Origin of the sequence: uncultured Lacinutrix sp. (genome assembly GCF_947500325.1) — a bacterium.
In the GTDB taxonomy this organism is placed as follows: Bacteria; Bacteroidota; Bacteroidia; order Flavobacteriales; family Flavobacteriaceae; genus Lacinutrix.
On the sequence record NZ_CANMRQ010000023.1, the window covers coordinates 1 to 54,687 of the forward strand.

42 protein-coding genes are annotated in these 54,687 nt (G+C 30.7%); 38 read left to right on the top strand and 4 right to left on the bottom strand.

What is annotated here, in order from left to right:
- The 13 genes from Q0997_RS17675 to Q0997_RS17735 all read left to right on the top strand — a co-directional run.
- The coding region (locus tag Q0997_RS17675; protein ID WP_299891303.1) for a gliding motility-associated C-terminal domain-containing protein at positions 1-3,228 on the top strand (3,228 nt) is incomplete at its 5' end.
- A gap of 29 nt (positions 3,229-3,257) precedes the next feature.
- Positions 3,258-4,214 (top strand): type IX secretion system membrane protein PorP/SprF, encoded by a 957-nt coding sequence (locus tag Q0997_RS17680; RefSeq protein WP_299891306.1) that lies wholly within the window; start codon positions 3,258-3,260, stop codon positions 4,212-4,214.
- Between the two features lie 18 nt (positions 4,215-4,232).
- A complete protein-coding gene (locus Q0997_RS17685) occupies positions 4,233-6,119 on the top strand; it encodes an OmpA family protein (RefSeq protein WP_299891309.1) in 1,887 nt (628 codons plus the stop codon).
- Between the two features lie 81 nt (positions 6,120-6,200).
- Entirely contained in the window at positions 6,201-7,223 is a 1,023-nt protein-coding gene (gene ruvB / locus Q0997_RS17690) for a Holliday junction branch migration DNA helicase RuvB (RefSeq protein WP_299891312.1), read from the top strand.
- Positions 7,224-7,225: 2 nt separating this feature from the next.
- On the top strand, positions 7,226-8,152 hold the full coding sequence (gene queG / locus Q0997_RS17695; RefSeq protein WP_299891315.1) for a tRNA epoxyqueuosine(34) reductase QueG: 927 nt from the start codon (positions 7,226-7,228) through the stop codon (positions 8,150-8,152).
- Positions 8,153-8,213: 61 nt separating this feature from the next.
- Positions 8,214-10,070 (top strand): histidine kinase, encoded by a 1,857-nt coding sequence (locus Q0997_RS17700; protein ID WP_299891318.1) that lies wholly within the window; start codon positions 8,214-8,216, stop codon positions 10,068-10,070.
- Entirely contained in the window at positions 10,063-10,803 is a 741-nt protein-coding gene (locus tag Q0997_RS17705) for a LytTR family DNA-binding domain-containing protein (protein ID WP_299891321.1), read from the top strand. Before Q0997_RS17700 ends, Q0997_RS17705 begins: the two co-directional genes overlap by 8 nt.
- Before the next feature lie 105 nt (positions 10,804-10,908).
- Positions 10,909-11,670 (top strand): hypothetical protein, encoded by a 762-nt coding sequence (locus Q0997_RS17710; protein WP_299891324.1) that lies wholly within the window; start codon positions 10,909-10,911, stop codon positions 11,668-11,670.
- A 92-nt stretch (positions 11,671-11,762) separates the two neighbouring features.
- Positions 11,763-12,506, top strand: coding sequence for a hypothetical protein (locus tag Q0997_RS17715; RefSeq protein ID WP_299891327.1), 744 nt, complete (start codon positions 11,763-11,765; stop codon positions 12,504-12,506).
- A 213-nt stretch (positions 12,507-12,719) separates the two neighbouring features.
- Complete coding sequence (locus tag Q0997_RS17720) at positions 12,720-14,390, top strand: AraC family transcriptional regulator (protein ID WP_299891330.1); 1,671 nt, start codon at positions 12,720-12,722, stop codon at positions 14,388-14,390.
- A 175-nt stretch (positions 14,391-14,565) separates the two neighbouring features.
- Complete coding sequence (locus Q0997_RS17725; RefSeq protein WP_299891333.1) at positions 14,566-14,703, top strand: hypothetical protein; 138 nt, start codon at positions 14,566-14,568, stop codon at positions 14,701-14,703.
- A gap of 235 nt (positions 14,704-14,938) precedes the next feature.
- A complete protein-coding gene (locus Q0997_RS17730) occupies positions 14,939-15,061 on the top strand; it encodes a hypothetical protein (protein ID WP_299891336.1) in 123 nt (40 codons plus the stop codon).
- Between the two features lie 100 nt (positions 15,062-15,161).
- Positions 15,162-16,379, top strand: coding sequence for a lanthionine synthetase C family protein (locus Q0997_RS17735; protein WP_299891339.1), 1,218 nt, complete (start codon positions 15,162-15,164; stop codon positions 16,377-16,379).
- A gap of 13 nt (positions 16,380-16,392) precedes the next feature.
- Here Q0997_RS17735 and Q0997_RS17740 read toward each other — a convergent pair whose 3' ends face one another.
- Positions 16,393-18,762: a DUF5686 family protein gene (locus Q0997_RS17740; protein ID WP_299891342.1), complete on the bottom strand. Its 2,370-nt coding sequence runs from the start codon at positions 18,760-18,762 to the stop codon at positions 16,393-16,395.
- Between the two features lie 309 nt (positions 18,763-19,071).
- Here Q0997_RS17740 and Q0997_RS17745 point away from each other — a divergent pair, with 309 nt between their 5' ends.
- The 24 genes from Q0997_RS17745 to tsaB all read left to right on the top strand — a co-directional run bounded on the left by Q0997_RS17745 (position 19,072) and on the right by tsaB (position 47,898).
- Complete coding sequence (locus Q0997_RS17745; protein WP_299891345.1) at positions 19,072-21,366, top strand: NADP-dependent malic enzyme; 2,295 nt, start codon at positions 19,072-19,074, stop codon at positions 21,364-21,366.
- Between the two features lie 58 nt (positions 21,367-21,424).
- Positions 21,425-22,006, top strand: coding sequence for a Holliday junction branch migration protein RuvA (gene ruvA, locus Q0997_RS17750; protein WP_299891348.1), 582 nt, complete (start codon positions 21,425-21,427; stop codon positions 22,004-22,006).
- Positions 22,007-22,012: 6 nt separating this feature from the next.
- Positions 22,013-29,380 (top strand): cell surface protein SprA, encoded by a 7,368-nt coding sequence (sprA, locus tag Q0997_RS17755; protein WP_299891351.1) that lies wholly within the window; start codon positions 22,013-22,015, stop codon positions 29,378-29,380.
- Between the two features lie 222 nt (positions 29,381-29,602).
- A complete protein-coding gene (gcvH, locus tag Q0997_RS17760; RefSeq protein WP_299891354.1) occupies positions 29,603-29,983 on the top strand; it encodes a glycine cleavage system protein GcvH in 381 nt (126 codons plus the stop codon).
- A complete protein-coding gene (locus Q0997_RS17765) occupies positions 29,976-30,368 on the top strand; it encodes a VanZ family protein (protein ID WP_299891357.1) in 393 nt (130 codons plus the stop codon). Before gcvH ends, Q0997_RS17765 begins: the two co-directional genes overlap by 8 nt.
- 48 nt (positions 30,369-30,416) lie before the next feature.
- Positions 30,417-31,139 carry an energy transducer TonB gene (locus Q0997_RS17770; protein ID WP_299891359.1) on the top strand — a complete coding sequence of 241 codons (723 nt, stop codon included), beginning with the start codon at positions 30,417-30,419 and terminating at the stop codon, positions 31,137-31,139.
- A 118-nt stretch (positions 31,140-31,257) separates the two neighbouring features.
- Positions 31,258-32,052, top strand: a complete 795-nt coding sequence (locus Q0997_RS17775) for an energy transducer TonB (protein WP_299891362.1) — start codon at positions 31,258-31,260, stop codon at positions 32,050-32,052.
- Between the two features lie 127 nt (positions 32,053-32,179).
- Entirely contained in the window at positions 32,180-34,294 is a 2,115-nt protein-coding gene (locus Q0997_RS17780; RefSeq protein ID WP_299891365.1) for a gliding motility protein RemB, read from the top strand.
- A 243-nt stretch (positions 34,295-34,537) separates the two neighbouring features.
- Positions 34,538-35,158 carry a hypothetical protein gene (locus Q0997_RS17785; protein ID WP_299891368.1) on the top strand — a complete coding sequence of 207 codons (621 nt, stop codon included), beginning with the start codon at positions 34,538-34,540 and terminating at the stop codon, positions 35,156-35,158.
- 69 nt (positions 35,159-35,227) lie between these two features.
- Positions 35,228-35,854: a hypothetical protein gene (locus tag Q0997_RS17790; protein ID WP_299891371.1), complete on the top strand. Its 627-nt coding sequence runs from the start codon at positions 35,228-35,230 to the stop codon at positions 35,852-35,854.
- A gap of 105 nt (positions 35,855-35,959) precedes the next feature.
- Entirely contained in the window at positions 35,960-36,853 is an 894-nt protein-coding gene (cyoE, locus tag Q0997_RS17795; protein ID WP_299891374.1) for a heme o synthase, read from the top strand.
- Between the two features lie 3 nt (positions 36,854-36,856).
- Complete coding sequence (locus tag Q0997_RS17800) at positions 36,857-37,438, top strand: cytochrome c oxidase subunit 3 (RefSeq protein WP_299891377.1); 582 nt, start codon at positions 36,857-36,859, stop codon at positions 37,436-37,438.
- Positions 37,439-37,577: 139 nt separating this feature from the next.
- On the top strand, positions 37,578-38,576 hold the full coding sequence (locus tag Q0997_RS17805; protein ID WP_299891380.1) for a cytochrome c oxidase subunit 3: 999 nt from the start codon (positions 37,578-37,580) through the stop codon (positions 38,574-38,576).
- Positions 38,577-38,639: 63 nt separating this feature from the next.
- Positions 38,640-39,020 (top strand): cytochrome C oxidase subunit IV family protein, encoded by a 381-nt coding sequence (locus tag Q0997_RS17810; protein WP_299891383.1) that lies wholly within the window; start codon positions 38,640-38,642, stop codon positions 39,018-39,020.
- 109 nt (positions 39,021-39,129) lie between these two features.
- The gene (locus tag Q0997_RS17815) at positions 39,130-39,864 is read left to right on the top strand and encodes a hypothetical protein (RefSeq protein WP_299891386.1); all 735 of its coding nucleotides are present in this window, start codon (positions 39,130-39,132) and stop codon (positions 39,862-39,864) included.
- Positions 39,851-40,606 (top strand): SCO family protein, encoded by a 756-nt coding sequence (locus Q0997_RS17820; protein ID WP_299891388.1) that lies wholly within the window; start codon positions 39,851-39,853, stop codon positions 40,604-40,606. Before Q0997_RS17815 ends, Q0997_RS17820 begins: the two co-directional genes overlap by 14 nt.
- A gap of 18 nt (positions 40,607-40,624) precedes the next feature.
- Positions 40,625-41,173 (top strand): DUF420 domain-containing protein, encoded by a 549-nt coding sequence (locus Q0997_RS17825; RefSeq protein WP_299891391.1) that lies wholly within the window; start codon positions 40,625-40,627, stop codon positions 41,171-41,173.
- Positions 41,174-41,210: 37 nt separating this feature from the next.
- The gene (locus Q0997_RS17830) at positions 41,211-41,426 is read left to right on the top strand and encodes a hypothetical protein (protein ID WP_299891394.1); all 216 of its coding nucleotides are present in this window, start codon (positions 41,211-41,213) and stop codon (positions 41,424-41,426) included.
- Positions 41,427-41,564: 138 nt separating this feature from the next.
- A complete protein-coding gene (locus Q0997_RS17835) occupies positions 41,565-42,266 on the top strand; it encodes an ABC transporter ATP-binding protein (protein WP_299891397.1) in 702 nt (233 codons plus the stop codon).
- Positions 42,259-43,488 (top strand): ABC transporter permease, encoded by a 1,230-nt coding sequence (locus tag Q0997_RS17840; protein ID WP_299891400.1) that lies wholly within the window; start codon positions 42,259-42,261, stop codon positions 43,486-43,488. The genes Q0997_RS17835 and Q0997_RS17840 overlap by 8 nt, the downstream gene beginning before the upstream one ends.
- A 1-nt stretch (position 43,489) precedes the next feature.
- Positions 43,490-44,737, top strand: coding sequence for an ABC transporter permease (locus Q0997_RS17845; RefSeq protein WP_299891403.1), 1,248 nt, complete (start codon positions 43,490-43,492; stop codon positions 44,735-44,737).
- A gap of 51 nt (positions 44,738-44,788) precedes the next feature.
- Positions 44,789-45,904, top strand: coding sequence for an efflux RND transporter periplasmic adaptor subunit (locus tag Q0997_RS17850; protein ID WP_299891407.1), 1,116 nt, complete (start codon positions 44,789-44,791; stop codon positions 45,902-45,904).
- A complete protein-coding gene (locus Q0997_RS17855) occupies positions 45,894-47,222 on the top strand; it encodes a TolC family protein (protein ID WP_299891410.1) in 1,329 nt (442 codons plus the stop codon). The genes Q0997_RS17850 and Q0997_RS17855 overlap by 11 nt, the downstream gene beginning before the upstream one ends.
- Before the next feature lies 1 nt (position 47,223).
- Positions 47,224-47,898 (top strand): tRNA (adenosine(37)-N6)-threonylcarbamoyltransferase complex dimerization subunit type 1 TsaB, encoded by a 675-nt coding sequence (gene tsaB, locus Q0997_RS17860; RefSeq protein ID WP_299891412.1) that lies wholly within the window; start codon positions 47,224-47,226, stop codon positions 47,896-47,898.
- A gap of 4 nt (positions 47,899-47,902) precedes the next feature.
- On the opposite strand, the gene Q0997_RS17865 is transcribed toward tsaB, so the two are convergent.
- The 3 genes from Q0997_RS17865 to Q0997_RS17875 all read right to left on the bottom strand — a co-directional run bounded on the left by Q0997_RS17865 (position 47,903) and on the right by Q0997_RS17875 (position 51,238).
- Complete coding sequence (locus tag Q0997_RS17865; RefSeq protein WP_299891415.1) at positions 47,903-48,715, bottom strand: mechanosensitive ion channel domain-containing protein; 813 nt, start codon at positions 48,713-48,715, stop codon at positions 47,903-47,905.
- Between the two features lie 120 nt (positions 48,716-48,835).
- Positions 48,836-49,198 (bottom strand): DUF1304 domain-containing protein, encoded by a 363-nt coding sequence (locus Q0997_RS17870; protein ID WP_299891418.1) that lies wholly within the window; start codon positions 49,196-49,198, stop codon positions 48,836-48,838.
- Between the two features lie 3 nt (positions 49,199-49,201).
- Complete coding sequence (locus Q0997_RS17875; protein WP_299891421.1) at positions 49,202-51,238, bottom strand: thioredoxin domain-containing protein; 2,037 nt, start codon at positions 51,236-51,238, stop codon at positions 49,202-49,204.
- 323 nt (positions 51,239-51,561) lie between these two features.
- On the opposite strand from Q0997_RS17875, the gene Q0997_RS17880 reads away from it, so the two are divergent.
- A partial coding sequence (locus tag Q0997_RS17880; RefSeq protein WP_299891424.1) for a choice-of-anchor L domain-containing protein occupies positions 51,562-54,687 on the top strand: 3,126 nt, incomplete at its 3' end.

Consider the following 54,687-nt stretch of genomic DNA (forward strand, 5'->3'; position numbering starts at 1 on the left):
GGAGCATTAACAGGAAGTAATGTAGATTTAACATTATTAACTATAGGTTCGTATAACTTTACATATAGTATTACAGATGCAAATATGTGTAGTAGTAGTTCTATCGTTACAATAACAGTAGACGATGCACCAGAATCTGGAACAGTAAATGGAACAGCAGAATTTTGTGAAGGAGCAGCACCATCGGTATACGATTTATTTGATTTGTTAGATAATGAAGATCAAACAGGAACATGGTATATAGGAACAGATAATACAGGAACTGTAACTGCAAATCCAATAGATTTATCAGTATTAATACCAGGAACATACAATTACACTTACGATGTAGATGCGATTGGTACTTGTGATGATCCTTTGGTTACAGTTCAAGTTACAATCAACCCATTACCAAATACAGGCTTAGCAACACCAGTAGTATTATGTGAGAATGATTTGGCAGCGAATTCACCATTAGATTTATTTGGACAGTTAGCTGGAAATGATTTAGGAGGTACATGGACAGATGATAATGCAACAGGAGCATTAACAGGAAGTAATGTAGATTTAACATTATTAACTATAGGTACGTATAACTTTACATATAGTATTACAGATGCAAATATGTGTAGTAGTAGTTCTATCGTTACAATAACAGTAGACGATGCACCAGAATCTGGAACAGTAAATGGTACAGCAGAATTTTGTGAAGGAGCAGCACCATCGGTATACGATTTATTTGATTTGTTAGATAATGAAGATCAAACAGGAACATGGTATATAGGAACAGATAATACAGGAACTGTAACTGCAAATCCAATAGATTTATCAGTATTAATACCAGGAACATACAATTACACTTACGATGTAGATGCGATTGGTACTTGTGATGATCCTTTGGTTACAGTTCAAGTAAATATTAATGCTTTACCAAACACAGGAGTAGCAACGCCAGTAGTATTATGTGAGAATGATTTAGCAGCGAATTCACCATTAGATTTATTTGGACAGTTAGCCGGAAATGGTTTAGGAGGAACTTGGACAGATGATAATGCAACAGGAGCATTAACAGGAAGTAATGTAGATTTAACATTATTAACTATTGGTTCATATAGCTTTACATATAGTATTACAGATGCTAATGTATGTAGTAACAGTTCTACAGTTACAATAACAGTAGAAGATGCTCCAAACGCAGGTACAGTTAATGATGCACCAGAATTTTGTGTTGCCGAAATAACAGCTGGGCAAACATTGAATCTTTTCGATTATTTAGATAACGAAGATCAAACAGGTACTTGGAACGATAATACTCCATCTAGCCAATTAGTTGGGAGTATTGTTACAATAGAAGGATTAGCACCAGGAACTTATACATTCACATATGATGTAGATGCTATTGGAATATGTGATGACCCAAATATGCCAACAGTAAGTATAACGATAAGTGATACAATGGCACCAACAGCAGCAGCGACACAAGATTTTTGTGATACAGCTACAGTAGCAGATTTATCTGCAACTGGTACAGTTATACAATGGTATGATGAAATTGTAGGAGGAACTCCTTTACCAGGAACAACAGTATTAGTAGATGGAGAAACATATTATGCTACGCAGACAGATGCAACAACTTTATGCGAGTCTTCTACAAGAATAGAGGTTACAGTAGTAATTATTCCATTACCAAATTCTGGAGGCATAGCTACAACACCTATTAGTGTATGTAATAATACAACTGTAGATTTAAATTTAGGATTAGATGGTACTCAAGATACAACAGGAATATGGTATGAAGGAACAGATGCTACAGGAACAGTAGTAGCTAATCCATTAGTATATGATGTTACAGGATTTGGAATTGGAGATTATCAATTTACATATGTTGTTTCTGCCGCACCGTGTGCAGATGCTTCAACTACGATAACAATAACAGTTCAAGCACCTTTAGATGCTGGAATAGATGGCACTCTAGATATATGTAATCTAGATGATGGTACAACATATGACTTATTTACACAACTTGGAGGAACACCAGATACAGGAGGAACATGGGTACCAACTTTAGCAAGTAATACTAATATATTTGACCCTAATGTAGATACTGCTGGAACTTATACGTACTTTTTAACTAATGCTTGTGGTAATGCTACCAGTGATGTTGTTGTTACGGTAACAAATACACCAAATGCTGGAACAGATGGCGTTTTTAGTATTTGTGCAGTTGATGTAGATACAACAAATAATATGTTAGATCTACTAACAGTATTAAGTGGAACACCAGATACTTCAGGAACATTTACAAACGATGATGGTGCTACAGGTTTTTCTGGAACAACGTTAGACTTATCATTAGTTATGTCTGGTACATATAATTTTACATATTTTGTTACAGCAGTTGCACCATGTACAATTAATGCCTCTGCAATAGCGACTGTTACAATAAATGATACAGCAGCAGCTATAATCGTTAATGCTAATCCAGATTTTTGTTTAGTTGATAACCCAACAGTTGCAGATTTAGATGCTTCTGTTACAGGAACAACAATCACATGGTATGCAGATATGAATGAAACAATAGCTTTAGATCCTTCTGAAACATTAGTAGATGGTGAAGATTATTATGCTTCGCAGAACAGTGCAAATAATTGTGAATCTTCTGTTAGAGTTCAGGTTATTGTTTCTGTAAACGATGCACCAACACCAACACTAATAGATATTAATCAAGAATTATGTATTAATGATGCCCCAACAATTAATGACTTAACATTAAATATTACAGAGTTTAATTCAGCATTAAATAATGTAGTCTGGTATGATGCTATGGCTAATGGAAATGTGATTTCTAGCACAACAGAACTTATTACTAATACAACGTATTATGCAGTACTAATAGATCCTATATCTAATTGTGAAAGTAGTGTGCGTCTAGCAGTAACACCAGATCTTACAGGCTGTGGTCTCTTAGTTATACCCGATGGTTTTTCACCAAATGGAGATGGTGTCAATGATACATTTGATATAGATAATTTAGGAATTCTATTCCCAGATTATGATATGGAGATTTATAATCGCTATGGAAATATTGTTTATAAAGGAAACGCATCAACGCCTCGTTTTGATGGGACTTCTAATCAATCAAGATCTCTAGGTTCTGGAGAATTACCAGTAGGTGTTTACTATTATATTTTCAATTACAACGATGGCATAAACAAACCTAAACAAGGACGTTTATACTTAAGCAGATAATTTTTAGATAACACAAAATTTTAGAAACAATGAAAAATTTAAATATATATCATAAAATAGCTGTTATCGTTGGTTTAGCGTTAATAACGTTCAATAGTCAAGCGCAGCAAGATGTTCAGTTTACACAATATATGTATAATATGAGTGTGGTTAATCCTGCTTATGCAACAGCTACCGAAGACATATTAAATATTGGTGGATTGTATAGAACACAGTGGGTAGGATTAGAAGGTGCACCAAAAACAGGTAGCTTTTTTGTACATACACCATTAAGTGAGAAAGTAGAAGTAGGTTTATCCTTTACTAATGATAATATTGGAGATGTAGTAAATGAAAATAATATTTATGCAGATTTTGCTTATGTATTACCAGTAGGTTTAGAAAGTAAATTATCATTAGGATTAAAAGGAGGTGTAACTATATTTGATGCTAATTTTAATGGGTTTACTTTACAATCTGGTAATCAAACAACAGATGTTGCTTTCAACGAAAATGTTAGTAAAGTATTTCCTAATTTAGGAATAGGAGCCTTTTTCTTTACAGAAAAGTACTATTTAGGGCTTTCTGCTCCAAATCTTTTAACAACAAAGCATTTGGAAAATGAAAACGGGATCCAATCAACAGGAGTACAAAGTATTCATTATTTCTTTACTGGTGGTTATGTTTTTGATATCAATAAAGGTTTAAAGTTTAAACCTTCGTTTATGGCAAAGGCAGTGAGCGGAGCCCCATTATCAATAGATTTAAATGCTAATTTATTATTTAATAATAGACTAGAGGCTGGTTTAGGATACCGTTTAGACGATGCTATTAGTGCAATGGCTAATTTTAGAATTACGCCACAACTTAGAGTAGGTTATGCTTACGATTATACTACTACTAACTTAGGAGACTATAACTCTGGATCTCATGAGATTTTTGTGTTATTTGATGTCGATTTATTTGGCTTAAAAGGCGGATACGATCGTTCACCAAGATTCTTCTAAACTTAAAAGACTTATAAAATGAAAAAAATTATATACATATTTACATGCCTTTTATTCGTTAGCGGAATCGCTTCAGCACAAAAAGGGAGTTTAAAAAGAGCTAATAAGCTTTTTGAAATGAAAGCTTATAAAGAAGCTGCTAATATTTATGAAACAAAAGATCGCTCAAGAGAAGTACTTCAAAATTTAGCAGATAGTTATTACTATAATTCACAAATGCAAAAAGCAATTAAAACCTACCGTGAGTTTTTTGTAACGCATACAGATTCTATTGATATTGAACTATATTTTAGGTATGCACAAGCTTTAAAAGGGGCTAAAGATTATAAGGAAGCAGATAAATGGTTAAGTAGATATTATGCTAAACCAGTAAATACCTTAAGTTTTATAGATGAGAATACTAAAACAACGCCACACACATTCAAACTAAAGCAATTAGAGAATAAAAATTCTAGTAATGATTTTGGGATGTCTTTTTATGGAGATGATAAAGTAGCATTTGCATCATCTAGAAATAGTGAAAATCCATCATTTGTATGGAATGATTTACCGTATTTAGATTTATATAATGCAACCATTACTAAAGATGGAACATTAGAAGATGTGAAACCTTTTTCTAGTGATGTTAATACAGACTCTCATGAGAGTAATGCGACATTTAGTAAAGATGGAAAAACAATGTATTTTAATAGAACGAATAAGACGCGCACAAAAACAGGTGAAGAACGTGTAGCTCATATTAAAATTTATAAAGCTGAATTTGTTGATGGTAGTTGGAAAAATGTAAAAGCACTACCATTTACATCAAATAAATATAGTACAGAGCATCCAGCATTAAGTAAAGATGGCAAAACACTTTATTTTGCTAGTGATATGGATGGTGGTTTTGGAAGTTTTGATATTTATAAAGTAACAGTAAATGGCGATGGTACTTATGGAGAACCAGAAAATTTAGGAGAGAAAATAAATACTAAACATAGAGAACAGTTTCCATTTATTAGTGAAAACAATGTTTTGTATTTTTCATCAATTGGCCATTTAGGTTTTGGAGGATTAGATGTATTTAGAAGTAATTCTGTTAATGGGAGCTTTGATAAACCAGTTAATTTAGGTAGTTCAATCAACAGTAATTTAGATGATTTTGCTTATGTTATTCGTGAGAAAGATAATAGAGGTTATATGTCTTCTAATAGAACAGGGTATGACAGACTATATGGTTTTGGTCGTGAAGAGAATTATTTAACTAAATACCAAGTTGAAGGTGTTGTAACAGATAAGAATAGTAAAGAGTTATTAGATGGTTCGTTAGTAACATTAATGGATGAATCTGGAACTGTACTTCAAGATACTATTGTTGGAGATGATGCTACATATTTATTTAAGATAGAGCCTAACAAAAAATATACTGTAAGAGGTACGCGTAAAGCATATATACCTCAAGATGTAGAGTTTTCTACAGATAGCAAGGGAAAAGTTCAACATAATATAGAGCTTATTTTGGAATCTTATGCAGATGCAGAAGCAGCTGTTAAAGAAGATGAAAAAGGAGATGTTAAAATTAATTTAGACAAAATATATTTCGATTTTAATAAATCTAATATTCGTCCAGATGCGGCAGTAACATTAGATGTGTTAGTAGGTTTAATGCAGAAATATCCAGACATGGAAGTTGAAGTATCTGCCCATACAGATGCACGTGGAAAAGATCAATATAATCTAGATTTATCTAAACGCCGTGCAGCGTCAACCTTAGAATATGTTGTTAGTAGAGGTATCGATAGAAACCGATTAAGAAGTATTGGTTATGGAGAAATGCAACCGTTAAATGAATGTGATAAAGAAGGTATTTGTGAAGATGAAGAATATGATATTAATAGACGTTGCGAATTCAAGATTTTGAATTAAGATAAAATTAGAAGTAATAGAGAAAAGCCTTTCAGATTAATACTAAAAACTGAAAGGCTTTTTCTTTATATTTGTTTTAATATGAACGAAAACCTAGATCCAACAAACGAGAATTTTTCTTCTGAAGAATTCGATATTGAAAAAACATTAAGACCATTATCTTTTGAAGATTTTTCTGGTCAAGATCAAGTGTTGGAGAATTTAAAAATCTTTGTTCAAGCAGCAAACCAAAGAAGTGAAGCATTAGATCATACCTTATTTCATGGTCCACCAGGTTTAGGGAAAACAACCTTGGCAAATATTTTAGCGAATGAATTAAATGTTGGTATTAAAGTAACTTCTGGACCAGTATTAGATAAACCAGGAGATTTAGCGGGGTTGTTAACAAATCTAGACGATCGTGATGTGTTGTTTATTGATGAAATACATAGATTAAGCCCAATAGTTGAAGAGTATTTATATTCGGCTATGGAAGACTTTAAAATTGATATAATGATAGAGTCTGGACCAAATGCAAGAACGGTTCAAATTAATTTAAACCCATTCACTTTAGTTGGAGCAACTACAAGATCTGGATTACTAACAGCACCAATGCGTGCTCGTTTTGGAATTCAAAGTAGATTGCAATATTACGATACTGAGCTTTTAAGTAATATAGTACAACGAAGTGCTAATATTTTAGATGTTCCTATTTCTATGGAAGCAGCAATAGAAATAGCAGGACGAAGTAGAGGTACACCAAGAATAGCAAATGCATTATTGCGTCGTGTTAGAGATTTTGCCCAAATAAAAGGAAATGGAAGTATAGACATTAAAATTGCAAAGTATGGATTGGGAGCATTAAATGTAGATGCTTACGGATTAGATGAAATGGATAATAAAATCCTAACTACTATAATTGATAAATTTAAAGGAGGACCAGTTGGTATTAGTACTATAGCAACTGCCGTTAGTGAAAGTACCGAAACAGTAGAAGAAGTTTACGAACCCTTTTTAATACAGCAAGGTTTTATTATGCGAACACCTCGTGGACGTGAAGTGACCGAATTAGCCTATAAACATTTAGGCAAAATTAAAGGACCAATACAAGGCGGCTTGTTTTAATAATGATAAATAATAAAGCTAAATACGCACAACAAATCAAAACCGAAGCTAAACGCCTCGGTTTTTTGTCTTGTGGTATTAGCAAAGCTGAGTTTTTAGAAGCAGAAGCGCCACGTTTAGAAAGTTGGTTAAAGAATAATATGCATGGGGAAATGAGTTATATGGAAAACCATTTCGATAAGCGTTTAGACCCAACAAAATTAGTTGAAGACTCTAAGAGTGTGATTTCGTTGTTACTTAACTATTTCCCACAAGATACTCAAACCGAAGACAGTTTTAAGCTCTCTAAATATGCTTATGGTAACGATTATCATCATGTTATTAAAAGTAAGTTAAAGGAATTAACACATTTTATTCAAGATGAGATTGGAGAAATTTCTGGACGAGCATTTGTAGATTCTGCCCCTGTTTTAGATAAAGCTTGGGCTGCAAAATCAGGCTTAGGTTGGATAGGTAAACACAGTAATTTATTAACGCAGCAAGTAGGTTCATTTTATTTTATTGCTGAATTAATTATTGATTTAGATTTAGAATACGACACTCCAGTAACAGACCATTGTGGCACCTGTACTGCTTGTATAGATGCTTGTCCAACGCAGGCTATTGTTGAACCTTATGTCGTAGATGGTAGTAAATGTATCTCATATTTTACTATTGAATTAAAAGACCAATTACCAAATAGTATGAAAGGACAGTTTGACAATTGGATGTTTGGTTGCGATGTTTGTCAAGACGTTTGTCCATGGAATAGATTTTCAAAACCACATAATGAACCTTTATTTAATCCGCATCCAGAACTTTTAGAAATGACCAAAAAGGATTGGGAAGAGATTACTGAAGACGTGTTTAAAAAAGTGTTTCAAAAATCGGCAGTAAAGCGAACAAAATTTTCTGGATTACAACGGAATATTAAGTTTTTAAAAGACTAATTATTGTTTTAATAATTAAAAAGTATATTTTGGCTAAGTAAATTATTGCTATTAAGTTTTTATGAGGAAAATTACTCTTTTATTAGGGCTTATTATTTTATTGTTTTTTGGTTGTGGTAAATTTAACACAGACCAAGAAATTTTAGATAAAATTAATGAAATCAGTAAATTAAGAGTTTTAGAAAGAAAAACTAACGCCAATGACTCTACACTTATATATATAGAAGAGATTCAAAAAATTATTAATGGAGATCTAAAATTACCAGATACACTTCTTATAGAAAATCTCTTTAGAAAAGGCTATTATTATAAACAAATAAAAGAATTAGATTCTGCAGCACATTATTTTCATAAAACTATAAACTTGGTTAAAGCACCTAATAATAGAAAAAGAAACTATGTTTATTTTAGAAATGCTTGGGAAACAGAAGAGAATAGAAATAAATTTGCAAACGCTATTAGTATAGGTCAAAAATTTATTGACATTTCCAATAGAAAAGATCATCTTAAGGAATTAGTATATGCTTATAATTTCTTAGAACGTATAAATATTAGTTTACGTGATTATAAACAGTCTTTATATTATAATTCTAAAGCTTTAGAAGCAGCTAAGGAATCTTCAAATATAAATATGTATGTTATTACAGCAAGTTCTAAAGCTAGAACGCTTTATTATTATTTAAACAAGAAAGAAGAAGCTTATAAGTTACTTGATAGTTTAAGTACAATAGAGTCTAATGGAGAACCCAAAAGACAATTACATAGAGAGTATGGTATAATACAATTTTATGATGGAAACTATAAAGAAGCGCTAAAGAATTATAAAACAGCACTAAAAATTACTAAAGAGAGAAAATCATCATCTAGATATAATTATAATTTACTAGAAGCCTATAATAATATTTCTGAAGCATACATTGAAATTGAAGACTATGACTTGGCAAAAAAATATTTAGACTCTACTAAAGCAATTATAAAACCTAATTCTGATCCAGATTATGTTCTTTTTTATAATGAATTACTTTTTATACATAATTATAGAACAATTAATAGCGAAAAAAAAGCACTCAGTGCTTACAAATCACTAGTAGATAAAAATAGAAGTTTTCATGAAAAGAAAGTAAAAGAAGAGTTAGTTGCTTTAAAGTTAGCTAATGAAAAGGAAAAGATAATTACTAAAGAAAAAAACGAAACTGAACTAAGAAATTATAGACTACTAGCCTTGTTAGGTTTGGCTGTGTTATTATTACTTATAGGGTACTTATTTTATAGACAGAGACGATTTAAATTCGAAAAGCAAGATATGCAAATGCAACAACGATTACTGGCGTCTCAAATGAATCCACATTTTACTTTTAATACTTTATCAGTTATTCAAAATCAAATAGAAAAAAACAAAGAAGGGGCAGTAAATTATTTGTTGAAATTTTCGCGATTGTTACGATTAATTCTAGAAAACTCTTTAAACGACTATGTACAAATTGAAAATGAATTAGAATCATTACGTAAATATATAGACCTTCAGTTATTACGCTTTCCTAATAAATTTAGTTATAATATTGTTTTAGAAAATTTTGAAGAAGAAGATTTCTTATTTATTCCGCCTATGTTAATACAGCCTTTTGTAGAAAATAGTATTGAGCACGGATTTTTAGGAATCAACTATAAAGGAAAAATAGATATAAAGTTAGAACTACAAAATAAATATATAGCATGTGCTATAGAAGATAATGGAATGGGTATAAAAAAATCTAACAATAATTATAAAAAGTCGGTATCTACAAAACTAATTTCTACATTTATTAATAAAACAACTAAAAGTAACGTTGTTATACTAGATAAAAAAAATAATGAGCCAACTAGTTCAGGCGTTTTAGTTAAGTTTTTAATTCCTTATAAATTTTCAGAAAATGATTAAAGCAATTTTAGTAGATGATGAAGCCTATATTAGAGATAATGTTAGAGCTAAATTAGAAAAACACTTTAATGAAGATATTGAAATAGTTGGAGAGGCAGAAAGTGTTGAGTCAGCAATAAATATTATTGAAGAAAAAAAACCTAATTTACTGTTTTTAGATATTCAGTTAACAGATGGAACTAGTTTCGATATTTTAAATAAAATAGAAGATAAAAACTTTGATGTTATATTTATTACAGGGTTTGATGATCATGCAATAAAAGCAATAAAAGTTGGTGCTTTAGATTATATTTTAAAACCAATAGATGAAGAAGAATTTAAAGAAGCCGTAACAAAAGCTATTGAAAATTCTATGGAAGATAATAATATAGAAAAATTAGTAGAAATATCTAGCGAGTATTTTCAAGGTGTAAAAAAGAAACGAATTATATTAAAAACATTAGATAATGTATACGCTGTATATGAAGATGATATATTATACTGTAGGTCTGAGGGTAATTATACTACTTTTTACACGTTGCATTTAGAACGTATACTAGTCTCTAAATCTATCAAAAAAGTTATTGAATTATTATCTGAAGATGCTTTTATTAGATGCCATCAATCTTACATAGTAAATAAAAAACATGTTATACGCTATAATAAACAAGGTGTACTAATTATTAATCCAGAAATAAAAGTCCCAGTATCTAGTAGACGTAAAGATTATGTTATTGAAAAGATTTTTAAATAGCATATTTGAACTCGTTAATAGCAAATATAGAATAGATATGTACGAATATGAAACAGGTATATAAATTATAAGCTATAAACTATAAATTTGAATAAAAAAATAGATATGAAAACAAAAGTAAATGTGGAAAAAAAATCAAATATGAAAACAATTTTTAAAGTATTGGTATTATTACTATTAGTTTCTTTTCAATCATGTAGTAAAGAAGAAGTTGAAGAGACTAACTTAGTTGAAGAAAAAGAATCTATAGAAGGAAAGAAAGCTTTTGCAGCTTCAAACAATCAAGCAGAAGAAGGTACTCTTGAAAACAAAATGCAATGGGTAGCTTACTTAACAGCTAGGGCATTATTACAAGATAATCCTATTACAGGTAATTTAGCCGAGCAAGATTTTGTAAATGTCTTAACAGGAGGTTATACTTCTAATGTAGTAAGGCTTGGCGATTTGCTTAATAGTAGTGATGGAGCTTTTAGAAATGCATTTGCAAAAGAATTTGGTTATTATAGCAATGTAGATGCTTGTGACACCGATGGAGGTAAACCTAAAGGAGCAGCAATACCTGATGATGAAGGTGATGGTAGATCAAGTTTTTCAGGACAAGATAATGAGACGGCTTCTAGAGTAGGTCCATCTTTTCCTTCTAGTGCTGCAGAGATCTATATAAACCAACTTATAAATGATTATAATTTCGAAATATACTTGCCAAATGGATATAATGAAGTTGATAACGTAGTAATATCAACAGCTGTAACTATTGCTCTAATAAACGATGAAGCATACCGTCATACTCCTGGTGCTTGTAATGTTACTTACATAAACATGACAGCTCAAACACAAGGCAATATAATTATGCTGAGAGAATATTAAAAAAGAAACGAATTATATTAAAAACATCAGACAATGTCTATACAGTATATGAAGAAGATATAGTATGGTTATTGATTTGAAAAAAAGTAAATATGAAAACATTTTTTAAAATATTAGTATTAGTACTATTAGTTTCTTTTCAATCATGTAGTAAAGGAGAAATTGAAGAGGTTAATCTAGTTGAAGAAAAAAAATCTATTGAGGCTAGTAAAGCTTTTGCAGCTTCAAACAATCAAGCAGAAGAAGGTACTCTTGAAAACAAAATGCAATGGGGTGCTTATCTAGTAACACGAGCACTATTTAATAAAGCCGCTGAAGATGATTTTTTAAATTTATTAACTAGTAGTTACAATAATAATAATAATAATAATACAGTAAGGCTTGACGATTTGCTTAATAGTAGTAATGGTGCTTTTAGAAATGCTTTTGCAGAAGCATTTGATTATTATACTAATGTAGATGCTTGTGACACAGATGGAGGTAAACCTAGAGGAGCAGCAGTGCCTGATAATGAGGGTAATAGTAGACCAGGTTTCCAAGCGCAAAATAATGAGACGACTTCAAGAGTAGGCCAGTCTTTTCCTCCTCCTGCTTCAGATTTATATATAAACCAACTTATAAATAATTATAATTTTGAAATATTCTTGCCAAATGGATATGTAGAACTAAAAGAACTAGAAGAACTAGAAGATTTTTACAAAATAATATCAACAGCAGTAACTAATAATCTTATAACTAATGAAGCGTATAGTCATAGTGAGTATAATTGTCATATTGTTTATACAAACATGACAACTCAAACACAAGGCAATATAGTTATGATGAGAGAATATTAAAAAACACACACATAGAAAATACAAACCTCTTGATTTACTTCAAGAGGTTTTTTGTTTGTACTATTAAACTATAATCCAAATATTACTGTTAATTTAAGTAATACATTATTCGTACTACATAGATTATTAACATTTTAGTACTTTTAAATTTTGATTTATATTATATACAAATGATATTGTCGGAGTATTAATATTTTGCCAAGTAATAATTATATGTTGCATAACTTATACAAATTTTCTAAAACGTTTATAGTAACAGTATTGTTAATGCTTTTTACTGCTTTTACAATACAATCTCAAAGCGAATCTGCTGAAGTAATAATTACTGCTATTAAAAATTCTAATTTAGAAGCGTCAAAAACGCATGAATTAGACCTTTTAAATTTAAATCTTACTAAGGAAAATATAGCTAACTATTATCTTGATATTGGATATAGCTTTTATAAAAAAGAAAGTTATACTAGAAGCTGCTATTATGTAGATAAAGCGATTCATTTTGCAAATATGATTGATGATAATAAACTGCTTTCTTCTGCTTATATAAGGTTGGGAAATGTTTTTCTACTAGATTGGAAAAACCAGCAAGCTATAGATGCCTATTATAAATCTATTAATTATTCAAAAAAAATAAAAGATTATAATAATGAAAAAATTGCGCTTACAAATCTAGCTTTAATATTTAGAAGAATGAAGGAGTATGACAAAGCATTAAAAATATGTAACTCTGCTTCAAAATTTATTAATGAAGATAAAAATCAAATTAACCTTATTACTATAAAAAGTGAAATATATCTTGATTTAAAACAATTGGATTCTTCCTTATATTCAATAGAAAAGGGTATAGAAATGAGTAAGGCTCTAAATTATAATGCTGGACTTATTGATCTATATATTAAAAAAGGAATTGTTCATTGTTTTAAAAAAGAATTTAAAAAAGCTGAAAATTATTTAAATATTGCCGAAGAAATAATTAACGATAATAATATTGATAATAAAAAGTTTTTAATAAATCTTAAATATGCTCAAGCACATTGCCTTTACGAAAAACAAGAATATAATAAAGCTATTTTACAATTAAACGAAGTTGTTAGCCTTTTTGGAGATTCAATTAATCCTAGAAAAGGGCATGTTCTAGATGCTCACTTATTGCTTTCAAAAAGCTATAAAAAAATAGAGGCGTTCGATGACTATAAAAAATGGTATGCTAGATACATTCAATTAAATGAAAAATTTCAATTAAATCAAGCACAAACAGTAAGTAAAATATATAAAGAAGATAATGAGTATTTAGACTCAGAGGTTGAGGCACTTAAAAGTGACAAGCTAAAACGAAAGAAAGCTAATACTTATGTTTTAATAGTTTTTTCTATAGGGATATTTGTCTTGATTGCGTTTGTTTTAAATTATAAAAGGAAACAAAAATCCAATAAAGTTTTGTTTAATGACTTGTTAAAAAAAGTAGATGCTTTAGAAGCTGCAGACAATAAGAATAATACCTCTACAAAAGAAGTTATTATAGACGACACTAAAGTAGCTACTGTTATTAAAGGCCTTGATAAATTAGAAGAGCAAGAATATTACTTAAATTATAATTGTAATTTAAGGTCAGTAGCTAAAAAAGTAAAAACAAATGCAACTTACTTATCAAAAATTATTAATACTCATAAAAATAAAAATTTTAACGATTATATTAATGACTTAAGAATTGAGTATACAATTAAGCGTTTAAAGAATAATAAACAATTTAGATCATTTTCTATAAAATCTATAGCTACAGAAGTAGGTTACAAAAGCGATTATTCATTTGCAAAACATTTTAAAGCTAAAACAGGCTTTAATCCATCATATTATATTAAAGAAATAGAAAAGTTAAACGAGATTTAATTAGATTAAATATGAACCCTATTTTGTTTAATTTAGGGTTTACAAACTATGATATCATTGACATTAATGTTATTATTATTCCAAGGTTATATAATATAGATTACTAGTATTATGTAAAATATTAATCATTTAAAATAATAACACCATGAAAAAACAAGTAGAAAAAAAGATAGCTTTGAAAAAACTAGTCATAGCTAAGATTAACTCTAACATAATGTGCAATATTAAAGGAGGTGATTGTTTGCCAACAGAGCCAGGTTGGTATGAGCATTTGGAATCTGACGCTCATTGTGATGGAAGAGAAACTCCTTAATATTTAATTTTTTAAATAGTAAATAAAAGCGTTGTATCTACAACGCTTTTTTTATTACCCTATTTTATTCAATTTAAAGTACTCTGTCTTTTCATTTCGCTTATGCTTCTTTAATTTTAAATCAGCAATATTGTTAGTAAATATCATACAAGGGTAAACCGAAAACCTTTTAATAGAGTAGGTAATCTAAATTTTAATTATTAATACCATGAAAAAAGCATTAAAAAACTTAAAGTTGAATAAAGAAGTCATTAGTAAGTTGGAATCAAATAAAATCACAGGTAAAGGAGCTACTCATTGCTGCCCTACTGCCGATGCTTTTAATTCATGTCCTCCTCCAGGAAGACAATGTTTTTAAGATTAAAAAGTTAATAGTTTTATTAATAGTACAAGCTGTCAATTAATTTGGCAGCTTGTTTTAGTTAATCCTCACAAATAATAATTATATATTCTGCTGTATGAATCAAAGCACGTATTTATCTAATAAACTTGAAGAAATAAATGAAATTCTTAGTCAAAATTATAAAGAAGTTGAAGATATAGGTGTTTTAACAGGATCTACTGGTATTGCTTTATTTCATTTTTATTATTCAAAACTTAAAAGGCAAGAGATAAATACAGATATAGGCATGGAAATTATCTCAGAATCAATTTCAAAAATCAATGAAGGTTATAATATACCTACGTTTTGTAAAGGAATTGCTGGGGCTGCTTGGACAATAGAACTGTCTAAAGAGGAAGGATTTATTGATATCGATTCTGATGCTTTATTAAGTAGTCTGGATGGCTACTTAGAGAATTCTTTAAGTATTGAAGCGCAATATAATTTTTACGATTTTCTTCATGGTGTGATAGGAATAGGGTATTATTTTTTAAAACGTTATTTAAATACCGAATCTGTAAAACTTAAGGCTAACTATAAAAAACTCTTATTAAAAATTATTAAGCAATTACGCGAAGCCGCTCAAATAGATGGAGGTACTGCTAAATGGGAATCTAATCTCATTTTTGAAGAAAAATTAAGAGGCTATAACCTTAGTTTATCCCATGGAATATCTAGTATTATTAATTTCCTAACTCGTCTTTCAGAACACAGTGATTTTAAAGTAATCACTCTTCCATTATTACAAAAGGCAATTAATTATGTTTTACAAAACGAGAATAATTCAGTGACAATATTTTCTTGTTTTCCAGACTGGATAACTGTAAACAATGAAAAAAGTGAAAGCGCTAGACTAGCATGGTGTTATGGAGATTTAGGAGTTGCTATTTCTTTATGGAAAGCTGGTAAGGTACTTGTAAATACAGAATTATGTGATAAGGCACTTACTATTCTTAAGCATACTACTAAATGTGTAGATGCCAAAGAGGCTAGAATTATGGATGCTGGTCTTTGTCATGGTGCTTATGGTGTAATACATATATATAATTATATGTATAAAGAAACGCAAGAGATTATATTTAAAAAAGCAGCTCAGCATTGGTTAGAAATAGCTATAAACATGGCTATTCCAGAACAAGGCTATGCCGGATATGGTAAATGGCATGGTGGACCTAATCCGGGATGGGATCCAGAGGTTAATCTTCTAGAAGGTATATCTGGTATTGGCTTGGCTATAATATCTTATATAGCTCCTTTTAATGCTAAATGGGATGAGTGCTTAATGATTGGATAAGGTAATAGCTTTTTTATTTAGAACTAAACCCAAGAGAAAATTTAAACTCAAAATTATCATTTGCATTAGGTAACTTATAATCTCCATAACGATAAAAAGCACCAACACCCAATCCAATAGAACCAATATTCATATAATTCATTCTATAAATATTTCTTAATTCTAATCCAGTTTCTAAAAAAACTTTATTTTTTGTGTTGAAGCCTATATTTTCATGTTTAAAACTGTCTTTTAGACTTCCATAACCTAAATTGTTATGCATAATTAAATCTGGTTGAAACGTTCCTGATTTTATTAATAAGCCTCCAAAATTATGTCTTGTAAATAGGTTTATAGATGCATCCGACAAAAATTCATAGGGTTGTAAGGTTTGAAAGGTGTTTTTTGCAATTATAAATGAGCCAGAACCTTGGCTACCTTCTCCAGTAAATAATAATCCATAAGGGAGAGAAGTGTCTATATAGCCAGCTTCTAGCCTATAACTAGTAATACCTATGTTTTTGGACTCAAATCGATGATCTAAGCTAAATCTATAAGCATTATAATTAAAGTCACTATCAAATAAATTTTTTATGCCTTTTGAATAAGTAAAACTTAAAACAGGAGCACCATTATCAACACGTATTTTATTGCCAAAAGAGTTTATTAGCGCTTCTCTAAAATAATATTTAAGATTTAAATTAAATTCAGAATTCTTATATGCTGTGATTAAAGTATTGTCATTATTAAATTGATAGTCATACTTTGGAGTTGTATTGGTGGTGCTAAGTTTTAAATTCCAATAAAAGTTGCGAATTAACTTTAATTTTGTTTCAAAACTAAAGCTTTTTGTTTGATCAAATTTTTCAGCTTGAAAACCTCTGTAAGAAAGTGGTTTCCATTTTTTTGAGATAGGGTTTGAACCAACTTCTCTTAATTCGTTTTCATATTTAAATGAAAATGAAATATCTTTTTTGGAAGGGATTTTAGCTTTTATTTCTGCACCATATTTCCAAGCTTCATCTTTAAAACCATATCCCGCAAAACCACCAATAGAAACATGTTTTAAAATATCATCATTAGTATAGAATCCAGTTCCTAGACGAGTGCCTTCATATTTATTAGCTTGTACTAACTTTGTTAAATCTAAATCAACATATTTAAACCTGTATTTTCCACTAATAAGGCTTTCCATAATTTTTAACTTTCTATCCAAATTATATTTTTCGCCAATACTATCAAGAAATTTATAAGTGCTTAGCTCTTTTTTATTTAATACTTCAACTCTATTTTTATTCCAAAAATCGTCATCTTTGTTAGTGGCATCTTTTAAAAAAGTAAGAGTTTCAAAAGAAAAATCAATGGGTTTTAATGGGATGCCTGTTTTTATATCGCTTAGGTAGCTTTTACCAGTGTAATTAATAGATATGTTGGCATCTGTGCCTACTGTAATTTCAAAATTTAATTGCTCAGGAAACCAGTATTTGTTATTTACATATGCATATTTTTGCTGAATTTTAATTGACACTTTTGTTTTGTTAAAAGGAGTTGCCTCAACATTTTGTACAGCATATTTATTAGAATTAATATATAATAGGCCTTTCAGTCCTTCGATGTTTTTGTTTTTTTTGGGTTTGAAAGAAATTATAAAAACAGTATCATTTTCTCTAACAATTTCTTCTTCTAAGACAAAATTATATTTCTTTAAGCTTCCTTTGCTAATTGGATTTAAGTAGTTTATGTCGTAAAGTAAAATGTTGTTTTCGTAAAAAGAAAAAGGTTGAAAAGTAGTAGGAAGAAAAGCGAAATTTGGATGCTTAAAACCCGATGTCTTTGTAGCAATAACTTCATCTTCACTAAAATTAGGCTTTAAATACTTTCGTTTTGAAATGGTTTCTGTTATAAACAAGTTCTTGTCCTTAAAAACAGAACCTAGAGAATCTTTTGTTAGTTTATTAGCGCTATCGAATACAACCTTGCTATAAGATTTATAGGAAAAAGAGTTAATTTTTAAAGGGTTATTTAAATCTTTATTTTTAATAACATTCCTAATAATTCTATTTGCGGGATTTTCGGCCGAATTTAAAACGACTTCTTCTAACTTGTTAAGCTTTGGTGTTAAAGTAATAATATTATTATTCAAAGAAGAAAGAGAAACCGTTTTAGGAGTGTAACCAATATAACTTATGGTAATGGTTTCTATTTGTTTTTTATTTACTTTAAAAACACCATCAATATCAGATATGGTTCCTGTTTTAGAATTGTTGTCAAAAATAATATTTGCAAAAGCAATAGGTTCTTTTGTTTTTAAATCAACGATACTAAGTTTTGTGTTAGTTTGAGAAAATGAGTTGTAGACAATAATAAAAAATAATAAAATAAGTCTATTTGTTCGATTACACATGCGGTATTTTACTTTTATAACTTTATTAACTAATCTATAACTATTCTTTTGCTAGTAATAATAAAATATGATCTAAAACTATGATTTCATATTTATTAAGACGTGAAAAAAAAGAAAAAGGTTGCCTAGAGACAATAAAACGTATTTGTGCTCTAAATAATTTTACTGTTTATATTATTTTTTATAGTCATTTTTGAAGCCTTATTACATTTAAAATTAATTTTAAAATTTAGAGAAATCAATTTTAAAACCGTAGTCTAAAATGATTGAGTATTTATTACATTTGTAAGTCAGAGTAAACGCTAAATTATGAGCAAACAGAGTAAAAGAAGAGAGGCATTAGTCTATCACGCTAAACCAACTCCAGGGAAAATAAAAGTTGTTCCTACTAAAAAATATGCAACGCAAAGAGATTTGGCATTAGCATATTCTCCAGGAGTAGCAGAGCCTTGTTTAGAAATTGAAAAAGACAAAAATAATGTCTACAAATACACGGCTAAAGGTAATTTAGTAGCTGTAATTTCTAATGGAACTGCGGTTTTAGGACTTGGTAATATAGGCCCAGAAGCTTCTAAGCCTGTAATGGAAGGAAAAGGGTTGCTTTTTAAAATATTTGCAGATATTGATGTTTTCGATATTGAAGTTGGAACAGAAAATATTGAAGAGTTCATTCAAACCGTAAAAAATATAGCACCAACTTTTGGAGGTATTAATCTTGAAGATATAAAAGCACCAGAAGCATTTGAAATTGAAAGGCGATTAAAAGAGGAATTAGATATTCCAGTAATGCATGATGATCAACATGGTACTGCAATTATTTCAGCTGCAGCTTTGTTAAATGCATTAGAACTTTCAGAGAAAAATATTGAAGACGTTAAAATTGTAGTTAGTGGAGCTGGAGCTGCAGCCATTTCATGTACACGTTTGTATTTAGCTTTTGGAGCTAAACGTGAAAATGTGGTCATGTTAGATAGTAAAGGAGTTATTAGAGATGATAGAGATAATTTAACTTCACAGAAAGCAGAATTTGCTACACACAGAAAAATAGATACTCTAGATGAGGCTATGAAAGATGCCGATGTTTTTATTGGTTTGTCTACATCAGATATTGTGTCTCCAGAGATGTTAAAAGCAATGGCTATTAATCCCATAGTTTTTGCAATGGCTAATCCCGATCCTGAAATAAAATATCAATTAGCAATAGACACTAGAGACGATATAATTATGGCAACTGGTCGTAGTGATCATCCTAATCAAGTAAATAATGTATTAGGTTTTCCATTTATTTTTAGAGGTGCATTAGATGTTAGGGCTACAGCTATAAATGAAGCTATGAAAATGGCTGCTGTAAAAGCTCTAGCTAACTTAGCAAAAGAGCCAGTACCAGAACAAGTTAACATAGCATACGGAGAAACACGTTTAACATTTGGGAAAGATTATATTATTCCTAAACCTTTTGATCCGCGTTTAATCGCAGAAGTACCGCCAGCTGTTGCTAAAGCAGCAATGGAAAGTGGAGTAGCAAAAGAACCAATTACAGACTGGGAAAAGTATAAAGATGAATTATTACAACGTTTAGGTTCAGATAATAAAATAGTTAGATTATTACTAAATCGTGCTAAAACAGGACCTAAGCGAGTAGTTTATGCTGAGGCAGATCATATAGATGTGTTAAAAGCTGCGCAAATAGTTTATGATGAAGGTATAGCGTTTCCAATTCTTTTAGGAAGAAAAGAAGTTATTGAGCAACTTAAACAAGAAATAGAGTTTGATGCTAATGTACCAATCATTGATCCAAAACATGATGAACAAATTGAGCAAAAAAATAAATATGCTCAAGTGTATTGGCAACAACGTAAACGCCGAGGTGTAACTTTGCTAGAAGCTCAAAAGTTAATGAGAGAGCGAAATTATTTTGCTGCAATGATGGTTAATCAAGGAGATGCAGATGCTTTAATTTCTGGTTACTCACGTAGTTATCCTCAGGTTGTTAAACCAATGTTAGAACTTATAGGTTTGGCGCCTGGTTCTACAAGAATTGCAACCACAAATGTAATGATGACCGAACGAGGACCAATGTTTTTAAGTGATACGTCTATAAATATTAATCCATCCGCTAAAGATTTAATTAAGATTGCTCAAATGACAAGTGGTGTTGTTAAAATGTTTGGATTGGAACCAGTTATGGCTATGACTAGTTATTCAAATTTTGGATCTTCAAAAGACCAGACAGCAACTAAAGTAAGAGAAGCAGTCTCTTATTTACATCGTAGACATCCAGATTTGTTAGTTGATGGTGAACTGCAAACAGATTTTGCTTTAAACAGTCAAATGTTGCAAGATATATTTCCATTTTCAAAATTGTCAGGTAAGAAAGTAAATACGCTCATTTTTCCAAATTTAGAATCAGCAAATATTACTTATAAGTTGTTAAAAGAATTGAATAAAGCAGACTCAATTGGACCAATTATGATGGGATTACGTAAACCTGTTCATATTCTTCAGTTAGATGCTAGTGTAGATGAAATTGTAAATATGACTGCAATTGCAGTGATAGATGCACAACAAAAGAGTAAAGGTGATAAAAAAAAGACAGGGAAATGATTCCGTTTTTAGTCTAAGAATTTTTATTACATTTGATGGCTTAAGAACTCGCAGGTAAATGATTACACATATAAAAGGGAAAATGGTGGAGAAAAATCCAACCGACGTTGTCATAGATTGCAATGGAGTTGGATATTTACTAAATATTTCGCTTAATACATTTTCTCAAATTCCAGACCAAGAAAACGTGCATTTATATACACATCTTCAAGTAAAAGAAGATGCTCACAGTTTATATGGTTTCATTACTAAAGCAGAACGAGAAATTTTTAGATTACTTATTTCTGTTAGTGGGATTGGTACTAATACAGCACGTACAATGTTATCTTCTTTAACACCTAAACAAATTCGTGAAGGTATTGCTACAGAAGATGTAGCTCTTATTCAATCTATAAAAGGAATTGGTGCTAAAACAGCACAGCGAGTTATTATCGATTTAAAAGATAAAATCATTAAAATATACGATATTGATGAAGTTTCTGTTAATAGAAACAATACCAACAAAGATGAAGCGTTATCTGCTTTAGAAGTCCTTGGTTTTGCAAAAAAACAAGCAGAACGAGTTGTCGATAAAGTTGTCGTAGCTCAACCTGAGGCTTCAGTTGAAGCCATTATTAAACAAGCTCTTAAAAATTTATAATAGATTTTGAATACAACTAACCTATTTTTTCATAAATCAATTAAAAAGAATATACTATTGTTAGCAGCTTTATTGCTGTCTTTCATTACTTATGCTCAAGATCCAGATCCTACAGTAGAACAGGATTCAGTAAAAACAGGTTTTAGTTTAGGTAATATAGAAATGCCAAACCCTAATAGTATAGAGTCTAAATATACGTATGATCCAGTTATTGATCGTTACGTTTATACAGAGACAGTAGGTAGTTTTAGTATTAATTACCCGTTAATTTTAACACCAAAAGAATATCAAGATTTAGTTTTTAAAGAATCTTTAAAAAGCTATTATCAAGATAAAATCGATGCTTTCGATGGAAAAAAAGGAGATTCTGAAGAACAAAAGAAAAATTTACTACCAGAGTTTTATGTTAACTCAGGATTTTTTGAAAGTATTTTTGGAGGAAACACTATAGAGGTAGTTCCTCAAGGATCTATAGAAATGGATTTAGGAATTTTGTTTACAAAACAAGATAACCCGTCTTTTTCACCAAGAAATAGAAGTAATTTTACATTCGATTTTGACCAACGTATAAGCTTAAGTTTATTAGGTAAAGTAGGGACAAGGTTACAAGTGACTGCTAATTATGATACAGAATCAACTTTCGATTTTCAAAATTTAGTAAAATTAGAATATACACCAACAGAAGACGATATTATTCAAAAAATAGAAGTTGGTAACGTTAGTATGCCATTAAATAGCTCGCTAATTACAGGAGCACAAAGTTTATTTGGTGTAAAAACGCAATTACAGTTTGGTAAAACAACCATAACAGGTGTGTTTTCTGAACAAAAATCAGACTCTCGTTCTGTAGTTGCTCAAGGCGGCGGAACTTTAGATGAATTCGATTTCTTTATTCGTGATTATGATGAGAATCGTCACTTTTTCTTAGCGCAATATTTTAGAGATACTTACGATAAATCATTAAGCAGATATCCTTTTATAGATAACCGCGGACTTCAAATTACAAGAGCTGAAGTATGGGTAACTAATAGAAGTAACCGTACAGAAAATGTAAGAAATATTGTAGCACTACAAGATTTAGGTGAATCTGCTATTATTGGTAACCCAGGAGTACAAGTAACAGCGGGACCAGATGCTTTTCCAAGCAATCAAAATAACCGTTTAGACCCAACTAATATTGGTGGAGCAGGATCGCAAATTACAGATGCAATTAGAGATATTGCTACAGTAGAACAAGGTATTTTAGTGCCTGGTTTTAATGAAGGATTCGATTATGCTAAATTAGAGAATACTAGGAAACTTACAGAAGGTCAAGAATATACATTAAATACGCAATTAGGTTATATTTCCTTAAATCAAAGGCTAAATAATGATGAGGTTTTAGCTGTGGCGTATCAATTTACAGTTGGCGGACAAGTCTACCAAGTTGGTGAATTTGCTAATGATGGATTAGAAGCTACCGATGTAGAAAATGGAACTAATAGTTCTGGAGACCCAACAACAATTGTTACTAATAATAATTTAATTTTAAAATTATTAAAAAGTAGTATAACAAGTGTCTCTCTTCCAATTTGGGATTTAATGATGAAGAACATCTATGATACTGGTGCTTATCAATTAAGTCAAGAAGATTTTAAATTAAATATTTTCTATAACGAATCTACACCGTTAAATTATATAAATCCAGTTGCTGGAGAACCATTCCCATTATTTGATATTAATAATACAATAGATCCAAGTGATGATGTTGCTATTAATGAAACAACATTATTAAAATTATTCAATTTTGATAGGCTAAACTTTAATAATGATCCGCAAACTGGAGGAGACGGTTTCTTTGATTTTGTACCGTCAATGACAGTGATTCCTCAAAACGGTAAAATTGTATTTACAAAAGTCGAGCCTTTTGGGCGCTATTTATTTGATATATTAGATAATGATAGTAATACAGCAAATAATGCTTTAGATTATGAAGCAGATGTTTACACAAATGAGAATCAAGAAAAATACGTATACGATTTATTATATAAAGCCACAAAAACAGCTGCGCTAGACGAGATTGAAAAAAATAAATTCCAAATCAAAGGACGTTATAAATCGCAAGGCGGCGATGGTATTCCTATTGGTGGTTTCAATATTCCAAGAGGATCAGTCAAGGTTACTGCTGGCGGTCGTGTTTTAGTAGAAGGTGTAGATTATACGGTAAATTACCAATTAGGTCGTGTTCAAATTTTAGATGAAGCTTTAAAGGCATCAAACACACCTATTCAAGTAACTACAGAAAGTAACTCTATTTTTGGTCAACAAACTAAACGTTTTACGGGTTTAAATGTTGAACATAAATTTAATGAAAACTTTGTTATAGGTGGTACTTACATTAATTTAAATGAAAGACCAATTACCCAAAAAGCCAATTATAATAGTGAGCCAATTAATAATACTATCTTAGGTTTTAATGGTAACTATTCTACCGAAGTTCCATTTTTTACAAGATTAGCCAATAAGCTACCAAACATAGATACAGATGCGCCATCAAACCTTTCGGTTAGAGGTGAGTTTGCTTATTTATTACCAGGTGCTCCAAAGGGAACAGACTTTAATGGGGAAGCTACAGCTTATATTGATGATTTTGAAGGCACACAAAACGGTGTGGATTTAAAATCTGCTCAAGCATGGCGTATGTCAAGTAGACCTATAGAATTACCAGCTGGTACTCCTGGAACAAACGAAAAAGGATTTAGAAATGGTTATGGTAGAGCATTATTAAACTGGTATACTATTGATCCTATTTTTTATAGTAATCAACGTCCTAGTGGCTTAAGTGATGATGATGTTTCTGGATTATATACTTCACGTGTCTTTGTTCAAGAGCTATTTCCTCAGCAAGATATTGCTCAAGGACAAACAACAGTATTAAATACTTTAGATTTAACGTACTATCCAGATGAGCGTGGGCCATATAATTTTGATCCAAACAATATTGCTGCAGATGGGACAACGATACAAAATCCTAATAATAGTTGGGCAGGTATAACTAGGCAAATATCTTCTACAGATTTTGAACAAGCAAATGTAGAGTATATTGAGTTCTGGCTTCAAGATCCTTTTCAAGAGAACCCATTAAATCCAGGAGGTACTTTAGTCTTTAATTTAGGAAGCATTTCTGAAGATATACTTAAAGATGGTAAGAAACAATATGAAAACGGTTTACCAGATGATGGTAATGTTTCATTACTTGAAAATTTAAGTGTAACACCTTATGCCATACCTCAAAACCAAGCATTAATTTATGCTTTTGATACAGAAGGACAAGAACGTACTAATCAAGATGTTGGTTATGATGGATATGATGATGCCGAAGAAAGTACTATTGTAGATGAAACTATTGCTGGAATGCCTTTAACTATGCCTGGAAACATTGCAGGACTTAATGATACATCGGGTGATAATTACACCTATTATTTAAATACAGATGGAGATGTTTTAGAACGTTATAAAAGATATAATGGTGTTGACGGTAATTCCCCAGATACATTTAGTGATACCAATCGAGGATCTACAACGCAACCAGATGTAGAAGATATTAATCGTGACAACACGATGAATACAATAGATAGTTATTTTCAGTATAACTTAGAACTAACAAGAGCGAATTTACCAGAAAATGATTTAGCAGAAATTACACCTACAAACCCAATAGGTGAGTTTATTGTTGATTTAAAAAATGTATCTCGTGTATTGCCTAATGGAGATACAGAGCAAGTACGTTGGTACCAGTTTAGGGTCCCTGTAAATGTACCGCTTGCTACATTCGATGACCCAACGGTACCTCAATATAATAGAGTAAATGGAATTACAGATTTTAGATCTATTCGTTTTACACGTATGTTCTTAAGTGGTTTTCAAGAGCAAACAACATTGCGTTTTGGAACATTAGAACTAGTGAGAAGTGACTGGAGACGTTTTCAATTGGCTTTAGACGGTGGTCCAACACCTCCAAATTTTGGTGATACAGATTTTTCTGTTGGAGCGATAAGTACCTTAGAAAATGATGGTAGTTATCAATCGCCTCCAGGAGTAGATCCAGAACGATTAAATAATAATAACTCAATTATTGATCAAAACGAGCAAGCTTTAGTAGTAAATGTTTGTGATTTACAGCCAAAAGATTCAAGAGCGGTGTATAAAAATATTGACGTAGATATGCGTCAATATAAGCGACTAAGAATGTTTTTACATGCCGAAGAAGGTGAAACTCCAGGGTTAGGAGATAATGATTTAGTAGGTTTTATTCGTATTGGTAATGATTTAACGCAAAACTATTACCAAATTGAAATTCCTTTACAGGTATCTCAAGGTGTATCTCGTGAAGCTTTATGGCCTAATGCAAATGAAATTAATCTAGATTTAGAGTTTCTTCAGCAAATAAAATCTATAGGGATATCTAATGGAACTTTAGCGAATCCTACAGCAACTTTTTACGATTTAGTTAATGGAGAACTTATTCCAGTTCCTACAGGAGGTCAATTTACAGATTATGTAGCTGGACAGCATAGATTAGCAATTAAAGGTAATCCAAACTTTGGTGCTGTAAGAACTTTAATGGTTGGTGTTAAAAATGCTACAGATTTTGACCAATGTGGAGAAATTTGGTTTAACGAATTACGTTTATCTGGTCTTGATAATGAAGGTGGTTGGGCAGCTGTATTAAATATGGATACTAACTTTGCAGATTTTATGAATGTTAGTGCTACTGGTCGTATGAGTACTGCTGGTTTTGGATCGGTAGATCAAGGACCGCAAGAGAGAAGTCGTGAAGATGTTAAACAATATGATGTTGTTACTAATATTAATGTAGGGCAGTTATTACCAAAAAAATGGGGATTACAAATTCCATTTAATTATGGTCAAGGTGAAGAGATAATTACTCCTGAATATGATCAACAATATAAAGATATAAAATTACAAACTCGATTAGATGCTGCCGAGACAAATGAAGAACGTGAGACAATTCGTGAACAGTCTGAAGAATTCACTAAACGTCAAAGTATTAATTTTATTGGTGTTAGGAAAGTTAGAACAGGAGATTCTAAACCACGCTTTTATGATGTAGAGAATCTAACCTTTAATCATTCTTTTAATAAGGTAGACCATAGAGATTTTGAAATAGAACGCTCCGTAGATAAATTAGTTCGTACAGGAGTTAATTATGCCTACAGTTTTGAACCTAAAGTAGTAGAACCATTCAAGAAAAATGATTCATTATTTACTGGTAAATATTGGAAACTTTTAAAAGATTTTAATATTAATGTATTACCAACAAGTTTATCTGTTAATACAGATTATAATAGGCAATTTAATAGACAACGTTTTAGAGAAGTAGAATTAGGAGGTAATAATATTGGTCTTGAAGAATTATACAGAAGGAATTATACCTTCGATTTTCAAACAAATGTAAATTGGAATTTAACGCAAGCATTATCATTAAACTTTGCAGTAGCTAATAATAATATTGTTAGAAACTATTTTAGAGATGGTGATATTAGCGGAGAGCAAGATCCTACATTAGGTGTTTGGGATGGCTATTTTGATGTTGGAGATCCTAATAGGCGTTCTCAATTATTAGGTGTTAATTATGAATTACCTTTAAATAAAATCCCTACTTTAAGTTTCTTAAAAGTACAATATGCTTATACAGGACAATTTCAATGGCAAAAAGGATCAGATTTATATGGGAATCTTCCAATTGAAACAACAGATGCTAATGGAGTTACTACTACAAATACATACGATTTAGGTAATACTATTTCTAACGGAAACTCTCATAATATCAATTCTACTTTTGATATGAATAAGTTATATAAATATTTAGGTATAGCTAAGAAGAGAAACAGAAGATCAAATGGTAAAGTAAGTAGAAAGAGAAATAGTACGCCTCCAAGAGGAAAAGATAAAGATGCTAAAACAGCTCAAAAGCCAAAAAAGAAAAAAAATGGCTTATATAATTTTGGTATTGGTCTATTAACTAGTGTTAAAAGAATTCAAGTTAATTATACCGAAAATAATGGAACATTTATTCCGGGTTATTTAGATACACCAGGTTTTATAGGTACATCTAAACCTACATTAGGATATACATTTGGAAGTCAACGTGACGTAAGAGCGCGTGCAGCAAGAAATGGATGGCTAACTGTTTTTCCGGATTTTAACCAGCAGTATACTAAGAATTTAACAAGGCAATTAGATGTTTCAGCTAATTTAGAACCAATAAAAGATTTAAAAATAGATTTAGTAGGTTTTAGAACTTACGCAGAAAATTACACAGAAAACTATAGAGTTGAGAATGGTGAGTACCAATCATTAACACCTAACACATTTGGTAATTTTAGAATTTCAGCTTTTACTTTACCAACAGCATTTGGAAAAAGTGATGAGAATCAATCTCAAGCGTTTGATGATTTTAGAAGTAATAGATTAATAATTGCTCAACGTTTAGCCCAAGAACGTGGTATAGATATTACAGATCCTAATAATTTAGATGCTGAAGGTTATCCTTTAGGTTTTGGTAAAACAAGTCAAGCAGTATTATTACCTGCATTTGTTAGTGCATATTCTGGGCAGAAAGCTAATAAAGCTAAATTAGGAGCTTTAAGAAGTATACCTATTCCAAACTGGGATCTTAAATATACAGGTTTAATGAAATTAAAGTGGTTTAAGAAACGATTTAAACGTTTCTCTTTATCACATGGTTATCGCTCAGATTATAGTGTTGGTCAGTTTAGAACTAATCTAGATTTTAATGGTATTAATTATAATATAGATTATGCCTTGCAACCAAACGATGATTTAGATCAAGCGGGTAATTTTAAAAATGAAGAAATATATAGTAATGTAAATTTAACAGAGTTATTTAGTCCATTAGTTAGAATAGATATGGAAATGAAAAACTCAGTTAAAATTCTAGCTGAAGTACGTAAAGATAGATTATTATCATTAAGTTTTGATAATAATTTAATGACAGAGATTCAAGGAAAAGAATATACTTTAGGATTAGGATATCGTTTTAAAGATGTGAAAATTAAATCTAAATTAGCTGGGCCAAAAAAGAGTATTGTTAGTGATTTAGTTATGGAAGCAAACCTATCATTAAGAGATAACAAAACGATTATTAGGTATTTGGATCTAGAGAACAATCAAATTACAAATGGTCAAACTATATACGGTATAAAGTATAATGCTAATTATTCATTTAGTAAAAACTTAACTGGTATTTTTTACTTTGATTATACATTCTCAGAGTATGCTATATCTACTGCATTTCCACAAACTACAATACGTTCTGGTATTACTTTAAGATATAACTTTGGTAATTAATACCATTAGCATTATAAATTATTGTTAAAGAAAATGGTTGTTTTTGCTTTATACAATTAATAAAAATAAAGCATAGCCTTAGTTATGGTTTATTTTTCTTAAGAAGTAGAAAGTGAAATATGGACGTTTTATTACGGTAATTTATAATGCTAAATGGTATAGATTTGTGTTTGAAATACCAATACTATTAAATACATTTGTAAAAATTATAAATAAAATACAATGAATATTCCAGCAGAATTAAAATATACAAAAGACCACGAATGGATAAAAATCGATGGTGATACAGTAACCGTTGGTATTACAGATTTCGCGCAAAGTGAATTAGGTGATATCGTATATGTAGAAGTAGAAACTGTTGACGAAACCTTAGAGATTGAAGAGGTTTTTGGTACTGTTGAAGCAGTAAAAACGGTTTCAGATTTATTTATTCCAGTTTCTGGTGAGATTATAGAATTTAATGAGTCACTTGAAGATGAGCCAGAAAAGGTAAATACAGATCCTTATGGAGATGGTTGGATGGTGAAAATTAAATGTTCTGATGTTTCACAATTAGACAATTTATTATCTGCGGAAGATTATAAAGCATTAATTGGTGCTTAAAAAATATAGTTTATTAATTAGTATCATTTATAGTATTGTTCTTGCAGCGTTAAGTTTATTTAAGATAAACACAGTCACTCAAGAACTACCATCTAATAGTGATAAACTATTTCATGCCTTAGCTTATTTAATATTTACATTACTTTGGTTCTTAGCTTTTTTTTTTAATAAAAAGCTAAGCAAAGTTAAAGCTTTAAGCTATGCTTTCTTATGTTCGGTATGCTTTGGTATTGCAATAGAAGTGTTGCAAGGGCTAATAACAGTAAACAGACAATGTGATGTTAATGATGTTATAGCCAATGTTATAGGAACAATTATTGCAGCTATTATTATATTAAGTCTCAAGAAAGAGGTGTTAAAAAATAATAATACCTTGCTTTTTTGATAAATAAATAGTTATTTTAGCAGTCACGACAAACAATATTTTAAATTTATGGAACTTAAAAAGAATCCAAAATCAAACGTAGGGAGAAATAGTTCTCTATATTTTGCAGTTGGTATGGTGTTAATGTTGTCATTAACATACTTTGCTATCAATTACAAAACATACGATAGTAAAGTATATAATCAAGGTCTTATAGATGTTGAAGATGAATTGGAAGAGGAAATCCCAATTACAAATCAAGCACCGCCACCGCCACCGCCACCACCGCCACCGCCACCAGCACCAGAAGTAATTGATGTTGTTGAAGATGAAGTGGAAATTGAAGAAACAGTAATCGAATCTACTGAAACTACTCAAGAAGAAGAAATTGTTGAGATTGAAGAAGTAGAAGTAGAGGAAGTTGAGGAAGATGTAGAAGTTTCTTTCGCGGTAATTGAAAATGTACCAATTTTCCCTGGTTGTGAAAAAGGAACCAATGCACAGAAGAAAAAGTGTATGTCTGATAAAATCAACAAACTTGTTGGTAGAAAATTTGATACTGAATTAGGTAGCGAATTAGGACTAAGTGGAAAACAAAAAATTAATGTATTCTTTACTATTGATAAAATAGGTAACATTACAAATGTTAAAACACGTGCGCCGCACCCACAATTAGAAAAAGAAGCACGTCGTGTAGTAGGATTAATTCCTCAAATGAAACCAGGTAAACAACGTGGAAAGCCAGTTAAGGTAACGTTCTTCTTACCAATTACATTTAATGTACAAGACTAAATAAATAGAGTCTTTATATCATAATTAAAAATCCCGTTACAATTAAGTAGCGGGATTTTTGTTTTTGGTATGCTTATTGTGTTTTCTTCATAATATTAACATATAAACTTTAATTATTATGAACAATTCAAAAGAAAGTCGCAGTCTCGTTCGCCAAAACGAGAAAACTGTGCAGAAATCACACAAGCATGATGCAAATTTACAAAAAAACTCAACGCTTTACTTTCAAATAGGCTTGATACTCTGTTTGCTGGCTAGCTACACTGCTTTAGAGGCTACGTTTGCTATTAAAGCAGATGTATATACTATGGGTCCTGTAGAAGATCATACTATCTACGAAATAGTGCAAAAAAAGTTTGTTATTGAAGAGAAGGTAAAAGAAAAGAAGCCAGAGCCTATAAAGAAGCCAAAGAAATCAGATCAGATCAAGGCTGTAGATAATGATACAAAGATTGAAAAGGCAATTGAAGATATTCTTGTAATTACTAAGCCAACAAAACCTGTTAAAGTAGTTGATACTGATGATCCTTTAATAGATGTTGTTGAGGTAGAAGAGACGGTTAATATTTTAGCTGTACAAAAAGTACCAATCTATCCAGGTTGTGAAAAAGCAAAAAATAACAATGAAAGAAGAAAATGTATGAGTGATAAATTAAGCAAACTTATTCAAAGAAAATTTAATGGTGACCTTGGAGCAGAATTAGGTTTAAGAGGTAAACAAAAAATCTTAGTTGCTTTTAAAATTAATAAAAATGGAGACGTTGAAATAGAAAAAGTAAGAGCGCCACATGATGAATTAGAAAAAGAAGCAATACGTGTGGTAAATAAAATACCGCAAATGGAACCTGGTAAGAATAATAAAAAACCAGTTAACGTATCGTATATGTTGCCTATTACATTTAAAGTACACTAAGAGTTCTTTCATCAATCATCAATCAAAATTAATATCCCGCTTTTCGCGGGATATTTTTGTTTTGTACAATTAAACAAAAAAATTAAAAACAGTATCTTTCAAGAAAATTTAACCGCTTATTACTTTTATGAAGTACTGCTTATTACTTTTATGTTTTTGTTTTCAATATGTTGTTTCTGCTCAAGAAGATATAACCTACGAGAAATCACCAGTTTTTGAAACTTGTGAAAACGAAACTTTAGATAATCTTCAAAAATGTTTTGACAATCAGGTCTTCAAATTATTATTCGAAAACTATAAAGTACCAGAAAAAGTATCTCAAGAGAATTATAAAGGCGATGTTGTTATCTTATTTGAGGTAGATACAACAGGTGTTTTTAGAACCATGTATGTAGATGCCATTTATAAAGAACTAAAAGATGAGGCTAAAAGAGTAATACAATCATTTCCTAAAGTGCAACCAGCAACATATAATGGTAATCCAACATATAAGCAATATTCTATAGCTTTAAAGATACCATTAGAAGACCAAACGGTATCATTAGAGGATTTAGCAGCTCAAAAAGAAAACGAAAATGAACTTTCTATATTAGAACAAAAAGCCAAAGCCGAATTTGATAGTGTAAAAGCATCAATTAAACCTTATACAAATAAACGATACAAGAGCCAGTTAAATATTCCTTTTACGCATAGTGATTATGCAAGATTCGATCGTGCAATTAATTTAGTAGGTACTAATAGTCATACGGCTGCAAAACCATTTATTTTTGAAGATGTTTCTAAATATCATGATTTTGAAGCAGAAAAATTAGCACTTAAAAAAGAAACCAAATCTTGGACTGGTAGAAAACTATGGAACGAACATTTAGCAAGAGTTCAAAGTAAAGATTATTGGTTTGTTATAGATCCTATTTTCGATCTGGAAGTAGGAAAAGATACTGATGCTAGTTTTGGATCAACATATAATAATACAAGAGGTGTAAATATTCAAGGTGGCTTAGGTAAGAAATTTAACTTCTCTGCTCAAGTTTATGAAAGTCAAGGTCGCTTTCCTCAATATTATAATAACTATGCAGAAAGCTTAGCACCAGCAGATAATAGCCCAGCTGTTATTCCTGGTCGTGGTATAGCTAAACGATTTAAAAAGGATTCTTACGATTATCCAGTAGCAGAAGCTTATTTAAGTTACACGCCAGCAAAGTTTATTAATATCCAATTTGGACATGGTAAAAACTTTATTGGTGATGGTTATCGCTCACTATTACAAAGTGATGTGGCTAGTCCATATCCTTTTTTTAAATTAAATACCAAGTTTTGGAAAATAAAATATACCAACACCTATACATGGTTAAAAGATTTAAGGCCGGAAACAATAAAAGAAGATGGTGCTTTTTTATCTAAATATATAGCCAATCATTATTTAAGTTGGAATGTTAGTAAGCGTTTAAATGTGGGCTTTTTCGAATCTGTAATTTGGGCAAATACAAACGATCGTGGTTTTGATATTAATTATCTAAACCCTATTATATTTTATCGCGCTATAGAATTCGAAACGGGACAAGATGCAGGGAATGCTATTATTGGTTTCTCTTCTAAATACAAATGGAGTGACAATCTTAATTTTTACGGGCAGTTTATTATAGATGAATTCTCTTTAGGAGATGTAAAAGGCGGTAATAAAAGTTGGAAAAATAAATTTGGTTACCAATTAGGAGCAAAGTATTACGATGCTTTTAAAGTAAAGAACTTAATGTTGCAGGCAGAATATAACCAAGTAAGGCCATATACTTATTCTCATAATAGTATAACGCTTAATTATGCACACAATAACCAACCCATGGCACATTTATGGGGTGCAAATTTTAGAGAAATGGTGTTAATAGGCCGTTATAGATTAAAACGTTGGTTTGGTGAAGTAAAAATGATTGCTGGAGTTAGAGGTTTTGATGTTAATGATGGTACAGATAATTTTAATTATGGCGGTGATATTTTTAGAAATGAAGAAGATCGCCCGTTCGATACAGGAGTAACAATTGGTCAAGGTATAAAAACCAATACCATTAATGCTAGTTTACAAGCAGGTTACCTTATTAATCCAGCATCTAATTTAAAGTTATTTGCAAATATTAATTACCGCAATTTTAATCCAGAGTTTGAAACCCTATCAACTCTAAATAATAGTGCTGTTTGGTTTAATGTTGGCTTAAGAACAGATTTATTTAATTGGTATTTTGATTATTAGTATAATAATTTATTAAGTAAAAATATTTATTCATAACTAGCGCTCGTCTGTGACGAGTGACGTTCTTGTCTTTTCTTTATTTGCACTCGTCGCAGACGAGCGCTAGCTGGGTAACTCCTGCTTTTTGTATTTCTTTAGCTTGGGGAACTATGTTAGGAACTGATTTATTTGAAGAAGTTTTAAATTAGAATGAGAGAGTAGAAGCAAATAATATAATGATAACAGAACAAAACAATAATGAATATGATCCATCAGTACCAATTAAAGGGAGTGCTTGCGAATAAATTTAGATGTACAATAATTTTATGTATATTATTTTTTTCGTGTATTAATAAAGAGCAAAATCAAGTAAATGATGATTATTTAATATTAAATAAAATTATAAAAACAACTAATACTCAAGTGTCAAATAGAATTACTGATTTAAAATTAAATAATAATAATGAGTATGTGGTTTCAATCGTAAACAAATTATATAAAGATGAAAAAAAGAATAATTTGAAAGGCTTAGATAGTCTAAAACAAGATATAGGAATTATTAAAGGAGATTCAATATTAGATTCAATTTTTAATTTAAAACAGTATGAGCATTTAATATCTCAGAAACATAATACTAAATGGGATTTAAAATTGGTTAATGAATTATTTAAGGAAAAAGTAGATAATGAAAATGATTCAAAAATGATTTATATTTCAAAACCAATTTATTCTTTAGATAAGAAAATTGCATTGGTTGGTATAAAGAGAAAAACATCAATGAGCATATCGATTTATAAAAAAACAAATGGAGAATGGATTGAACATAGATTAATAGCTCCGCTTATTTTTCAACCTAAGGCAGAGAAGTTTATCTATGATAATTAGTTTTATATTAATAATCTACTAAATATTTTTAGTTCTCAATTTAGAAAACAGTAGTATATGCAATTAAAAATGAATTATCTAATAATGTTATTAACGTTTGTTTTTATTTCGTGTTCGAGTAAAACAAATATTAACGAGGATATTAAAGTTGTTAATAAAGTATATAACTCTATACTAATACCTAAATATGTTCCTGCACCTCCACCAATATATAAAAATAGTGATAGTATAGAGCCACTTAAAAAGGTTGATTTTTCTAATATAGAGAAAATTAAATACGCTATATACAAGAAGTTTGTAAATTCTAAAATTGAAAATATTCCAAATAAATTTAGAGTTTATAAGTCAGAAAAACTATTTGAACATATTAACCTAAGTGAAAAAGAGTATGTCTTATTGCAAAATTTGAATAATAATTCTGAGGGTTTTATAAACATAGAAGCATTTAAAAAACTAAATAAAGAAGATATAATTTTTGTAGAACAACAATTTATAAATAGAGAAGAGAAAAAAGAAAGTGGAATTGATGGTGTTGTGAGTTTTTCTAAAGTTTCTTTTTCATCTGAAAAAGATAAAGCAGTAGTAGCTGTAGGTGTTTATCGTTCTGGTTTAGACTCAAGCTATACACTTTATCTTTTAGAGAAAAAAGATAATAATTGGCAGATAAAGAGTTTCAAAGTTATTTCCGTTTCTTAATTTAATAATTATAACAAAAAACCACAAGGAAAAACCTTGTGATTTTTTGTTATAAATCTACTTTTACAGCGTATCTTTGCAAAAGCAAAAAAAACAGGTACTGTTTTGGGAAGAACGTCATCAACACCAATAGAACACAATTGGATTTCAGATTTTAAAGAAATCACAAAAATGCGTTTAGCATTAAGCGTGGTGTTTTCTTCAGTAGCAGGTTATTTACTTGGTGTAGAAACTGTTAATTTCACAACATTAATATTATTAGCTTTTGGTGGTTATTTTATGGTTGGTGCTTCTAACGCCTATAACCAAATTATAGAAAAAGACCTTGATGCTCTAATGGATAGAACAAAAAATCGTCCTATTCCTGCTGGTCGCATGACTGTAAGAACGGCATTTATTATTGCTACCATTTTTACTGTTTTAGGAATTACTATATTATATAGTATTAATCCACAAACAGCTATGTTTGGTGCTGTTTCTATATTTTTATACACTTGTGTCTATACGCCTTTAAAAACAAAAACCCCATTGGCTGTTTTTGTTGGGGCTATTCCAGGTGCTATACCATTTATGCTAGGTTGGGTAGCTGCGTCTAACGATTTTAGTATTGAGCCTGGAGTATTATTTGCACTACAATTTTTTTGGCAATTCCCACATTTTTGGGCTATAGGTTGGTTTTTGTATAACGATTATAAAAAAGGGGGCTTCTTTATGTTGCCTACAGGTAAACAAGATAAAGGAACTGCAGTACAAACTATTAGTTATACGGTTTGGACCATTTTAGTGTCTATCGTTCCTGTTTTTGGAGTCACTGGACAATTAAAATTAACAATTGTTTCGGCAGTTATTGTTTTTGGAGCAGGACTATTTATGCTGTACTATGCGATTCAGTTGTTTAAAAAAATGACAGAAAAATCGGCTAAGCAATTAATGTTAGCAAGTGTTTCTTATATCACATTTATACAAATTGTTTACGTTATAGATAAATTTATTAGATAAGTTATGGATTTAACTCAAGGCACATTAGAAGAGAAGAATGAACGTGCAAAGAAGATGATGCTATGGTTTGGCCTTATTTCTTTGTTCATGTCTTTTGCTGGATTAACAAGTGCAGTTATTATTAGCCGAACAAGACCAGATTGGTCAGACGATTTACAATTACCACAAATTTTTCTGTACAGTGTTTTTGTTATTATAGCAAGTAGTATCACATTTATTATCGCTAAACGCGCATTAAAAAGCGGAAATAGAGCAATGACATCATTGTTTTTAATACTAACACTAGTATTAGGAACTGTTTTTATATTTATGCAATTTGAAGGGTTTAATACCTTAATTAATTCTGGGTATTATTTAACAGGAGAAACAAGTAATCCAAAAGCATCTTTTATATTTTTAATTGCTTTTGTACATATTTTACACGTTGCAGTTGGACTATTTTGCCTGCTAGTTGTAATTTATAATCATTTTAAACAAAAATATATAGCTAACAAAATGTTAGGGTTAACCTTAGCAGGTACATTCTGGCATTTTATTGATATACTGTGGGTGTTTCTATATTTACTACTCTATTTTGTAGCCTAGATTTTAAGTAGAAAAACGCATGCAAAAAAAAGAAATAATTAATCATATTAAATAGGGCTTAAAAATTACACTTTAACATTTCTTTAGAAGAAGAAAATGATTATTTTTGTGCCATATTAAAAAAAACGAATCCAACTATATGAACACTACAGTTGCAACTACTGAAACAGAAACTAAAACTTGGGGTGGTGGAAACCAACCATTAAAAGCAAGTTACGGGAAAATGATGATGTGGTTTTTCATCGTTTCCGATGCTTTAACCTTTTCAGGTTTCTTAGCTGCTTATGGTTTTTCAAGATTTAAATTTATTGATTCTTGGCCTATTGCAGATGAAGTTTTTACTCACGTACCATTTTTTCATGGTAATTATCCAATGATTTATGTAGCGTTTATGACGTTTATATTAATTATGTCTTCTGTAACTATGGTATTAGCTGTAGATGCTGGTCACCATATGAAAAAGAATGCTGTAACATGGTATATGTTCTTAACCATTATTGGAGGTATTATATTTGTTGGTTCTCAAGCTTGGGAATGGGGAACATTTATTAAAGGTGATTATGGTGCTGTACAAACTAAAGGAGGTAATATTCTTCAATTTGGTGAGTACAAAACTATAGATGGTGAAAAAGTATTTAAAAGAGTTGCTGTAAAAGATTTTACGCATGCAACAGAAAAATATAGAACAGAGCACGAAAGAAAGAATGGTTTATGGTTTGTTCAAGAAAGTACGCTTCCTGAATATTCAGTAGAAGAAGTTTATGCTGGTTTAGCAGCAAATGAAAATGTATTAGTAAGGACTCAAATTATTAATGAAGAAGGAGAAAAAACGGTATTATCTAGAGCAGAGTCTTTAAAGCAAATTAAAGACAACGGTAAACTAGTAGTGCATGGTGCTAATCTTCAAGTTAACGAATATGGTTCGCCATTATTTGCAGATTTCTTTTTCTTTATTACTGGATTTCACGGATTTCACGTATTCTCTGGAATTGTAATTAACATTATTATCTTTTTCAATGTTATTATTGGTACTTACGAAAGACGTAAGAACTATGAAATGGTTGAGAAAGTAGGGTTATATTGGCACTTTGTAGATTTAGTTTGGGTATTTGTATTCACATTCTTCTACTTAGTATAATTTTTAAAAGTATTATTATCATTTTCTTTAAAAAAGGAAATCTATATAAAAGCATATTAAAACATGGCACACGAACATAAATTAGAAATATTTAGAGGTTTATTAAAGTTTAAATCTAACACTCAAAAAATTTGGGGTGTTTTAATTTTTCTTTCTCTTGTTACAGCAGTAGAAGTTGTTTTAGGTATTTACAAGCCTGAGTCATTAATGTCTCAAGTTCTTGGAATGAAAGGCCTTAACTGGATATTTATTATACTTACTATTGTAAAAGCATATTATATTACATGGGATTTCATGCACATGCGTGATGAAACTAAAGCGTTAAGACGCATGGTAGTATGGACTGCAATTTTCCTTATCTGCTATTTAATATTTATCCTTTTACAAGAAGGAGGATATATTGAAAGCGTTTATACAGACGGATATGTAAAACGTGATTTTTAATTAAAATCACCTCTGCTTTACTATAAAAGTAAAGCGTTAAAAGATAGTAAAAGGTGGTTTATTTAAACCACCTTTTTTATTTTTGTACCTATAATAAATTTGAATTTATATGAGTGAAAAGCAGACTAAAAAATACATCATCTTAGGCGTATTATTTTTCTTACCAGTAGCCTTTTTACTCATGTTGTATCCTTCAACAAATAACTATAATGTATTAGATATAGTTAAAGAGGAAGTCTTAGATATTTCAAATTTATCATCTGTTACTAATTCAGAAGTTCTGCTTAAAGATCATATTACTGTTTTAGGCTTTTTAGGAAGTAATCCAGAATCTAAAATTGTAGAAGCATCCAATTTAAAAGAACTTATTTATAATAAGTTTAAAGGCTTTAAAAAGTTTCAAGTCGTAATGCTGGTGTCTCAGGATGCTGTGGAAGAAACGAAACGATTAATACAAGAACTAAATAAATACAGCGAGCATAAGTATTGGCATTTTGTTTATGCTAGTGAGAGCGATATGAATAAGTTGTTTAATAGTTTAAGATCAAGTTTGCGTTTAGATGGTTCTTATGCTACTAGTAGTGTTTTTGTTATTGATAAAGAATTAAACCAGCGAGGTAGATTAGACGATAGAACTAAAAAAGAAATTGAAGCAGAAGATAAAATTAGACCTTTAACGGCTTATAATGCTTTAGAAGTTTCAATAATTAAAAACAAATTAGCTGCTGAAGATATGCGTGTTCTATTAGAAGAATATAGAAAGTCTGGTAGAAATAAGATAGATTCATCAAATAGAAGAGCTAAAGAGTTAAATCCAGATAAAGAAACAGATGAAAAAGAATAACTATTCATACATCAGTATAGCTTTTATTATTTTATTATTCGGTATTATTTTTATCCCAAAAATAGTAAATAGAGTAAAGGATAATAAAGTGGTTGTTAATAATGAAAACCGAAGCAAGCCGGCAGCAAAATTTACTGAAGAAGAAAAGAAGGCATCTGCTTTATCGTTTATTAAAATAGAAGGAGAGCCTAAAAAAGTGCCAGATTTTAGTTTTACCAATCAAGATGGTAAAACGATAACACAAGAGGATTATCTAGGTAAAGTTTATGTTGTGGAGTTTTTCTTTACTACATGTCCTACTATTTGTCCAAGAATGAATAGAAATTTAGTATCTGTTCAAGACGTGTTTAAGGATAATAAAGATTTTGGAATAGCATCATTTTCAATTATGCCTGCTACAGATACTCCTGAGATTTTAAAAGCTTATGCTGAAAATTATGGGGTTACTAATCCTAATTGGAATTTAATGACAGGGGAGCAAGAAAAGATTCATGCTTTAGCTAATACAGGTTTTAATATTTACGTTGGAGATGTAGAAGACGGAGAATTAGGTTTTGCGCATTCAGGCGATTTTGCTTTAATAGATAAAAATGGTTTTATTCGTTCGCGTACAGATGACTTTGGAAACCCTAAAATATTCTATAAAGGGATTATTAGTGAAAAAGAAAAAACGGATGAAGATGGTAATAAACAAGAAATTACCATGCTAAAAGAAGACATTAAAATACTTTTAAACGAGTAATTACACTGAGAGTAAAATATGAGTACACAAGAAAATATACAAGACGAAAAGAAATACAATAAATGGATTGTAATATTATCTATATTTATTCCAGTAGCAGTAGCAGGTTTGTTTGCTGTTAAATTAAAAGACTTGGGCATTGATGTAGAGCCATTAACTTTTTTGCCGCCAATTTATGCTGCTATTAATGGTTTAACAGCTGTTGTTTTAATTATTGCTGTTTTAGCGATTAAGAAAGGAAATAGAAAATTGCATGAACGATTAATGAAGTTTGCAATTACCTTATCAGTAGCATTTTTGCTTATGTATATTGCGTATCATATGACCAGTGATTCTACTAAGTTTGGTGGAGAAGGAACGATTAGATATGTTTATTTTTTTATTTTACTAACGCATATTTTATTGTCCATTGTTGTTATTCCATTTGTGTTAATTACCTATGTTAGAGCGATTACAAATAACTTTGAACGCCATAAAAAAATTGCAAAAATTACATTTCCATTATGGTTGTATGTAGCAGTTACTGGTGTTATAGTATATTTAATGATATCGCCTTACTATATCTAAATATGTTATTTATAGCGTGCAAAGAATCTTTTAAGTTATGAAAGCAAAAGCCATTGTATTTCTTTTTTCTTTTCTCTTTTTTCTAAAGAGTAATGCACAATGCGCAATGTGCAGAGCTGTATTAGAAAGTGAAGAAGGTATGGGCACAGCAAAAAGTATAAATGATGGTATTATATATTTAGCTGCAATACCGTATATCTTAGTTTTTGGTGTAGGTTATTATATATATCGCAAGTATTTTAAGGTTAAATAAGAGCTTGCCAAATAGGTTGTGTTATTCTAATTTTTTCTTTTTAACATATATTTTACAAAATTCCTGTAACAATTTTTGTCCTTTGTAGTCTAATGAATATGATGTAATAGAAACATCAATCAAAAAAACCGACCAATTATGCTGAAAATCAATAAGCTTCACAAGTCTTATCCAATAGGTGATTCCAGTTTACATGTTTTAAAAGGTATAGATCTTTCTGTCGAAAGTGGAGAGATGGTAGCTATTATGGGATCTTCAGGATCTGGAAAATCGACATTACTTAATATTATTGGAATGTTAGATGAAGCAGATGAAGGAGAATATGTTTTAGATAATGTGCCTATTAAGAATTTAACAGAAAAGAAAGCTGCAATTTATCGTAATAAGTTTCTTGGTTTTATTTTTCAATCTTTCAATTTAATCAATTATAAAAATGCATTAGATAACGTTGCTTTGCCATTATACTATCAAGGTTTAAAACGTAAAGAACGCATTGAAAAAGGATTATTCCATTTAGAAAAAGTAGGTTTAAGAGATTGGGCAGATCATTTGCCAAATGAATTATCTGGTGGGCAAAAACAACGTGTAGCAATTGCAAGAGCTTTGGCTGCAAATCCTAAATTATTACTTGCAGATGAGCCTACGGGAGCATTAGATACTAAAACGTCACATGAGATTATGGAATTTATCCAGTCTTTAAACGATGAAGGTAAAACAATATTAATGGTAACACATGAAGAAGATATTGCTAATATGTGTAAACGTATTGTGCGTCTTAAAGATGGTGTTATTATGGAAGATACATTTGTTGAACAAGTAAGAGCATCTCAATATGTTTGATAGAGACCTTTGGAGGGAAATATTTCAAAGTATTAACATGAACAGAACCAGAAGTTTACTTTCTGGATTTACTGTTGCATTTGCAATATTGCTATTCGCAATACTCTTTGGTGTAGCTAACGGACTTCAAAATACTTTTGCGGAAGCTTTTGTTGATGATGCATCAAATTCTATATTTATTAGAGCAGGTAGAACAACTAAGGCTAGTAATGGTTTACAGGCAGGAAGACGCATTCAATTTAAAAATAAAGATTACGATTATATAAAGGAAGAGTTTGGAGATAAAGTGCAATATATTACTTCAAGATTATATAGAAATGTAAATGCTTCTTTTAGAAATGAGAAAAATAGTTATACAGTAAGAGCTTGTCATCCAGATCACCAATACTTAGAAAATACAAAAGTTACTTATGGTCGTTTCCTTAATCAGTCAGATATGGAAAATAAGACAAAAGTAGTTGTTATTGGTCGTTTGGTTGAAGAGGATTTGTTTATAAAGACAACACCTGTTGGAAAATATATTAATCTTAGTGGCATTCAATATAAGGTCGTTGGTGTTTTTGAAGATGATGGTGGCGATAATGAAGAAAGACTAATATATATGCCGTTAACAACTGCTCAACAAGTTTATGGTAATAATGATTATGTAGATCAAATTAATTTAACATATAATCCAAATTTAAAATTTGATCAAGCTCTTGATTTTAGTAATCTTATTACAGAAAAGCTAAAAGATAGATTCTCTGTAGCTTCAAGTGATCAAAGAGCCATTAGAGTAAGGAATTTAGCTAATGAGGCTCAGGCTATAAATCAAATGACTACCGGTTTAGGTATTATTATTTTAGTTATTGGCTTTGGTACACTAATAGCGGGAGTTGTTGGTATAAGTAATATTATGATTTTTATTGTTAAAGAGAGAACAAAAGAAATAGGGATTCGTAAAGCTTTAGGAGCATCTCCAAAATCTATCGTTTCTATTATTTTAATAGAGTCTATTCTAATTACTTTAATAGCTGGTTTTGTTGGTTTATTTATAGGTATGGGAGTTGTAGAATTGGCAGGTCCAAGCTTAGAAAAATACTTTATAAAAGATGCAGGTGTAAGCACTTCTACTATTATAGGAGCTACTTTTACATTAATTGTAGCTGGTGGAATTGCGGGTTATTTACCAGCAAAAAAAGCATCACGTATTAAACCTATTGTAGCATTAAGAGACGACTAATATGGTAAGATTTTTATTTGAAAGAGATACGTGGCAAGAAGTCTATGACAGTTTAACAAAAAATAAACTGCGAACAGTGCTAACTATGGTTGGTGTTTGGTGGGGTATTTTATTGCTTATAGGCTTATTGGGTTCAGCAAGAGGATTAGAAAATTCATTTAATAGACTCTTTGGTAGTTTTGCGACCAATAGTGTTTTTGTTTGGGCACAAAGCACCAGCAAACCATTTAAAGGATTTCAAGAAGGGAGACAAGTGAAGTTGTCAATAAGTGACGCTGAGAAAATAGAAGAAAATGTCGAAGGGATTGAATTTGTTGTACCAAGAAGTCAAAGTCAAGCATTAGTAGTTCATGATTTTTTATCTGGAAATTTTGGTGTAAGTGGTGATTATCCATTACTAGATAAAGTTCAGAAAAAGAAAATGATGAAAGGTCGTTTTATTAATCAAATAGATATTGAAGAGAATAGAAAAGTAGCGGTCATTTCAGAAGATATTTATAAACAACTATTCAAGAAGGATGAAGAAATGTTAGGCGAGTATATTCAGCTTAATGGAATGAACTTTAAGGTTGTTGGTATGTTTGAGACAGGTAATGTTAATATGGGACCAAGGAGTGATATTCATATCCCTTTTACAACATTTCAACAAATTTATAATATGGGAGAAGAAATTGGTTGGATGATGATTACTGGAAAACCAGAATACGATATTGCTCAAATTGAAAGTGATGCAAAACTCTTACTTAAGAATTTAAACCAAATTCATCCAGATGATAAACGTGCCTTTGGTGGTTTTAACCTAGGAAAAGAATTTGCAAAAGTAACGGGGTTTTTAAAAGGGATGCAATTCTTGACTTGGTTTGTGGGTATAGCGACTTTAATAGCAGGAGTTTTTGCTATTGGAAATATATTATTAATTACTGTAAAAGAACGTACCAAAGAAATAGGAGTAAGACGGGCATTAGGAGCTACACCTTTCGAAATTAAAAGGCAAATTATTTTAGAAGCCGTTTTTATAACAATTATTGCTGGGCTTATGGGGATTATAAGTGGAGGCTTAATATTAATGTTATTAGATTCCTCATTTGGTCTAGGGTCAGAAACCGAAGTTTTAATTAATGCTTCTGTTTCAATTGCTGTAGTATTTATTGCATTAATAATATTGGTAGTATTAGGAACTTTAATAGGTTTAATACCTGCTAATAAAGCAACAAGTGTAAAGCCTATTGATGCATTAAGAGAAGAATAAATAAATCAATCAAAATACAAAAAACAACCAACTAAGAAAATCATATTTGAAATGAAAAAAATATTAAAAATCGTAGTAGTATTAGGATTACTAGTAGCCTTGGTTATGGTACTAAGTTATTTTAAAAAATCTAATGAAAAATCTATCGAAGAATTTAAAGTGTCTGAACCATTCTATACCTCTTTAAAGACTAAAACGGTTGCTACTGGTAAATTAAATCCAGAAGAAGAAGTTGAACTAAAGCCTCAGATTTCTGGAATTATAGATAAAATTTTAGTAGAAGAAGGTGATATTGTTAAAAAAGGCGATCTTATAGCTAAAATTAGAGTAGTACCAAACGAGCAAAGTTTAGTAGGTGCAAATGGTGAAATAGCTAATTCTAAAATTTCTTATAATAATTCAAAAACAATCTACGATAGAAACAAAAATTTATTTGATAAAGGTGTGATTTCTAGACAAGATTTTGAGAATAGTGAATTAGCATTAAATCAAGCAAAACAAAGATTAGATCAAGCACAAAATAACTATCAAATTATTAAAAGGGGATCATTATCTGGTGGCGGTTCTGCAAATACAAGTATTACAGCATTAATTCCTGGTACAATATTAGAAATCCCAATTCGAGAAGGAGATCAAGTCATTCAAAGTAATAACTTTAATGCTGGTACTACAATTGCTACAATTGCAGATATGAGTAAAATGATTTTTGAAGGAAAAGTTGATGAAGCTGAAGTTGGTAAATTAGAAGAAGGAAAAGAAATTAAAGTTATATTAGGAGCTATTAATGAAAAAGAATTTCCTGCTAAATTAACATTTGTTGCGCCTAAAGGACAAGAAGAAAATGGTGCAGTTCAATTTACTATTAAAGCAGATGTAACCGTAGAGCAGTCAACAAAAATTAGAGCAGGTTATAGTGCTAATGCAGAAATAGAAATGGAGAGTAAAGATAGTGTGTTGGTGGTAAAAGAGTCTTTATTACAATTTAATAGAATTACAGAAAAACCTTTTGTTGAAATTCAAAAGGAAGATAATTCTTTTGAGAAAAAGAACGTAATCCTTGGGATTTCTGATGGTATTAATGTAGAGATTACTGAAGGAGTAGAAGAAGGAGATAAAATAAAAGTATGGAATAAAGCATCAAAAGAAGATAACGAAGATGAAGATTAATAATATAAAAATACTAGCGTTAAGTTTTTTACTTACTTGCACAGCTTACAGTCAAGATAAAGTATGGTCATTACAAGAATGTGTAAACCATGCTTTAGAGAATAATATATCGGTATTACAAGCTCAAAATACATTGTTATCTAATGAGCAGGATATTATTTCTTCTAAAGGTTCTTTTTTACCATCAGTAAATGGAAGTTTAGGTCATAGTTTGTCTTTAGGTAATGCAGAAGTGTTTCCGGGACAGTTTGTAGATAGAACTTCTAATAGTACAAATATTGGAATAGGAGCAAATCAAACAATATTTAATGGTTTTAGATTAACTAATTTATATAAGCAGTCTCAATTAAATTTAGAAACGAATAAGCTTGAATTGTCTAGAATTAAAGATGATATTTCTCTTAATGTTGTTAATGCTTATTTAAATATCTTATTTAATAAAGAAAATTTAGAAACAGCCAAAGCACAATATGAATTTACCAAAAAACAATTAGAGCGTGTTAAAGAACTTGTAGATGCTGGAGTACAACCTAGAGCAAATATATATGATTCTGAAGCTACTTTAAGTCGTGACTTACAAAGTGTAACAGTTGCAGAAAATAGTTATGAATTATCATTGTTAACATTATCTCAATTATTACAAGTAGATTTTAATGGTTTTGATGTAGAAGTCATTGAAATTGATAATCCAACGGCAGAGTTAATGTATGATGATGTAACACCAATTTTAAATTACGCTATAGAAAATAGGAGCGAAATTAAAGTGGCGGAAAAAAATATTGAGCAATCAGTATTAAGCACAGAAATATCAAAAAGTGGTTTTTATCCTTCGGTTACTGCTGGATATAGTTTTGGATCTAATGCCTTTTATACTAATTTATTTGATACAGAAGATACTTTTTTAAATCAATTAAATGACCAGAAAGCGCATAGTTTTAGGTTAAGTGTTAATATTCCTATTTTTTCTGGATTTCAAAATAAAACGGCGGTAGCAAAATCTAAGATTCAAGAAGAAAATGCTAAATTAAGTTTAGACCAAACAAAATTAACTTTAGAATCTAATATTCAACGTGCTTTTACAGATGCTAAGTCAGCATTTAGAGCATACGATGCAGCAAAAGCATCTTTAGAATCACAAGAACTTGCATTTAATAACTCGAAAGAACGATATGATATTGGTGCTATGAATGCTTTCGATTTAGAACAATCTCGATTAGCATTAGTAAATGCACAAGCGTCTTTAATTAATGCTAAATATGATTTTGTTTTTAAAACAAAAGTGTTAGATTTCTACCTTGGAAAACCAATAACACAATAATTTGGCACTTATACTTAATATAGAAACCACAACAACAAATTGTTCAGTCTCACTTTCCAAAGAAGGTGAGACTTTACTTTTAAAAGAAGATTATAGTAACAATTATTCTCATGCAGAACGATTGCATGTTTTTATAGAATCACTTTTAAAAGAAGCAAAAATTAATAAATCGGAACTAGACGCTATTGCAGTAAGTAAAGGTCCTGGATCATATACAGGTTTACGTATTGGAGTTTCAGCAGCTAAAGGCTTGTGTTTTGCTTTAGATATTCCACTAATATCTGTATCTACTTTAGAAGCTCTGGCTTATCAAGTTAAAGCTAAAAGCGGAATTATTGTTCCTATGCTGGATGCACGACGTATGGAAGTATATTCAGCTGTATTTTCAGCATCATATAAAATGCTACGTTCAATAGAAGCACAAATATTAGATGAGTCGTCCTTTAGCGAATATTTAAAATCTGAAACTGTATATTTCATTGGAAATGGAGTTGAAAAAACAAAGACTTTAATTAATAATGATAAAGCTGTGTTTATTGAAGGGAAATTACCCTCAGCTAATGAAATGAGTATATTGGCATACATTAAATACAAAAAAAGCGACACCGAAGATGTCGCTTATTTTGAACCTTATTACCTAAAAGATTTTGTAGCATTAAAGCCTAAATCTAAATAAGTTATTATCCTTCTTTTTGTATTTCAACACTGTGTGGATAAGGTATTTCTATACCAGCAGCATCAAGGGCTTCTTTACATTGTTCTAAAGTACCAAAATAGACATCCCAGTAGTCTGCAACACTAGCATATGGCCTAACAGCAAAATCAATAGAGCTTTCAGCTAATGCACTTACGTTAACGCTAGGAGCAGGATCTTTTAATACTTTGGGGTTAGACGTTAGAACATTCATTAAAACTTCTTTAGTCTTTTTTATGTCTTCATCATAACCAACACCAATAGTAAGGTCTACTCTTAACTTTCCTTCTGTTGTATAATTTGTAATGTTACCATTAGATAAAGTACCGTTAGGAATAATAATCTCCTTGTTTGTTGGAGAAACAATTTTAGTTGTGAAAATTTCAATTTCTTTTACTACACCAAGTTCTCCTTGAGCTTCAATTAAGTCACCAATTTTTATAGGTTTAAAAATCATAAGTAAAACACCTCCAGCAAAGTTTGCTAAAGAGCCTTGTAAAGCCATACCTATTGCTAAACCTGCAGCAGCTAAAATAGCAGCAAAAGAAGTTGTTTCTACTCCAAGTTTTGCAAGAATTGCAAGAATTAATAAGATTTTTAATATCCAGCCAACTAAGTTTAATAAGAACTTTCTAAGGCTTTCATCATAACCTTTTTTGGACATTAGGTTACCAGCAGTTTTTGTTATTTTTTTAATAATCCAAGAACCTATTATCCATATAATAATAGCGCCAATAATTTTTAATCCATAATCTGATGCAAAGTCTATTCCTTTACTTATCAATTTTTCAATATCCATTTTTTATAATTTTATTATTATTAGTTACTAAATTAATGAGTATGTGTTATTTTTTTATTCTTAGGTTTAAATTATTTTTTAAAATCCATGAGAGGCAAATATAATCGTTGAATAGATTTTCTAGAACATTTTAAATGCTATACTAATCAAAGCTATTATTGCAGGTACAGCTTGTACATAGAATAACTTGATTTTTTTAGTAGAATATGCACCATAAATACCTGCGATAATAACGCAAACTAAGAAAAACATAGATAATCTCATGTCTTTAGTAACTAAAGAAAAAATAAGTCCTGCAGAAAGAAACCCATTATACAAGCCTTGATTGGCAGCTAATACTTTTGTGTCTTCCGCAAAAGCTTTGTCTTTAAGTCCAAAAGTTTTTATTCCTTTAGGTTTTGTCCATAAAAACATTTCAAGAATTAAGAAATAAAAATGTAAAAGTGCTACAAATGCTACAAGTATTATAATTAGTTTTTCCATGATTTATTTTTTTATATTATTTAGTGCTTCAATTATATCTTTTGTTGGTTTTTTACAGGTTTTGTTTATGCATACATATATATATGTTTCATTTTCAGTATATCTATTTTTAAGTAAAGGTAAATTGTTGTCAATTAAACTTCCAGCAATTATTTTATTTGGTATGTAATGAGAATTTAATTCTTCAATTTTATCTAAAGCTTCTTCTCCTACTATTGCAACCTCATAAAATGAAGTACTAAAGTTAAGCATTAAATCTAACCAGTTTGAATAAGAAGAGGTATAAGTCTGTATTTCAGGTTTTATAGTGTTTAACATATTGCTTGAGGTCTCTAAGTAGAATTTATTATCGTAATAATGCGATAATTTAAATAGGTTTTTTGCCATAATAGAATTACTAGCAGGTATAACATTGTCTCGGTACTCAAACGTTCTAGAGATAAGAGGTTCATCTTTGTTAGAGGTAAAATAGAATAGTTGATTTTTTTTACTAAAGAAAGAATCTAAAGAATAATCGGTAAGTGCTTTTGCTGTTTTAAGCCATTTTCCATCCAAAGTAACTTCGTATAATGAGATAAAGGCTTCAATGGTATTAGCATAATCTTCTAAAAACCCATTAATATTAGCTTTTCCATTTTTAAAATTATGATATAGGCTGCCATCTTCCTTTATTAGATTATTAAGAATAAAATTAGCATTTTTCATGGCAATCTTTAAGTAGCTGTCATTTTTTAATGAACGGTAAGCATCTATATAGCCTTTAAGCATAATAGCATTCCATGAGGTTAAAACTTTATCATCTAACCTTGGTCTACTCCGTTTTTCTCTTTCAGTTAATAAAATGTGTTTCCAATGTTCTTTTTTCTTTTTGAAATTGTCTAATGAAATTTTATGTTTTTTAATAAAATCACTGTCGCCTTCTTTTTTAATTAATACATAGTTTTTATGTTCCCAGTAACCATAGTTATTAATATTATAATAATTAGAAAAGAGTTCGTAATCTTCTTTTAAAAGCACTTTAAGTTCTTCTTTAGTCCAAACATAAAAAGCACCTTCTTCTAATTGCCCCATTTTAGATGAGCTGTCAGCATCTAATGAAGAATAAAAAGCACCTTTAGAATTAGTTAATTCTCTTTCTATAAAATCTAAAGTTTCTATTATAACGTTTTTATATAATTGTTTTTTTGTTAACGTATAAGCATCGGCGTATAAACTTACTAACTGACCGTTATCGTACAGCATTTTTTCAAAATGTGGTACATGCCACTTTGTATCAACAGAATAACGTGAAAAACCACCACCAATTTGATCGAAAACTCCACCGTAAGCCATTTGAGTTAGTGTTTTCTCTAGATAAGAAAGAATTTTTTCATTATTACTATGGTAGGCATACCTCAGTAGAAAATGATGGTTATTAGGCATCATGAATTTTGGAGCACCTTGCATGCCTCCTTTTTGAGTGTCAAAATCTTTAGCCCATTTTTTTACAACAGTATCTATAAAACTGCTTTCAAAAACTGGAGATTCAGAATTAGCTTTTATAGTATCCATAGCAACAATACCCTGAGTTAGTTTTGTAGCATAATCTTCTAATTTGTCTGGGTTAGCCTTAAATAACTTTGCGATTTGGTTTAATGCAGAAATCCATTGTTCTTTTTTAAAATACGTACCACCCCAAATAGGTCTTCCATCGGGTAGCGCAATAACATTCATGGGCCATCCACCTTGCCCGGTCATTAACTGAACAGCGTTCATGTATATTTGATCTATGTCTGGCCGTTCTTCTCTATCAATTTTTATGTTTATATAATTAGTATTCATTATATGGGCAACTTCTTCATTCTCAAAACTCTCATGTTCCATAACATGGCACCAATGGCAGGCTGCATAACCTACACTTATAATTATAAGCTTATTTTCTTGTTTTGCTTTTTCTAATGTTTTAATATTCCAGGCTTCCCAATTTACAGGGTTATGAGCATGTTGTAATAGATATGGACTCGTTTCATTTATTAAATTATTAGTGTATTTGTGTTGCATTTTATCATTTTTTTGTCCAAAAGAGCATAAAGAAAAGAGTAAAGAAATGTAAACGATAAGTTTCATAAATCAAAGTTAATCATTACTTACCTAATACTAAATAAAGAGAAAGTATAGATATGTTAAAAAAATGAGGTTATGGTAGGGATTTATGTGTTGCAATTGTTATACTCGTATAACAATCAAGCAAAATTTGATATTAATCTAAACCAATTATTAGTTATAAACAGTTTAACAGTCATATATAACCGTTGTACTGCTCATAAAAACTTAGTAATTATTAGTAATATTGTAATCATTTTGACCACCAAAACTCAATTAAAATGAAGAACATTACGCTCATCATCATTCTATTTTTTATTTCATTAACTGTTACTGCTCAAGATATACTTATGCAGAATGGTACTTTTAATCAATGTTCAGGAACTTTATATGATTCTGGAGGAAGCGCATCTAATTATTCGAGTGATGAGAATTTTGTCTTAACACTTTGTCCAGATGGACCAGATCAATTTATTCAGATTGCTTTTACTTTCTTTAGTACGCAGCAAAATCTTGATGTTTTAACTATTTATGATGGTGATGATACCACAGCACCAGTATTAGGAACGTTTTCTGGAGGTGGTGCAGCTAATAATCCTGGGACAATAAGTGCTTCTACTACAAGCGCAACAGGATGTATAACACTAGAATTTACTAGTGATGCAACTGGTAATACTATAGGTTGGGCAGCAGATATATCTTGTTTACAGTCTTGTCAAACAATAACACCAACAATAGACACTACTGTTCCTGCAGCTACAGCTGGCGTTATTCAAATTCCTGCAGGTGGATCAATAGATTTTACTGGTAGTGCAGTGTTTTCAGATGATGGAACAGGTGCAACATATAGTTGGATTCCTGGTGACGGAACTGCAGCAGTAAATGGACAAACAGCTACAGTAACTTATAATAATATAGGGACTTTTACAACAACCCTTTCTGTAACAGATACAAATCCAACAGGTTGTACAGAAACTACAACTATTACAGTTGAAGTATTAAGTCCATTAGTTATAATAAACAACACCACTGATGCAGAGTCTACTTATGATATACAACAGTTAATATCAGATGTTCTAGTATCTGGAGGGTGCTCAGCTGTAGATAATTTTTCTTTCCAAGTTAATGGAGCTGCTGCGGATACAAATACCAAAAGTTATGGTTATTTTAGAAGAGGAGGAGCTGTCGGCTTTCCTTTTAATGAAGGAGTAATATTGAGTACTGGACGGGCGTCTGGAGGAGGGAATACTACGGCTGTTCCTGCTAACCCTAATCCTAGTTTTAATAATGGTCAACCAGGAGATGCAGATTTAGAGGCCGCACTTGGTCAAACTAATACTAACGATGCCACATTTGTTAAGTTTAATTTTGTGCCTACTGCAGATAGTATTAGCTTCCGATTTGTTATGGCTTCAGAAGAATATGACGGTAATACAGAATGTAACTTCGCTGATAGTTTTGCGTTTTTATTAAGGGAAGTAGGTACGGTGCCATACACTAACTTAGCGGTTTTACCAGATGGAGTTACACCAGTTAGTGTAACTAACATTAATGGGTCTGCAGTGTGTAATGCAAACCCAGGCTTTTTTGCGGGTTATAATTTGCCAGATACAAACTATGGCGGAAGGACAGTTGTTTTAACAGCTACAGCAAATGTTTTAGCAAATACAACATATGAAATAAAGCTTGTAGTTGCAGATCAAGGTGATTCTATTTGGGATTCAGCGATTTTCCTTGAAGCAGGAAGCTTTAACTTAGGAGGGGATTTAGGAGATGATATAACAATTGCTGCAGGTACAGCCCAATGTGAAGGAGAGATTGTAACTTTAGATACTCAAACTGATCCAACAGTTCCTCATGTTTGGTATTTAGATGGAGCAGTTATTCCCGGAGAAACAAGCTCTACAGTAGATGTTACACAGTCTGGAACATATAGTGTAGATGTAGTATTCGCAGCTTCGTGTACAGCTTCAGATTCAGTAGTTATTGAATTTTTTCCAGGAATTGTTACAGCTACACCAGATAACTTATTCTTATGTAATCCTGGTACGCCACCATATGTTTTTGACCTAACTCAGAATGATGCTGTAGTTACTGCTGCAGATGCTAACCCTAGTGATTTAGTCGTGACTTATTATGAAACTCAAATGGATGCAGATAATGAAACTAGTCCAATACCTAATCCTAATGCTTATAGTTCAAGTGCTGTTATTGGAACGCCGCAAACAATCTTTATTAGAGTAGAGTATTTAGCGTCAGATTGTTATGAGACAGAGTCTTTTACATTAAATATAACATCGCAACCAGTAATTAATCCAGTTCTGGACATGGAGTTGTGTGATGATGCTTCAAATGATGATACTGAGCCTTTTGATTTGGAATCACAATCAGCTACTATTTTAGGAGGTCAAATAGCTACAGATTATACTGTTACTTATCATCTAACTTTAGCAGAAGCAACAGCAGGAACAGGCGCATTAGTTAGTCTTTATAATAATATTGCCAATCCTCAACCAATATTTGTTCGTGTAGAGTTAAATAGTGATGCATCATGTGTTAATGTAACAACAAACCCTTTAGGAGAGTTTAATCTTATAGTAAATGAAAGAGACGATGCTAGTTTTACAACAACGCCAACTTGTGATGGAGGAACTATAAACTCTGTTGTTGTACCAGGTGGAACATATGCTTTTAATCCTTTACCTACAGATACAGCGGTAATTGATCCGGTTACAGGAGCTGTTACAAACGGAACTTCTGGTTCTACTTATACTATAGAGTATACAACCAATGGTGTATGCCCATCTACAGGTACAGAAACAGTTACAGTTATTACAGCAGATGATTCTACATTTACAATGTTACCAACATGTGATGGAGGTACAGTTGATACGGTTGTTACTCCTGGAGGAACTTATATATTTAATCCATTGCCAACAGATACGGCTGTTATTGACCCTGTAACAGGTACAGTGACTGGTGGAACATCTGGAGCTACCTATACTATTGAATATACTAGTAATGGAGCATGTCCTACGACGATGACTCAGACAGTTACAGTACTTCCAATAGATGATTCCACATTTACAATGATTCCTACATGTGATGGCGGAACAGTAGATTCAGTAGTTACACCTGGCGGAACTTATGTATTTAATCCATTACCTACAGATGCTGCAATAATTGATGCTACTACAGGAACAATAACCAATGGAACATCAGGAGCTTCTTATACTGTAGATTATACTTCAAATGATGTTTGCCCAACAACAAGTTCATTTACAGTAACAGTTAATATCACAAATGATGCGAGTTTTACAATGCTACCAACATGTGATGGTGGAACAGTAGATTCAGTAGTTACACCAGGTGGTGTTTATGCCTTTAATCCATTACCAACAGATACC

What these genes read in the sequence shown, in the direction of transcription:
- Q0997_RS17805 (WP_299891380.1), top strand. Translation starts at nt 37,578, where the DNA reads ATGAACACTACAGTTGCAACTACTGAAACAGAAACTAAAACTTGGGGT.
- queG (WP_299891315.1), top strand. Translation starts at nt 7,226, where the DNA reads ATGATAAATAATAAAGCTAAATACGCACAACAAATCAAAACCGAAGCT.
- Q0997_RS17680 (WP_299891306.1), top strand. Translation starts at nt 3,258, where the DNA reads ATGAAAAATTTAAATATATATCATAAAATAGCTGTTATCGTTGGTTTA.
- Q0997_RS17770 (WP_299891359.1), top strand. Translation starts at nt 30,417, where the DNA reads ATGGAACTTAAAAAGAATCCAAAATCAAACGTAGGGAGAAATAGTTCT.
- Q0997_RS17825 (WP_299891391.1), top strand. Translation starts at nt 40,625, where the DNA reads ATGAGTACACAAGAAAATATACAAGACGAAAAGAAATACAATAAATGG.
- Q0997_RS17810 (WP_299891383.1), top strand. Translation starts at nt 38,640, where the DNA reads ATGGCACACGAACATAAATTAGAAATATTTAGAGGTTTATTAAAGTTT.
- Q0997_RS17785 (WP_299891368.1), top strand. Translation starts at nt 34,538, where the DNA reads ATGATCCATCAGTACCAATTAAAGGGAGTGCTTGCGAATAAATTTAGA.
- Q0997_RS17875 (WP_299891421.1), bottom strand. Translation starts at nt 51,238, where the DNA reads ATGCAACACAAATACACTAATAATTTAATAAATGAAACGAGTCCATAT.
- Q0997_RS17775 (WP_299891362.1), top strand. Translation starts at nt 31,258, where the DNA reads ATGAACAATTCAAAAGAAAGTCGCAGTCTCGTTCGCCAAAACGAGAAA.
- Q0997_RS17830 (WP_299891394.1), top strand. Translation starts at nt 41,211, where the DNA reads ATGAAAGCAAAAGCCATTGTATTTCTTTTTTCTTTTCTCTTTTTTCTA.
- gcvH (WP_299891354.1), top strand. Translation starts at nt 29,603, where the DNA reads ATGAATATTCCAGCAGAATTAAAATATACAAAAGACCACGAATGGATA.
- Q0997_RS17740 (WP_299891342.1), bottom strand. Translation starts at nt 18,762, where the DNA reads ATGTGTAATCGAACAAATAGACTTATTTTATTATTTTTTATTATTGTC.
- Q0997_RS17700 (WP_299891318.1), top strand. Translation starts at nt 8,214, where the DNA reads ATGAGGAAAATTACTCTTTTATTAGGGCTTATTATTTTATTGTTTTTT.
- Q0997_RS17800 (WP_299891377.1), top strand. Translation starts at nt 36,857, where the DNA reads ATGGATTTAACTCAAGGCACATTAGAAGAGAAGAATGAACGTGCAAAG.
- Q0997_RS17850 (WP_299891407.1), top strand. Translation starts at nt 44,789, where the DNA reads ATGAAAAAAATATTAAAAATCGTAGTAGTATTAGGATTACTAGTAGCC.
- Q0997_RS17715 (WP_299891327.1), top strand. Translation starts at nt 11,763, where the DNA reads ATGAAAACATTTTTTAAAATATTAGTATTAGTACTATTAGTTTCTTTT.
- Q0997_RS17790 (WP_299891371.1), top strand. Translation starts at nt 35,228, where the DNA reads ATGAATTATCTAATAATGTTATTAACGTTTGTTTTTATTTCGTGTTCG.
- Q0997_RS17835 (WP_299891397.1), top strand. Translation starts at nt 41,565, where the DNA reads ATGCTGAAAATCAATAAGCTTCACAAGTCTTATCCAATAGGTGATTCC.
- ruvB (WP_299891312.1), top strand. Translation starts at nt 6,201, where the DNA reads ATGAACGAAAACCTAGATCCAACAAACGAGAATTTTTCTTCTGAAGAA.
- Q0997_RS17820 (WP_299891388.1), top strand. Translation starts at nt 39,851, where the DNA reads ATGAAAAAGAATAACTATTCATACATCAGTATAGCTTTTATTATTTTA.
- Q0997_RS17705 (WP_299891321.1), top strand. Translation starts at nt 10,063, where the DNA reads ATGATTAAAGCAATTTTAGTAGATGATGAAGCCTATATTAGAGATAAT.
- Q0997_RS17735 (WP_299891339.1), top strand. Translation starts at nt 15,162, where the DNA reads ATGAATCAAAGCACGTATTTATCTAATAAACTTGAAGAAATAAATGAA.
- Q0997_RS17865 (WP_299891415.1), bottom strand. Translation starts at nt 48,715, where the DNA reads ATGGATATTGAAAAATTGATAAGTAAAGGAATAGACTTTGCATCAGAT.
- Q0997_RS17710 (WP_299891324.1), top strand. Translation starts at nt 10,909, where the DNA reads ATGAAAACAAAAGTAAATGTGGAAAAAAAATCAAATATGAAAACAATT.
- Q0997_RS17685 (WP_299891309.1), top strand. Translation starts at nt 4,233, where the DNA reads ATGAAAAAAATTATATACATATTTACATGCCTTTTATTCGTTAGCGGA.
- Q0997_RS17815 (WP_299891386.1), top strand. Translation starts at nt 39,130, where the DNA reads ATGAGTGAAAAGCAGACTAAAAAATACATCATCTTAGGCGTATTATTT.
- Q0997_RS17780 (WP_299891365.1), top strand. Translation starts at nt 32,180, where the DNA reads ATGAAGTACTGCTTATTACTTTTATGTTTTTGTTTTCAATATGTTGTT.
- ruvA (WP_299891348.1), top strand. Translation starts at nt 21,425, where the DNA reads ATGATTACACATATAAAAGGGAAAATGGTGGAGAAAAATCCAACCGAC.
- Q0997_RS17745 (WP_299891345.1), top strand. Translation starts at nt 19,072, where the DNA reads ATGAGCAAACAGAGTAAAAGAAGAGAGGCATTAGTCTATCACGCTAAA.
- Q0997_RS17840 (WP_299891400.1), top strand. Translation starts at nt 42,259, where the DNA reads ATGTTTGATAGAGACCTTTGGAGGGAAATATTTCAAAGTATTAACATG.
- Q0997_RS17870 (WP_299891418.1), bottom strand. Translation starts at nt 49,198, where the DNA reads ATGGAAAAACTAATTATAATACTTGTAGCATTTGTAGCACTTTTACAT.
- Q0997_RS17845 (WP_299891403.1), top strand. Translation starts at nt 43,490, where the DNA reads ATGGTAAGATTTTTATTTGAAAGAGATACGTGGCAAGAAGTCTATGAC.
- Q0997_RS17855 (WP_299891410.1), top strand. Translation starts at nt 45,894, where the DNA reads ATGAAGATTAATAATATAAAAATACTAGCGTTAAGTTTTTTACTTACT.
- Q0997_RS17720 (WP_299891330.1), top strand. Translation starts at nt 12,720, where the DNA reads ATGTTGCATAACTTATACAAATTTTCTAAAACGTTTATAGTAACAGTA.